The following is a 57,671-nucleotide window of genomic DNA, read 5'->3' as shown; positions in this document are numbered from 1 at the left end:
TGCATTGCTGTATTGTTCGCAGTATAAAACTAAAATTAAGAAGGTTTGTACTTGGGCAAGTCCGTTTGATTTTCACCGCTCGTGGAATTCAAAATTTAGAAGTAAATGGAGGGCCGATGGTGTTCAGTACATTAAAAATGCGAGAACGAACCAAATGATGCCTTTGGATATTGCTGTTTTAGATGATTTAGAAAGCAATGAAGAAAAATACAGTTTGGCTATAGCTAGTAAAAAACTACTCATTCCGTATTTGATTATTCAAGGAACCGATGACCAAGCAGTAAAAATGGATGAATTTAATTTATTAAAAAAGCATTTTACCAAAGCTAAACAGCATGTTATCGAGGGTGCGAATCATGTTTTTGGTGCTTCACATCCTTATGTCGAAAAAGAATTACCACTACACACGCACGAATTAGTTAGTGAGACAAAGACGTTTTTCTTGGTCTAAAATGCTTTTCTATGTTGTCCTATTTTCTTGCGTAAGGGATAGTAGCGGCATCCTTTTATGGAATGGAATGCAATAAAAGATAGAGCGAATAGCCCGGCCTTACTGCAACGGAGTGGAAGTAGGGATACGCCCAAACTTTAGTAAAAAATAGTTCTACCGCAGACACATTAATAAAAAGCTATATATGTGGTAGAACATAGTTAAAGTTTATTTTAGTTTTCCTTCCGAAAAAAGTCGGCGGATTTCTTTCTTGTCAAATTTACCTACACTTGTTTTAGGGATTTCATCTAAATAGACATAATCTTTTGGGATTTGGTATTTTACAAATTCTCTATCGAGAAACTCCATTAATTCGGTATCTGTAGTCGTTTGCTCTTTATTGGCTAATACGATGGAAGCCAATGGTTTTTCGACCCATTTTTCATCAGGAATGGCAATTACTGCTGCTTCTCGTATGTTGGGATGCGCCATTAAAGCCGACTCCAAGGCGACACTTGAAATCCATTCGCCGCCACTTTTTATAAGATCTTTGGTTCGGTCTTTTATCTCCATGTAACCATCTGAATCAATTGTACTTACGTCGCCGGTTTTAAACCAACCATCAGCAGTAAAACTTTCATGATTATTAGTTTTGAAATAGGAATTAATTACCCAAGCACCTCTAATTTGCAATTCGCCCATAGTTTTGCCATCTGAAGGCGCTAAAGTGCCCTCATCTGTCATAATTCGGATTTCAACACCAGGGAAAGCGATTCCTTGTTTGGCACGAATATTTAGTTGCTCCTCTTCGGGTAAGTCATAATGCTGTGGTTGCAATCGTGATACAGTTCCTAGTGGAGAAGTTTCAGTCATTCCCCAAGCTTGCACTCCTTTTATTCCAAAATCCTTGTCAAATCCTTGAATTAGACTTTTAGGTAGTGCTGAACCTCCTACCAAATATTCTGTAAGTGCTAATTTTTCTTTTGGAGGATTTTGTTTCATTGCGTGGTAAACTCCTAACCAAATTGTAGGTACGCCATTAGCTTTAGTGATTTTCTCTTCTTGCAAAATATTGATGATGGCTTCTGGCTGTAAATTTGATGACGGCAGAACCATATCTGACCCTGATAACAAGCATAAATAGGGGAATCCCCAGGCCATAACGTGAAATTGAGGTACAATTAAGAGTAGTTTGTCCTCGTTGCTAAAATTACCTGCATTGGGAGATATGATGTTAGAAGCGTGCAAATAAGTGGAACGATGGGAGTATAAAACTCCTTTTGGTAGACCGGTTGTTCCGCTCGTGTAACACATACCGCAAGCTTCATTTTCATTTAAGAGTGGCCATTCATAATCTTCTGATTGATCTAAAAGTAAGTCCTCATAACGAATAGTGTTTTGTAATGTTGTTTTAAAATCTATAGAAGCATTAAGCAGAATGTAACATTCTACTGTTTCTAGTAGTGGTGCGATTTTTTCCATTAAAGGAACTAAGGTAGCATCAATAAATACAACTCGGTCTTCTGAATTATTAATGATGTATTCTGTTTGTTGGCTTGATAATCGAATGTTTATAGGATGACAAACGGCGCCAATTCCTGCTATACCATAATACAGTTCAACATGAGCAGCATGATTCCAAGCAAATGTACCTACTATATCTCCTGCTTTAATTCCTAATTTTTTGGTTAGGGCATTAGCTAGCTTTTTGCACTGCTTGTACATATCACTGAATTGGTATTCGTGACGATTTCCATCAGGTAGGTAAGTAATTATTTTTTTGTTAGGATAAACACTGTTCCCATATTCAAGAATAGTAGTCGTAGTAAGTGGGTAATTCATCATTAAGCTATTCATACTATATATATTAGAAGATTAGGTGTAAGCGTATTATCGTTTGCACTGCAGCAGAAAAAAAAAGTTACTTTGTGCTAATTTAGTGATTTTTATAATAAACTTGAAACTCTCCTTTCACAATTTGCTGCTAAAATTGTATGGAAATTTAATCTCTATTTTATGATAACTATCTTTGCTAGAAGCAAAGATCAAGTGAAATAATGGATAGTAAGCTGTGGTTAGAGAAACAAAAAAATCCGATTAGCTAGCACAAACCGGATTGGTAATTAAAGAAATAAATGATTAAAATATTTGTCCTATTCCGAAGAAAAACAATTGGTCTTCGGTAGAAACACCGTAATCAAAAGATAGTATTGTTGATTGATTCCATCCTATTCTTAAGCCGCTTCCATATGATGTTTTAATGTTTTTTAAGTTTAAATTCTGCCAACGGTCTCTAACTGTTCCAGCATCAAAAAAAGGAGCAACTCCAAAAGTAAAACGTTGTTTACCTAGTCTTGCTTCAGCTAGTCTAATCCTCAACTCGATATTTGTAAACCATAGCGAGCGAGCTAAGAATCTATTGGCTCTATATCCGCGCAGCGACTGTCTTCCTCCTAAGGAGTTAATACTTCCATCAGGGCTCCATTGATCTTGAAATTCAAAAAACGGAGCATTCGATCCAAATATATTACCAATTCCTAATCGGCCGGCGAGAACGGTTCTTTTACCAAAAGGTAATTTCTGATAAGCTCTACCTTGCACAAATAATTTATTAAAATTGTATTGTGAACCTATATATTTACTAGAGTACTCATTTGCGATTTCAAAATAATATCCTTTTGTTGGGTCGGGTTCAAAATCTCTAGTGTCGTAGATCAAAGCAGTTTGAAAAATAGAAATCCATCCGCCATCTAAACCTGAAATTTCTTCTTGTTCAAAATCTCTTTGCAACAATGAAAATCCATTTGCTGCTGTGGTTTCTTCACCAGAAATAGGGTCTATAGCGTCAGCCTCTTCTCCTTCAAAGGTTTTGTATTTTAGATTCTGAATTTCGTAACCACTCATTACTCTCCATCTTCCGTTTCCTATGGCATAATCAGCTTTTAAATTCAGCATGTATTCTGTTTCTCTAAATCGGTTGGAGAGTGCATCAGTAACTATTGCTCCCTCTCCAGGTTCTCCAGCACGAGTCGTTTTTCGAGCGCGATCAAATTCATCATAAGTGCTAAAAGATGTATTAGGGTCTGATGGTAGGCTTAGTTGATTTAGGGTCGACTCTGTAAGTCCAAAATACAGATTTGATGGATTTTGTTGTGCTTTGAAATCAATTTTGAATCTCCAACGCGTTCCTTTATAGTAAGGAATATCTAAAGATAGAACGAGTTCTCTTGCGTTTGAAGTATAGTAAGCCATATTCGCCTTTAATTTAGCTAAATAGGGAGTGTAAGCGAATAAAGGATTCGTTCTTTCGCCATTATAAAAAGCATTGCCTCTAAGTCCAAATCCAAAACCAGTAACTGGATCTGAAGAAAAATCTGGAATTCCTGTTATAAAAGTTCCTTCTTTTTTTTTAGCTAAATCGTCATCGGACATTCTCTTTGATTTAATAAAAGAGAGGCTGTCTTTTTCAGGTGCATTATTTTCCTGTGCCCTCGTACTAAACGTTATCATTAAGACGAGACCAATAGTTACAAAGTATTTCATTATTCTATATTTTTAAATTTTCTACAAATGTCAGTACCAATTTTGTAGAAAATTTGAAATTTAGAATGAGATAGAAAAAATGTGGCTTTTAGTATCGAAAGTATACTGAATTTTCCAACCGTGTACCTCGCAAATTTGTTTAACAATGGCTAATCCTAAACCGCTATTTGCCCCATTTTTAGTCATAGATGCAAATCGTTTGTATAATTTACTTTCGAGTAAAGGTTGCGTTCCAGTGTTGGAAACAGTAATGCCTTTTTTTGTAAATGCTAGATGAATTAGTGACTCTTTATCTGAATGCTTGATGGTATTGAGTAGAAGGTTGTTTAATAAAACTTCTACAAGTGTAGTATTGCAGTCTAGTAAAACATCACTTTGAATAGTTTTTGTAAAATGCTTGTTTTGGGCGATAAAATAACCTTGCAAATTTTGCTCAACGTCAGTAGCGATCGTACTTATATTCATCGCTTTTGAAATTTGGAACTGGTTATTTTCCATTTTTGCCAGCAGCAATAAATTTCTATTAATTCTTGAAGCTCTTGTCAAAACTGTATTTATTTCTTCAACGATTAGGTACTGCTCATTGGTGATCGATTTTTGCTGTAACAGTAAGTCAAGTTTTCCTTTTATAATTGCTAATGGCGTTTGTAACTCATGTGATGCATTCTCAGTAAATTCTTTTTGAGTTTTAAATACAGTTATATTTTCCTCAATTAAGTGATTTAATGAAGCGTTTAGTTGCTCGAACTCCAGGGTGTCTGATTTTTGAAATTCAATTTTAGATTGCTTGTTTAATTGAAACGATTTTAATTGTTGTAAAGTATGCCTGAAAGGTTGCCATAATTTGTTAGACAGCCATTTGTTTAGACCTAAAAATCCAATAATTAATAAAATATAAAATAGGAAAGTAAGTTTTGTTATTTCCCAAATAGTCTCTTCGCTTTCTTCAATAATAGTTTCTACAGAAAGTAGGTAGCTTGACTCATGAATTTGAATTATCTTAGAAAGTCCTCTAAAGCGATTAATATCTTTTTTTCTGACGTAAGTATTTTGCCTCGAGACGGTGTAAAGAGAATCGGGTTTTTTAGTATAAGATTCTATTTTTGACAATTGTGTATGAGGCTGTACTTTGTTCCATAAAAAGAGACTTTTTTCCAGTTCGTCATTGTCAAGTTGTAAATGGTTGAACTCTATCTCTGTTCTTTGCGCTATTAATGCGTTGTTTTCATCTATTTCGCTAATCCAGATATTATCAATCAAATAAAAATAGACAGGAATACTTGCTACCAAAACAAGTAATGCATAAACAGCAAACGAGCTTAGCGATTTATTTAGTAAATTTTTCATGCTACCCATTTATAACCGGTTCCGTAAACTGTTTTTAAGTAGGATTCACCTCCGGCATTATTTAATTTCTTTTTTAGATTTTTAATGTGTGCATAAATAAAATCATGATTGTCCAGCATGTCAGCAAAGTCACCAGAGAGATGTTCTGCTAAAATACTCTTTGAGATGACTTTATTTTTATTACCCATAAAAAAAAGTAGTAAATCAAATTCGGTTTTTGTTAAATCTATTTTCTGTTCGTGAATAAAAACGCTTTTTGCAATTAGATCTATACTTATTTCGTTTTGTATTATAATAGTAGCGTTATCAAATTGCTTTCGTCTAATGACTGAAAATATTCTGGCAGCTAGCTCTGATAAATGAAAAGGTTTCGTTAAGTAATCATCGGCTCCTAATTGTAAACCTTTAATTTTATCATCTAAGGCATCTTTAGCTGAAATAATGATGACTCCGTCTTGCTTTTTTAAAACTTTTAGATGTTCTAAAATATCGATACCGTTACCATCAGGTAATGTAATGTCTAGTAAAATGCAATCATAAAAGTAGGTGTTTATTTTTTCAAGAGCTTGATTATAAGTTGTAGCAAATTCGCAGATGTACTCTTCACCAGCAAGATATTTTGCAATATCATTACCTAATTCTTTTTCGTCTTCGATGATTAATATCTTCATGGTTCAAAATTACATTATGATTTTGAATTGTTTTTGAATTTATTTGTAATTTCAAGTTAAGTGCTACCAATTGAAACAAAAAAATCCGATTAGCTAATGCCAATCGGATTTTTTGAATTATAGTAAGGATTACTTTGTTCCTCTAAATTAAAAATCTACAAGTGAATTACTTCACCATAAGCATCAGCAACAGCTTCCATTACCGCTTCACTCATTGTAGGGTGAGGGTGTATTGATTTTAGGATTTCGTGTCCAGTGGTTTCTAGTTTACGTGCTACAACTGCCTCAGCAATCATATCAGTAACGCCAGCACCAATCATGTGGCATCCTAACCATTCTCCGTATTTTGCATCAAAAATTACTTTGACAAAACCGTCTGGAGTTCCAGAAGCTTTTGCTTTTCCAGAAGCAGAGAAAGGGAACTTACCAATTTTTAATTCGTATCCTTTTTCTTTCGCTTGTTTTTCAGTTAAACCTACTGATGCAATTTCAGGTGTAGCGTAAGTACAACCTGGTACGTTTCCGTAATCGATTGGCTCTACGTGCATTCCTGCAATTTTTTCTACACAGTTGATTCCTTCAGCAGATGCTACGTGAGCAAGTGCTTGACCCGGAGTAACGTCACCAATTGCGTAGTATCCTGGGATATTTGTTGCATTGTAAGCGTTTACAAGGATTTTATCTTTATCAGTAGCGATACCTACCTCTTCTAGTCCTATGTTTTCGATGTTTGTTTTGATTCCAACTGCTGATAATAACATATCTGCTTCAAGAACTACTTCTCCTTTTGCTGTTTTGACATAGGCTTTAACACCTGCACCACTAGTATCAATTTTTTCTACAGAAGAGCTAGTCATGATTTTTACTCCTGCTTTTTTCATAGAACGCTCCATTTGTTTAGAGATGTCTTCATCTTCAACAGGAACAATGTTAGGCATGAACTCAACAATAGTAACTTCAGTTCCCATTGCATTATAAAAATGTGCAAATTCAACTCCAATCGCTCCAGAACCTACGATAATCATTGATTTTGGTTGTGTAGGTAATGTCATTGCTTGACGGTACCCTATAACTTTTGTACCATCTTGTGGCAAGTTAGGTAATTCACGAGAGCGAGCTCCAGTAGCTATAATTATATGGTCTGCACTATATTCTGTAACTTTATTGTCTTTATCCGTAACATCAACCTTTTTACCTGGTTTTAGCTTACCAAAACCATCAAGTACGTCAATCTTGTTTTTTTTCATTAAAAATTGAACTCCTTTGCTCATATCTGAGGCAACTGTTCTACTGCGTTGTACGACTGCAGGGAAATCTTTATCAAATGAAGATACAGTCAATCCATAATCAGAGGCATGTTTTAGATAATCAAAAACTTGAGCTGATTTTAGTAATGCTTTCGTAGGGATACATCCCCAGTTTAAACACACACCACCTAGGTTTTCTTTTTCAATTACGGCTACTTTAAACCCTAATTGTGATGCTCTTATGGCAGTAACATATCCACCTGGTCCACTTCCTAAAACTATGATATCGTATTTCATTGTATAAGTTTTCTAAATTATTTGATTTGGCGAATTTAAGGAATTATTCTGTTTTTAAAAAGATTAAAAATCCATTATTAAAAATCTATTGAAAAATAAAACAATTTAAAGAGTAAAAGTGCTATTTCATCACCTACGCCTATGCTTGATTAGTCATTACCACTTTAATAGTTACTATATTCCACTATTTTTATTGCGATTCCCTTCCTTTAGATTTACATTTAAAATATTTTTTTTTCGAGTATAAAAATTAATTAGCTACCGAAAATTGTGAATCATACAAATTTTTATAATAGCCACCTTCACGATGTATTAATTCCTGATGCGTTCCTTGCTCGACAATTAGTCCTTGATCCATTACCACAATTTTGTCAGCGTTCATGATAGTTGCTAAACGGTGTGCTATAACAATAGATGTTCTACCTTTAGTGATGGTTTCTGTGGCGCGCTGAATCATTTCTTCGGAGTAACTATCAATTGAGGAGGTGGCTTCGTCAAGAATTAAAATACTTGGATTACTAACATAGGCACGTAAAAAAGCAATTAACTGTCTTTGTCCTGAAGAAAGCATAACGCCTCGTTCCTTTACATCAAAATCATAATTATCGGGTAAACTCATTATAAAATCGTGTACACCAATATCTTTTGCTGCCGCTAAAACTTCTGCTCGACTAATTTCTGGATTGTTTAATGTGATATTGTTGTATATTGTATCAGCAAATAAAAACACATCTTGTAAAACCACAGCAATTTGTTTTCGCAAGGAATCTAGCGTGTAGTTTTCTATGTTTTCGTTATCAATATAAATTATTCCGCTATTAATTTCGTAAAAACGATTTAATAAATTGATAATGGTCGATTTTCCAGCACCTGTAGAACCAACTATTGCAACAGTCTGTCCCGATTGGACTTCTAAATCGATGCCTTTTATAACTTCCTCGTCAGCGATATAGCTAAAATGAACCTCCTTGAAAATTATGTTTCCATCAAATAGTGGCGCCTCAATTTTTCCGGTATCTTGTATTTGATCTTGGGTATCTATAATTTCAAAAACGCGATTAGCAGCAATCATTCCTAATTGCATTTCATTAAATTTATCTGCAATTTGACGCAAAGGGTTAAACAACATGGTAATAAACATGGTGTAGGAGAATAAATCCCCAAAGGTGGTGAAAGTATCGCCATTCAATATTTTCATCCCACCATACAACACAATAAATCCAAGTGTTAGTGACGAAATAATATCGGCAATAGGGAAGAAGATAGAGTTGTAAAGAATGGTTTTAATCCATGCTTTTTTGTGTTTATTGTTAATTTCTCGAAACTTATCGGCTTCGATTACTTCTCTGGTAAACAGCTGAACAATTTTCATTCCGGTAACGCGCTCCTGCACAAACGAATTCATATTGGCAATTTGTGTGCGCACTTCTTCAAAAGCTACTTGCATTTTGCGCTGAAACACTCGAGTAATAACCACTAAAATAGGCATAGCCACAATAACAATCCATGTCAATGTCCAATTCATGTAAAACATAAACGCTAGTACAACAATCATTTTCATCAAGTCACTAATGATCATAAAAAGTCCTTGGCTGAAAATACGAGCAATCGATTCGATGTCTGATACGGAACGAGTCACTAATTGTCCCACCGGCACTAAATCAAAATACTTCATTCTAAAACTCAAAATATGTTTAAAGAGCTTTATTCGAATGTCCTTCACAATATCTTGTCCAAGCCAGTTCGACCAAAAGACAAAATAAAACTGCGAAAAAACCTCAGCTAGCAATACAATTCCCATCAAGGTAATGTAAAACAAAAGCCCTTTGGCATCCTCTGTTTGGATGTAACCGTCTACGGTTTGCTTTAATAAATAAGGACGCAAGGCCGCAAATACGGATAGTGAAATAGCAAAAGCTATCACCCCATTGAACCGCCATTGGTATGGTTTTGTATAATATAATATTCTCTTAAATAATCGAGTGTCAAATGCTTTTGCTTTCATTTTTTTGCTGCTCTTTTTCAGTTTTCAGGAGCTTTTTCCTGCTGTTCTTTTCAATCTTGCTTGCCAAAACCTGGCAATCAAGGATTTCCATTGCCATCAGGGCTAGTGATTTGTGTTTTATATCAAATTAATCGTTCTTATTCACTAAAAAAGGATATTCGATTTTAGTTAAATATAAGCCATGTGCTGGTACTGAAAATCCTGCTTTATCTCTATTTTTACTTTCAATAATAGTATTAAAATCAGCTACCGTGATTTTTTTCAAACCGACGTTTACAAGTGTTCCCACTATGGAGCGCACCATATTTCTCAAAAAACGATTAGCCGAAATGGTAAATAGTAGCTTATTGTTTTCTTGCTTCCAGTACGCTTCATAAATTGTACAATCGAAAGTATTTACATCCGTATTTACCTTAGAAAAACTTTGGAAGTTAGTATGATTAAACAGCAATTGTGAAGCCTCATTCATTAAATCAAGATCAAGTTGCTGGTGAAAATACCAACTAAGCTCTTGTGAAAAAGGATCTTTAAATGTGTTAATATGGTATTCGTAGGTTCGCTTTGTGGCATCAAATCGGGTGTGAGCTTCATCAGATACTATAAACACATCAAAGACAACAATATCTTTAGGCAAGTACGAATTAATTTTGTGAATGAATTGCTTGCTATCAATAGTATCGTCATAATCAAAGTGTGCGAACATTTGCGATGCGTGAACACCAGTATCAGTTCGACCAGCACCCATAATGCTAATATCAGTATTAAGTATAACAGAGAATGCCTTGTTTAAAACTTCTTGTACAGAAGTTGCATTAGGTTGGTATTGCCAACCGTGATAGGAGGTGCCGTTATATGCTAATTTTATAAAATATCTCAATTGTAATTTTGCTTTTGAACCTAAGGCGATAGTGTTCCCTTTAATCTGTCTTGGTTTGAAACACAAAGATACTTATTAATTATTTTTGAAGTAGGCGTATTGCGCTAATGTTTTTTAGAGAAACTTATTTTTTTATTTGGAAACAGAATCTTTAATTTTACCGAAATCCCATAGCCCTGATAGCAGTGAAAAACCCACGCTTTTTAGCGTGGATTGCAACGGATAGCAGGAAGAAGCTCTAAGGAATAAATCAGTTATAGTAGTATGAAAAAAATACTTTTGCTCTCAGATACGCACAGCCACATAGACGAGACGATTATGAAGTACGTTGCGCAGGCTGACGAAGTTTGGCATGCGGGAGATATTGGAAATTTAGTAGTGACGGACACTATTAAAAAAGTAAAACCTTTGCGGGCTGTTTATGGCAATATTGATGATGATAAGGCTCGTTTAGAATTTCCTTTGGACAATCGATTTTGGTGTGAAGGCGTGGAGGTTTGGATCACGCATATAGGTGGTTATCCCGGAAAATACAATCCAAAAATTAAAAAGGAGTTGGAGACTAATCCGCCGCAATTATTTATTTGTGGGCATTCACATATTTTGAAAGTGATGTTTGATAAAAAGAATAATTTTTTACACATGAACCCAGGAGCTTGTGGTAAAAGTGGGTTTCATCAAGTGCGCACGATGTTACGTTTTGTAATTGACGGAGATAAGATCAAAGAGCTTGAAATAATAGAGATAGAGAAAAAATCTTAATTATTCTTGTATCGGATGGGGGTAATTATGGTTACTGTTGTGCCCTCATTAGGAGCGGATTTCACAATAAATTGCCCTTTAAATCTCATGATTCTAGCTTTTGTTCGGTTCAGACCAAAACCTTCTACAGCATGGATATCTTTGGCGTTAAAACCTATTCCATTATCAGTCACGGTGACACTAAGCTCTCCATTATTTTCAGTTAGATATAGGCTTCCTAGATTTGCATGACTGTGTTTCATAATATTATTTAGTAGCTCTGCAATTGTGAAATATATCTTCATTTCGAACTCCTCTTGGTATCTAGTTTTAGCATCTACTGTACTTTCATATCCGAAAAGAATTGTAGCATTTGAGTTTTTTTCACATAAATCGTTTAACGCATAAAACAAACCAAAACGCACAAGTAATGATGGAATTAGCTGATGGGAAAGATCACGGACTTTTTCGTGCGCGTCATTTAGTATAGCTTTTGTTTTAGCTATTTCTTCGGATTCTATTTTGTTTATCGAGCTGTAAACATTTAAGTGTAAGCCTGCAGAGGACAATAAGGCACTTATGTTGTCGTGTAGAAATGAAGCAATTTTTTTTCGCTCCATTTCCTGACCATCAATAGAGGCGTTAATTATATTTTGCTGTATTTTACTTTGTATATTTTTAATATTATTTTTTTGCTTGAGGTTTGTAATCTCAAAATAAAAGTATAACAAAACAATTATTAGTAGTAGCGCGCTAATTATTAAAACACTTGAGCGCTTGTTTTTTGTTTGTGTCTCTACTAAAAGTTGTTCCTTTGATTTATATTTCGTTTCAATATTATCAATCTCTCTTTTGTATTCATCAATTTGTAAATTGATTCCAGCCACATTTACTTTTTTTTGCTTGGATTCATAATTTAGTTCCTCGTTTAGGATGTTGTATGCCTCTAAATTTTGGTATGCTTTTTTATGTTCATCTATTTTGAACAAAAATTTAGAATATTCTAAATGTGAGTAGGATAGATCAGATTTCTCATCGTACTGTTTGCCTAGTTTTATGGCATTTTCAAAATAATAGATTGTTTTGTCGTTATTGTTTTTATTGTTGTTATACATGCCATTGAGCATATTTAAAACTACAATAGTAGAGCTATCGCCAAATTTAGGATGATATTTATTTATAAATTCTAAGTAGGGAGCTCCTTCATCAAATTTTCCAATATCAAAATAGGCCCAAGTTATATTGAGTTTAGTAAATACAATTTCAGTAGAATCACGTATTTTCGAACTGTATTCTAGGGATTTTTGATAGTATGTAATTCCGGTCTCATATTCTTTCTTATCAAAACAATAAATGTTTCCCAGGTTATTGTAGAGCCAATTTTTTAATTGATTATTAGTTGTTCTTTCGGCAAATACAAGCCCTTTTTTGTAATAATAAAAGGCTTTATCGTACTCTGAAAGTTCGTCAAAATTAGCTCCTATAATGTTGTAGGCTTTTGCAATAAGATTGTCATCTTCGGTAGCGATGGCGTGTTTTAGAGCAATACGGGATTTAATTAATGACTTTTCGTATTTTTCATTACGCATTAGAAGAGTTGCGTCATCTGTAATGTTTGAGATTTCTGATTTAGAAAGTTTCTTTACTTGTGAGTGGGAACGGGTTGCAGATAAGAGGATAATCAGAAAAAAGATTTGAAAGCGGTAGCAATTCATGCGTTGAAAGTTTAAATTACGCTTTTATAAATTTGTGTTTCATTGCATATTTCACAAGACTAATAGAATTTTTAGCTTTTAGTTTTTTCATTATATTTTTGCGGTGGGTCTCGACCGTATTCGTACTAATGAATAAGCGTTCACTTATTTCTTTACCACTAAATTCTAAAGCGATAAGAGTAATGATTTCAATTTCTCTACCAGACAACAAAACATTTGTTTGTGTTTTGTTTTTATTTAGTTTGACCATGTTTTCAGTAGCCGTACTAAAAATTTTTTCTCGAACACTGGTGCAAAAGTATTCCTCTCCATCAGAAACAATTTGGATTGCTTCAACTATATTTTCACCTGCGCATTGTTTGGTTAGATATCCACTTGCGCCTAGTTTCATTACTTCTTTTATGATTTTCACATCATCATAGCTAGACAATATGATTACTTTACAGGGGAATCCTTTTTTTGAAAATTCTTTGATGACTTCTATACCGTCTTTTTCGGGCATGCTAATATCTAAAACGAGAATATTAGTATTATTTGCGATCACTTCATCATAAATATTGGTCCCGTTTTGAGAGTATCCCACCACTTCATAATTAGGAACAGTATGCAATAAAGTTCGCATACCGTCAATGAGGACTTGGTGGTCATCGGCGAGATGGATTCGGATTGTTTCTTTCATGTTTAGTTAAGTAAAGCCAAATTTATAAAAAAATATCTGAATTTTCTGTATGAGATTTTATTTATAAAATGATAACATGAAATAAAAAAACCCGAAATGTTGCTTTCGGGTTTCTCTCGCACTAATAAATTAAAATTATAGGTTTACCTCAACCTATCCACTGATTTTACAAGATCCTCATCCTTCTTAATCGCCTTATTAGCTAACACTAAAAATACGATTGCAACGATAGGTAGAAACATCCCAATACCTTTCTCAGAGACAATAGCCGTCTCTCCAGATAAATTTAGTGAACGATATACAAACAATCCCAATAAAATCAAATTTAATATGATGTTCAATCTGCCTATGACAAATTGATTTTGTCTTTTATTATAAGATAAGATACTCCAAACCGTTAATGACGTACTTAAGCCGTACAAAATAACATAAAACTGGTCATACATGAAAAAATATTCCTTTGAATCATTCATTGTCCATAGCGGAAAAACGAAAGGTAAAATTCCTGTCGCTGCAAAAGCAAGAAGCAAATATATGGTCTGAATTCTTTGTATCATTTTGTTAGTATTGTTTCACAAAAATATATTTTCTTTTTTAAAAATACTATTGTATCATTAAATTTTATTCGTATTATTGCATCACAATACCGTAAGCACTTCATACTGCGGTCAATTCAAATCATAATAGTACTACCAATCTTTTCATAGTATTACCAAATTAATTAAACTCATAGAACATTCATGTTTGACATTTCTGCATTAAAGGAAATGAAGCTAGCTGAGCTTCAGGATATTGCTAAATTAGCAAAAACAATAAAGTTTAATGGTGTTAAAAAAGAAACCTTAATAGGGAATATTTTAGAACACCAAGCGGCAGCTGCTGAATCTAAACCATCAACTAATATAGTGGTAGAAGAGGATGATAAACCTAAACGTGCACGAATCGTTCCAGTTAAAAAAGTTGCAATTCAAAAAGCTTCAAAGATAGCAGATAGTAACAACAGACCGGAAGTTGAGCAAACTACTACTGAGTCGCCTACCGATTCAGAAATAACATCAAATGAGATTTCGGATCAAATACCAACTGAGAAGAAAGCGGCTAAGGTTATAAAGTTTAGTAAATCAGCTTACGAAAAAAAATTAGCCCTGAAAAAAGATAAAGAAGAGGCTAAAGAGGTCGTGAAAAACGAAGAGGATGTTGCATCTCACGCAAGTACAACGGAAGTTGTTGAGGTGAATGAAAACACTGAAAAAGTAGTTCCAGCTAAGAAGATTAATCCTAATCAGCTAAACAAACAAAATCAGCAAAATCAGCAGAATCAAAATCCAAATTTTAAGAATAAAAAAAATAATTTTAGCCATTCTGATTTTGAATTTGATGGTATAATAGAAAGTGAAGGAGTATTAGAAATGATGGCTGATGGCTATGGTTTCTTGCGTTCTTCTGATTACAATTATCTAGCTTCGCCAGATGATATTTACCTATCAACCTCTCAAATTCGTTTATTCGGATTAAAAACTGGGGATACGGTAAAAGGGGTGGTCCGTCCCCCAAAAGAGGGGGAAAAGTTTTTCCCTTTGGTACGCGTTTTAAAAATTAATGGTCACGATCCTCAAGTGGTTCGAGATCGTGTATCTTTTGAGCATTTGACACCTGTTTTTCCTTCAGAAAAATTCAAATTAGCCGAAAAACAAAGCACGATTTCAACTCGTATCATAGATTTGTTTTCTCCAATAGGAAAAGGACAACGTGGTATGATTGTGGCTCAACCAAAAACAGGTAAGACGATGTTGCTTAAGGAGATTGCCAATGCAATTGCAGCGAATCATCCAGAGGTTTATTTAATAGTATTACTGATTGATGAACGTCCAGAAGAGGTTACTGATATGCAACGTAGTGTGCGTGGAGAAGTAATTGCTTCGACATTTGATAGAGAACCACAAGAGCATGTGAAGATTGCAAATATAGTTTTAGAGAAAGCAAAACGATTAGTAGAGTGTGGGCATGATGTTGTAATTTTATTAGATTCTATAACTCGTTTGGCAAGAGCGTACAACACGGTTCAGCCAGCATCTGGAAAAGTATTGAGCGGTGGAGTAGACGCCAATGCACTGCAAAAACCGAAACGTTTCTTTGGAGCGGCTCGTAATGTAGAAAACGGAGGTTCTTTGAGTATTATAGCTACTGCTCTAACAGAAACTGGTTCTAAGATGGACGAAGTTATTTTTGAGGAATTTAAAGGTACAGGTAATATGGAGTTGCAATTGGATAGAAAAATTGCAAACAAACGCATTTTCCCAGCTATTGACTTGACGTCATCGAGTACGAGACGTGATGACTTATTATTAGATCAAAAAACGCTGCAACGCATGTGGATTATGAGAAAATACCTTTCTGATATGAATCCTGTTGAAGCAATGGATTTTATAAACGATCGTTTTAAGAAAACGAGAAATAATGAAGAGTTCTTAATTTCTATGAACGACTAAAATAAAAAGATCTTTTCTTCGAACTCTAAGTTCATGGTTAAGTTTCAATAAAAAACCTCGATACTAGCTTAGCTGGTATCGAGGTTTTTTAATATTATTATCTTTTTAGGTTATTCCTTTTCTGGAATTTCTTCTGTAAATTTAACTTTCTTAGGTTTTTCTGTACCTTCTTTACGTTCTAAAAGAGCCATGTAAAAACCATCAAATCCAGATTCTGATGCTAAAATCTTTTGATCTTTAATGAAAGTAAATTGCTTACCAATATCAGTTGTTAAAAAACGAGCTACTTGATCTTGATTTTCAGAAGGTAATATAGAGCAAGTTGCATAAACTAATTTACCACCTGGTTTAACAATTTTTGAATAACTTTCTAGTACTTCTGATTGTACTTTACGAATGTTATCGATAAACTCAGGTCTTAGTTTCCATTTTGCATCAGGGTTTCTTTTTAAAACTCCAAGTCCGCTACACGGTGCGTCAATCAAAACACGATCTGCTTTTTCATGCAGCTTTTTAATCACTTTAGTTGTGTCAATAATACGATACTCAATGTTAAAAGCACCGTCACGTTTAGCTCTTATTTTTAATTGCTTTAATTTACTTTCGTATAAATCCATTGCAATTAACTGCCCTTTGTTTTCCATTAAGGCCGCTATGTGTAACGTTTTTCCTCCTGCGCCTGCACAAGTATCCACTACTCGCATACCTGGCTTAACATCCAGGAATGCAGCAACTAGTTGTGAATTGGCATCTTGAACTTCAAAAAATCCTTGTTTAAAAGCATCAGTCATAAATACATTAGCTCTTTCTTTTAGCACTAATGCGTCTGGCTGATCTTTTAAATAATCAGTATCTATATCTAAGTCCATTAAGATTGCTCTCAATGTTTCTTTTGTAGTTTTAAGTGTGTTAACCCTAAGGATAACTTTAGCTGGTTGGTTTTGAGCTGTAATCTCTTGAGCCCAAACTTTTTCACCTAATTCTTTTACTCCTAATTCATCCATCCAATCTGGTATAGATTCTTTAAGAGCTCTCACTTTTGATAATTCATCAAAACGTCCCTTAATCTTTCTTTCAGGTGTTCCTTCTAATTGTCTCCAATCAGGGATTGGGTATCCTCTAAGAACTGCCCAAACTGAAAACATTCTCCAAAGGTTATCTCTATCGAATGGCTCTTTTACCTCGGCGATCTCGCCATATAATCTTTTCCATCTTACGATCTCGTAAATTGTTTCAGCAACAAATTTCCTGTCAGAACTTCCCCAACGCTTGTCTTTTTTTAGGGCTCTGGCCACCACTTTATCTGCATATTCTCCTTCATTAAATATTGCATTCAAGGAGTCGATTGTAGTATAAACTAAATTTCTGTGTAATCTCATTTTAATTAATTGAGGTGCAAAGGTACTATTAATTGGTTGAAAGTTATATTTTTAAATATGATTGTTGCTTTTAAATTTAATCATAAAAAAAACACTGCTGTAAAAAGCAGTGTTTTGTATTCGTATAAGACTAATTCTAGTTATTTTACTCTTGTTAGTCCCATGTTTTCAGGTATATGTAATACCATTGGGAATTTTTCTATTTTAACGGAACTACTATCCAGTCCAAAAGCGCTTTCTTCGGAAAGACATATCTTTTTAATAGCAAAATAAGTACTCATTATAATATTTTCGTGCCATTTCAAGACATTATCGTTCGATAAGAATTTCTCTGACAACACAAATTTAAAATCACCAATAATATTATTTTTATTTAGTGACTCGTAGCGACTGGTGATATCTACCTCTCCATTTTTAACCATATCTTTAATGACTTCCCTAAATAGCAGGTTTATCTTTGTTGGCTCTCTAAAACCTAAATTAAAATCAATACGATATAGGTCATCTTTTAATATTTCACTTACTCTGTATTCTGTTTTATAAGGTTCGGACAAAATATTAACGTGAACAAACCAATAAATATCTGCTCTTTTAGGTCTTTTTTGTAAAATAGAATACATTACTTTTTCCTCAATTTCATCTGCTCTTCCAGCATTCGTCATATAGACTAAATGTGTAGCATATTTTGGGATAGATAAATCAGCGCTTAGTTCACTAAGTACTTTTTTGTAATCGTTGATTTTTACAATTTTAGTGTAACTTTTATTTATTTTTTTTGCTGTGTACCAAATGAACATCACACTTATTAATAGTAAAGCAATAATCAAAGTTACATATCCGCCTTCGGTAAATTTTGTGATATTTGCTGCTAAAAAACTAAATTCAATTACCAAGTATATTGTTATCAAAGGTATCATGAAATACAGTTTTACTCTTTTCATGATTAAATAGAAATTAAGTAAAATAGTAGTCATTATCATACACAGAATAATAGCTAAACCATAAGCATGCTCCATGTTACTTGACTCTTCAAAATGTAAAACGATACCAACACATCCTATAAATAAGAGCCAGTTGATAGAAGGGATGTACAATTGTCCTTGCACTTCTGTAGGGTACTTTATTCTAACTTTAGGCCAAAAGTTCAAACGCATAGCTTCATTAATCAGAGTAAAAGAGCCGCTTATAAGTGCTTGCGACGCAATAACAGCTGCCATTGTAGCGATTACAATTCCAAATGGTTGGAACCAATCTGCCATGATTAAATAAAACGGATTACCATTATTACCTCCCAACGATTGCAATGTTTCTCCTTCATGATGAATTAAAAATGCGGCTTGTCCGAAGTAATTTAAGATTAAAGCGGTTTTTACGAAGATCCAACTTATTCTAATATTTTTTCTACCGCAATGTCCCATGTCTGAATACAGCGCTTCTGCTCCCGTAGTACACAAGAAAACGAAACCTAGAACAAAAAAACCGTCAGGATGAATACGCAATAATTGGTAAGCGTAAAAGGGATTAATAGCTTTGAAAACTTCAGGATGTTGTACGATTTGCAATATTCCAAGTACACCAAGCATGGTGAACCAAACTAACATCATGGGAGCAAAAAACTTACCAACTAATTTAGTTCCAAATTGTTGGATAACAAATAGAATAAATAAGATCCCTATGACAATGGGTATTGTATTAATCTGAGGGTAATAAGTTCTAATCCCTTCTACAGCTGAAGAAACAGATATTGGCGGGGTTATAATTCCATCTGCAAGTAACGCACTTCCACCAATGATAGCGGGAACAATCAGCCACTTGATTTTAGTTTTTTTAACTAAAGCATATAAGGCAAATATACCACCTTCTCCATGGTTGTCTGCGCTTAAAGTAATTAAAACATACTTGATGGTCGTTTGTAAGGTAAGGGTCCAAAAAACAGCTGAAATCCCTCCTAATACTACATCTGCATTTATTGTGTGTGTGCCAAGGATGGCTTTCATTACATATAAAGGAGAAGTTCCAATATCACCATAAATTATACCTAAAGAAATCAATAAACCTCCAAGTGTCCACTTAGAATGTAGGTTCTTGCTCGATGCGCTCATGTATTTATTTTAAAAAACTTGTCAAATTTACTGATTTAAAATAGAACTGACTTCTTTATTCTTAAAAACAATAAAAAACACGGTCTATTTAGACCGTGTTTTAATTTGATTGAATTTTTATATATTTCTGTTGCCGTTTCGAGAATTATTACTACTACCTCTGCCTTGAGGGCTACTCTTTTGAGCTTCTGTTCTTTGAGTAGGAGTAGAAGTTCTAGAGCTACTACTTCTGTCTGGCGAACTCTGTCTTTGAGGCATCGTTCTTTGTTGTTCGTTTTGCGGAGTACTTTGCCTACTAGTAGAAGTTCTGTTTTGAGAATACTCTCTTTGCGGTGTCACAGTACGCTCCGTACTTTGCGTGCGACTTTCTCGATTAGTATTACTTCTATTTTGGGAATAATCTCTTTGCTGACTTGAGCTGCGCTCTGTGCTAGGTGATCTATTTTCTCTCGTTGCAGTTCCTCTATTTTGAGAATTATCTCTTTGTCCTACTGAGGCTCTAGCATTGTTTTCTCTAGTCGTGTTGCCTCTATTTGTCGAGTAGTCTCTCTGGTTAGCGCTTCTTTGCTCTGTACTTCTTGATGCGCTGTTACTTCTTGAAATAGTTCCTCTATTTTGAGAATAGTCTCTTCCTGAATTTTTAGAGGCTATTTCTCTCCTGTTATCATTGTTTCTAGAGTAATTTGCAGTTGATCTTGTTCCTCTTCTTTGATCTAATTCATATCTATTTGTTACTGCTACATTTCGTCTCGAAAATGAATAATTAGGATGTTGCCTTTCATATCCGTTAGATCGTCTACTGTTGTAAACTAATACAGCACGTGAGCTACTTCTTGTAGAAACGTAATTATAAGAATTATTAAAATTCAGATTTATATTAATATTGTTTCTATATCTAAAAACTGGATAAGGATTCCAGGCTGTGTAATATCTTGGATAATAATTCCAATACCAATTAGAAACATAAGGACGATAATTTACTGACCAAAATGAAGCATAAATTACAGGTGCAGTATAGTATACTGGCTCGTAAATGTAATTAGGACCATACATGTATTCATTACCCACAATTTGCACTTGTATTTTATTAGAACGATTTCTCTCAATATCTATAGTAGCGACATCTTGATAAACATCTCTATCCAAAACAGACTGAATGATTACAACGTGTACGCTTCCCTCTACTGTTTCTATCACCCTTAAATAATCAACCTCATTATCATCATTCAAATCCAAGTTTGAAATTTGGAATTCGGGGTCGTTTAAGCGTCGTTCAAAATCAGCAAGATCTCTTGAGTCACCAAAAATATCCGCAACAGCTCTTAAGTCTAAATTGTCACTGATATCATTGTTTACCGCATTTACTCTAGTTCCACTTTGAGCTTGCATTTGCGAACCCAAAAAGGCAGTCAATAGACTTAAGATTATTATTTTAGTTTTCATATTGGGTGTTTTTATTTGTAACATTTTTAGAATATCCAATTACTGTGCCAATTAAAATTATGAGGTATTGCTGATCTAAAATATAATTGTAATTTAGCTACCCACTAATACTTTTAGCTATGAAAATTTTCTATCGGATTGTTGCTGTTTTTATTCTTTTCAATTCTTTTCAAACCGCAATAGTAGGTCAAAATACAAAAGGTGGTAATCAATTTAATGATGTAAAAATTGATACTTTGTTTCAAGATAATAGTAGTATTAGAGCGATAGTAGTTGATGCAAATAAAATTTGGTACGCCGCCAATAGGTCTAAATTTGGATATTATGATTTAGATAAGAATGAAAAGAAAGAAAGTTTGATTCAAGGAGATTCTCTCAATTTGGAGTTTAGAAGTATAGCTCAGAACGTCAAAAATATTTTTTTTATTAATGTGGGAAATCCAGCTTTCCTTTACAAAATTGATAAAGCGAGCTTGCAACCCACGATCGTATACGAAGAAAATCATGAGAAAGTTTTTTATGATAGTATGCAATTTTGGAATACTAATGAAGGTATCGCTATGGGGGATCCAACAAACAATGTTTTATCAATTATCATCACCAGAGATGGAGGTCTTACTTGGAATAAACTCCCTGCTGATATCCTTCCTAAAGTTGTTGCGGGAGAAGCTGCTTTTGCCGCTAGTAATACTAACATTATTATAAAGAGAGATCATACTTGGATTGTATCAGGGGGTGTGAAATCGCGAGTGTTTTATTCTCCAGACAAAGGACTGTCTTGGACGGTTTATGAAACACCTATAGTTCAGGGGCAAGCAATGACCGGAATATTTACGGCTGATTTCTATGATGCTAAAATTGGCTTCATTGCAGGAGGTGATTATACTAAGCTACAACAGAATTTCGGGAATAAAGCTATCACTTCGGATGGAGGTAAAACATGGCAGCTAATTGCAGAAAATGAAGGTTTTGGATATGCATCTTGTGTGCAATACGTTCCTAAAAGTGATGGAAAAGGTTTGGTAAGCGTTGGCGCTTCGGGTTTGTTTTATTCATCAGATAGTGGTTCAACTTGGAAGCAGTTGGCTAAGGATACATCACTTTATACCTTACGATTTATTGATAATCATACAGCAATTGCAGCAGGTAAAAATAAAATGATTCGAATTCAATTTTTAAAATAAAAAAAGCCCAATTCTTTTTGAGAATTAGGCTTCTTGTTTCTGTTATTTTTTTGATTTGTATTGTTGTAATAGCTTACGATTAAAATCTTCTTCCGCTTTTTTAAGTTTTAGAATTTTAACGGCGGTCAAGACTTCTTTTAAATCATTTGAAAATTTAGTTCTCAGATTAAAAAGCTCTTCTTCGCTATTTTCTATTTGATTCAATAGGGTACTTGCATCTCTTTCGGTCATTTTACCAAGAGCGTCATCATTTATTCTGCTTTTGTATGTCCTCATTTTTTGGTGTCTAATTTCGAATTGTTTGTCATCGAAAGTATTATAGATTGGCCAAAACTTTTCAGCTTCCTTTGTGCTTAAATCCAATTCAGCGGTTAAAAAAGATACTTTTAAGGACTTGATTTGTTCTTTTTTATCTTTAATATTCGAGCTCTGAGCATAAAAGCTAAATGAGGTAAGCAATAACAATATCGGAAGAATTTGTTTGATATTCATTGTGTTTAAAATTTAAATATAATAGCGTATAATCTTTTTTTTTTTTAATTTACTCTAACAATAACTGTTCGAGATTTCCATTAGTGACAAGTATGTCTTCAATAGTATTATTTCCTAATGAGTTATCATCTAATGCTACATTCGTTTTTATAGAATTAATATCGTCCTCGTCTAAAGCATCTATCAAATCAAATTGATTAATATTTGATTGGTAGCTTAAGTAATTTTCAAGGGTAACACCATCAATCTCTTTTGATAATGGAGCAGGAGTGTTGATAATAGGAATTATAAGTGCTATAGCCACTATAGCGGCAACAAGCAGCATTACTATATTACGCCTCTGTGAAATTGATACAACTTTTGTTTCCTCTTGAGGTAATTTTTGTATCAAATTTTGGGCGAAAGTTTCAAAATAATCATCAGGAGCTTTAAAGCCTGATTGTATTTTTGGACTGTTATCTAATTTAAATTCTTTCATGTTACTAATAAGACTGTATTATTTAGAAAAGGTTTAACCAGTAGTTACAATTAATTCGATCTTTTTCACCGCATGGTGATAAGATGCCTTTAATGCTCCAACTGAAGTACCTAAAATTTCTGATATTTGTTCGTACTTCAATTCTTCAAAGTATTTCATTTTAAAAACAAGTTGCTGTTTTTCTGGCAAAGTAGCTATTGCTCTTTGAAAAGCTATTTGCATTTCATCTCCATCAAAATCAACATCTGCTTCTAAGTTATCAATTGCTTTATTTTGAACTGCTTCAGAGGTTGTTCCTCCTTTTTTTGCTTTTTGATTTAAGAAAGTCAAAGATTCATTTGTTGCAATACGATACATCCAAGAAAATAACTTACTTTCACCTTTAAAATTTTTTAAATTTTGAAAAATTTTTATAAATGTATTCTGAAGGACATCATCAGTGTCATCATGATTTATTAAAATAGTACGGATATGATGATACAATGGTTTTTGATAATCAGACAAGAGTTTTTGAAACGCTTGATTTTGCGTTTTTGGATTTAATAACTGTTTTATAAATTCTTTTTCTTCCTGCAAGACTATGGTTTGTTTTATTAGAGTAGAATTTATGAATTTGGTTTAATTGAAATTTGTAAAAAAATTAAAATTCAAATTCTTCCTCGATCGCCTTAGGGGCTATAGTGTTTTTTGATTCCACTTTTTTCTTCGCTTTTGCAGGATCACTATTTTTAGCTGGCAAAGGTTCAGCACTTGCTGCTGAATCAGTTGAAGCTTGCGGTGATGGTATGTACTCCCTAACCGGTTGCACTTTTGGTAGCAATGGAATATAGATTTCAGTTATCCATTTTGATGGATTTCTAACCTCTGATCTCCCTTTTTTATACATAGCTATAAAAGCATATTTAGGGTCTCTTTGTACTTGTTTTTGATTTAAAACAGCTAGTGCTTTGTCGTAGGCCTTTTTCGTGTGGGAGTAGTCACCAGTAAGCGTTACCTTAACTGCTTCAAAATTCACTAATTTTCCTGAATTGATATCGCTACCGGCGCTTAGAAAAATTTCGCTCTCAATAGGAAGGGCTATTGATATTTTTGCTAATCCTAAAATAGTGTCGTAACTGTGATAAATAATAAAAGGATTTCCATTACTATTAATATCATTGTCAGCACAGAAAGAGGTAATCTTGGGAACAACTATTTTGAAATTTTTATTTATTTTAGAAATTTCACTTGTAAAGGTTTGTGCTACGTAATATAATTGCGGTTTAGTTACCAGTCCATCATCTTTAATAGAGAATGTTTTAATTTCGTAAACTAAATTCTTATCAAGGTTTACTAGGCTTTTTTCATACATTGTACCAATTACTTTGTCAACTCCACCGTTCAAGGCACTGTATATTTTAAAGAAAAAATCCATTTTGCCTTTCGTACTCCATGTTACTTTTGTTCCTCCAATTGTGTCTTTAAATTTCCAATTTACTGTTGACGTATTGCCATCAAAATTCATTCTTTGAGCAATACTATCGTTTTCTTTTGTAAAAAGAGTTACCATATTACCAGCACCCTCTTTTCCTTCCCAGCTATAGGAAGCTCCCTTACCTGAAGTGTTTTCTGGGTATCTAAACTTCATTTCAGGATCTTGATCAGACCAAGTTCCAAAATCTTCCCAATTGCGATAATCGTTGACATAATTATAAACAGATGTGGTAGACGAATTTATTATTTTACTTCTTTCAATTAAGAATTCACCTTTTTGTGTAGCTATAAAAATGGATAGCGCAACTAAACTTAGTAAAAATAAAAGGAAGAGATACTTTAATATTCTCATAATAAATGAATTGTTAGGTGCGGTAAAGTTAGAAATTTTATTAATATTCTAAACAAACTCTAGGTGTTTTATGGATTTGCTAATTGTTTCAAATAACTATCCTTCATCATTTATAATAAATGTCATCTTAAGTAGTTATCAAAAGAAGTAATGGTAAATACATAGTTAAAATGTAAAGTATTATTTTCCAGCGTTGTATCGATTAGGGTAAGACTTAATTATAGAAATGAAAAAGCACTTCACACTATTGAATTAAAAGTTAAATATTTTTTTCTTTCGCTAAGGCAAATTGATTAATCATCAAAACTATCTTTGAATTCCTGTTTTGTGATAAATAATACTGTATTTAAAATACTAATGTTAAAATAGGAACTAGGTTTTGTGAGCTAATTTTATTAAAACTAACGCTTGAAGAAGATTTTAATCACGAATAAGATTCCAATAAAAATAAAAAAACCAATCAAAATTTTATAATTGCCTTTGTAAAACTGTTTGTGTGTCCCAATATCTTTGCGATAAGAAAACACCATGGCTATTACGAAAGCAATGAAAAAAGCACCTGCAAATAATAATTGACCTAGACTAAACATAATTTGAAAATTTTACTGCAAAAATAGGCAATTGTTTAATAATACTTACTATTTTGCTACTTCATTTACTCAATTAATATATTTATGCAAAAGCAAATAAACGCTGTAAAGGAATTTCATACTGCCTTTAAAATTGGGTACAGTCAGACCCCAAAAGCCGATTTAGGTAAAAATAAAAACAAGCTTCGTTTTGATTTAATGAAGGAGGAAAATGAGGAGTATCTAGAGGCTGTAAATAATAACGATTTAGTAGAAATAGCAGACGCATTAGGTGATATGATGTATATTTTGTGTGGTACTATCGTTGAGCATGGGTTGCAAGATAAAATCGAAGCTGTCTTTGATGAGATACAACGTAGTAATATGAGTAAGTTAGATATAGACGGGAATCCTATTTACCGTGAAGATGGTAAAGTAATGAAAGGTCCCAATTATTTTAAACCAGATTTTTCAAAAATACTAGGTAAATAATTTTTACAAAAAAAAAGCGATTTCTGTGAGGAAATCGCTTTTTACTATATAGGTACTAATTATTGTACTTGAACTGTCCAACCAAAAGTATCTTCGGCCAACTTGTTCTGAATATTTGTTAATTTTTCCTTAAGTTGGCTAGCGTATGAATTCTCAATTTTGGGAAGTTCGTAATACACTTCTTTATAAGAGAAACCAGCAATAGGATTTACAACCGCAGCCGTTCCTGCGCCAAAAATTTCTTTTAAAGATCCGTTTTTAGCTGCTTCTACAAGCTCAGACACTAATACTGAACGAACGTCTACTTCTATTCCCTCTTTTACTGCCAAGTCAATCAAACTTTTTCTAGTAATACCATCTAAGATTCTCTCGCTTGTGGGAGCAGTCATCAAAGTGTCATTAATTCTAAAGAACACGTTCATCGTACCAGCTTCTTCTAATTTGGTATGAGTAGAATCATCAGTCCAAATCACTTGTTGAAATCCTTGCTTGTTAGCCAAAGTTGTTGGGTAAAACTGTGCAGCGTAATTTCCTGCAGCTTTCGCAGCTCCAATACCACCGTTTGCTGCTCTAGAGAAATGTTCTGCAATAAGAACTTTTACTTCACCAGAATAATATGATTTGGCAGGTGATAATAAGATCATGAATTTATAATCTTCAGAAGGATTTGCCATTACACCTGTCCCTGTTGCGATCATGAAGGGTCTAATGTACATCGAACTTCCTTTTCCTTTTTTAATCCAATCGTTATCTATTTTTAAAACTTGATTTAGTCCTTCCATAAAAATAGCTTCTGGTACCTCAGGCATCGCCATTCTCGCTGCAGAGCTGTTAAAACGTTTGTAGTTTTCATCGGGTCTAAAAAGCCAAACAGCATCATTATTATCTTTGTAGGCTTTCATTCCTTCAAAAATAGCTTGACCATAATGAAAAACTCTTGCTGATGGATCTAATAAAAAAGGCGCATAAGGCTTTATAACAGGAGTTTGCCATTGTCCATTTTTGTAATCACATTCCAGCATATGATCAGTGAAAACAGATCCAAATTGTAAGTTTTCAAAATCGACTTCATTGATTTTTGTTTTGGCCGCTTTTTCAATGTCAATTTTAATGGTTTGAGTGGTGCTCATAATGTATTATTTTATATTGTTTTGATTTTTAGTACGATTGTCGTCAATAAAAATCAGTTTAATGTAATTAACTTCTTTATTTGGCGTAAAATTAAACAAAAAAGCATGAATTCATTACTAAAAAAACAGGAAACATCCATTTAAATGTGATTTATTTGTTTTTTTTAAAATAGACGTTAAACTGTGATATTTTTGCGAAAAATTCAGTTAAATTAAATTATTTACATGTAATTGTATTAATTTTGATCACTGGATGCGAGTATTAAGCAAAAGGAATAAACCTTTAAGAAGAATTTTATATTTTGAAAAGAGAAATTATACAAACCCTAGATGGTTCGACAACCATACATATTGAAGATTGGGATGAATGTTATCATTCTAAACATGGTGCAATTCAAGAGGCAGAACACGTATTTATCAAAAACGGACTCTCCTTGTTTAAAGACAAAAGTATTTCCATTCTTGAGATTGGTTTTGGTACAGGATTAAATGCCTTTATTACCTATTTACAGAGTAGCAAATTTAATCAAGTCATTGATTATGTTGGAGTAGAGGCTTATCCCATAACGTCAGAAGAGTTGAAAGCAATGAATTATGTTGAGGAATTAAAGGCTGAAAACAAAAGAGACTTGTTTGATTTGATGCATCAAAGTGAATGGGGAAATAAAATACGAATCGATGAAAACTTTTATTTAAGTAAAAGGCAACAGTTTTTTCATGACATTGAAGACAAAGGTAGTTTTGATTTAATCTATTTTGACGCTTTTGGTTACCGCGTACAACCTGAGCTTTGGAGTACCCTTATTTTTAAAAAAATGTATGAGGCATTAGCTCCCAATGGGATTTTAGTAACCTACGCCGCTAGAGGTGTTGTGAAACGAAGTATGATTGAGGTTGGTTTTACCGTAGAAAAATTAGCAGGGCCACCAGGTAAAAGAGAGATGTTTAGAGCTACAAAAGGTGTAGTGGAGTAATTATTTGTCACCTATTTCAAGAATTTATTGTACACCTAATGCAATATAAAAGTAAAAATTAAGTTAAAAAATAAGGTTGTAATTGTAAAAAATGTAGATTTACAAAAAACTAAGAAAACTTAAAACTAAATATTAAACTTAATTAATTATGTCAAAAGTCATGTTTGATTACACAAAATCAATTCTGGAAAGAGTTAGTTTTGATCCTGTACTTTTTTGTAAGGAATTAGAGAAAGCTATAAATGTTTTATTACCATATGAAATGGAACAATTGAAAGAATGGCTTTTTAGTTTTACATTGGAAAAACCAGAATTAAAACAATGTTTACTAATTGTAGCTTCATAAATATAAAAAGGAATCCTAATCAAGGGTTCTTTTTTTGCAAACTATTCTCGTTAAAAATATGAAAAATGGCATTTTAACGGTATTTTGTGTTTTTTAACGGTATTTTATATTGTACTTTTACAGAGAGTTTATACATTTACGTATGATTATTAAATAATAACTTTAAATTTGTTGGTTATGGCGAGAATGATTTATGATTATACTAAGACGGTTCTTGAAAGAGTAAGTTTTAACCCTGATCTTTTCAACAAAGAACTTAAAAAAGCTGTTAAAAATTTACTTCCATACGAGATGGAGCACCTGAGGAATTGGCTCAATTTTTTTACTATGGAGAAACCAGAACTCAAAGAATGCATTTTAGTAGTTATTAAAGAAGATAAGAAATAGAAAAAGGGAATCTAATTTTAGATTCCCTTTTTCTATTTCTTATGTCAAGTTTTTTTATTTCTTATGTAAAGGACTTATTATTTGAACATTTTGAAAAACGATCGCTCCTTTAATTACTCCTGCGATAGTGCTTCTCAGTGCATCAATAATTTGTATTTTTAATTCGCTTTTAGGGAAAATAAGACTTACTTCTCTTGCTGGCTTGGGTTCTACGAAATGGCGCAATTTAACTTTATCCGATTCTTTTAAGTCTAACGTATGTAAGTAGGGTAATAATGTGGTACCAAGACCTTCATCAGCTAGTTTTATGAGCGTTTCAAAACTTCCGCTTTCAATTTGAAAATGATTATTATCACTATTGTTACTGTTTTTACACAGGTTAAGGATACCATCTCTAAAGCAGTGACCATCTTGTAGTAATAAAATTTCGTCAACATTTAAATCGTTTATTTCAATTTCCTTTTTTTGAAAAGAATGATGGTTCTCAGGAATATAGGCAACAAATGGTTCAAAATACAATACTATCTCTTTAATTTTTTCCTCAAGTAGAGGTGTAGCAGCAATGGCCGCGTCTAAATGGCCATTATTAAGTTTTTTTATTATTTCGTCAGTATTTAGCTCTTCGATGATGAGCTTTACCTTTGGATATTTTTTAATGAAATTATTTAAAAACATAGGTAAAAGTGTTGGCATAATGGTTGGAATTATACCCAATCTAAATTCACCACCAATAAACCCTTTTTGCTGTTCTACTATGTCTTGTATACGATCTGCCTCGTTAACAATGTTTTTTGCCTGTGTTACAATTTTCTGACCTATATCTGTAAGTTGTATTGGTTTCTTTGTTCTATCAAATATTTGAATACTTAACTCCTCTTCAATTTTTTGAATTTGCATGCTCAAAGTCGGTTGAGTAACAAAACATTTCTCTGCTGCAAGGGTGAAATTTTTGTATTCAGCTACAGCTAATACATATTTAAGTTGTGTGATTGTCATGTTTTATAGTAATTTCTGATACAAATATAAAAACAATCAATTTGTTTTATAGGCTAAAAGCAATCTTTCGTGCGTATATTTGGTAAAAAGAGCACTATGAAAAACAATATTTTAGGATTACCCGTAAAAGAATCAGAAGTAATAGTAACAGAACTAAATGCACTCTTAAGTAATTTTCAAGTTTATTATCAAAATTTAAGAGGTATTCATTGGAATATTAGAGGAAGACGGTTTTTTGATTTGCATGTAAAGTTTGAAGAGTTGTATAATGACTCTCAACTAAAAATTGATATGATTGCTGAGCGTGTCTTGACTTTAGGTGGTACGCCTTTACATACTTTTGAAGATTATATTAAAAATAATGAGTTAGCAGTTGGGAAAAATGTTTCAGTTGATGTAGAAGCTATTAATTTAATTGTTGATTCTTTATCTCATTTACTCAAAATGGAACGTAAAATATTAAATGCATCGGGCGATATAAATGATGAAGGTACTAATGCAATGATGAGTGATTTTATTGCAGAGCAGGAAAAAACAATTTGGATGATGCAGGCATGGTTAGAGGAATAATGTAACTTCTTCAAAGAAAAAAGTCGCGAAGATAGAATTATCCTTCGCGACTTTTTTTATGGTATCTCTTTTGTATTACTAAAAAAAATTGTAGCATTGTGTTGTTTAAGTGAATTATCACCTATTTTTGCAGGTAATGAAAGTAATAGCGCGCCTTTTTTTATTCTTATTTATAGCTTTTTTATCTACGCCAGCAATCCTGACAGCTATAGATAAGTCTGCTAACACGTCCATGTTTTTTAACGTTTCCGAGGAAGAACACGTCAAGAAACAAGTCGTTAACTTTACATATGTAAATCTTTTTCAATCAATGGCTGCCGAACGCATAATTGCCAAGACAACCAAGATACATTTTGCATCTTTGAAAAAATATGATAAAATATCAAGAATTATTTTTTCTCCACCTCCAAATTTAGTGTAATACATAATTGTGAGCCCAAATGGGTACTAGAGCTTCCGTTGTCAAAAATGTAGGCTAATCATTTTTTAATGTTATTACATATCATGTCAAAAAAATTCAATCTTTTTTCAGACTTTAAATCCGATTTTGCATCGGGTTTAGTTGTCTTTTTAGTTGCTCTTCCTCTGTGTCTAGGAATTGCTTTAGCCTCTGGAGCACCGTTGTTCTCAGGTATTATTTCTGGTATCGTTGGAGGTATTGTTGTGGGGTACTTAAGTACTTCGCATTTGAGTGTTTCAGGACCAGCAGCAGGTTTAACAGCAATTATACTAACCGCAATATCAGATTTAGGGGCATTTAATATTCTTCTATTAGCCGTTTTTATAGCAGGTTTAGTACAATTGGCATTAGGTTTCTTAAAAGCAGGAACAATATCTAATTATTTCCCTAGTAACGTTATAGAAGGAATGTTAGCCGGTATAGGTCTAATCATTATTTTAAAACAAATTCCGCACGCCATTGGATTAGATTCTGATTTTGAGGGTGACCAAGCCTTTTCTCAGATTAATGGGGAAAATACATTTACGGAGTTATTCTCGATTTTTGATTATTTCCAGGTCGGTTCAATAATAGTAACAGCGGTATCGCTTGCGATTTTGATATTGTGGAATAAAGTTTCCTTTTTAAAGTCATTAAAAGTAGTGCCAGGAGCCTTAGTTGCTGTTGTAGTGGGTGTTTTGCTTAATGAATATTTCATTCAAACAGGAAGTAGCTTCACCATTAGCAAAGATCACCTTGTAAGCTTGCCAGTACCTGAGAGTTTTGACGAGTTGAAAGCTATTTTTGTATTACCTGATTTTTCAGCAATTACAAATTCTAAGGTTTGGGTTGTAGGTTTTACCATAGCGATCGTAGCTTCCATTGAAACTCTATTGTGTATCGAGGCAGCAGATAAGATGGATAGTCAGAAACGTTTTACTGATACGAATGTTGAACTTAAAGCACAGGGTATAGGTAATATGATCAGTGCAATGCTTGGTGGTCTACCTATGACATCAGTAGTTGTTAGAACATCTGCAAATAACGCCGCTGGTGCAAAATCAAAACTATCTGCAATAATACACGGTGTTTTTCTTTTGGTGAGTGTTTTTGCAATTCCTACAATTTTAAATAAAATACCATACGCAACTTTAGCAGCAATTCTATTATTAGTAGGTTATAAACTAGCCAATCCTAAGACTTTGAAACACTTTTGGCAGAAGGATAAAATTTATCAATTTATTCCTTTTCTTGCTACTTTTGTATTTGTTGTTCTAACAGATCTATTGAAAGGTGTTGCTATTGGTTTAGTAATCAACGTTATTTTTATTTTAATAGGAAATTCAAAAAGAGCCTATAGTTTTAGAAAAGAGGAATATCATGATGGAGATATCATTCATATTGACTTAGCACAAGAAGTTTCTTTCTTAAACAAAGCTGCTATAAAATCTACCTTAACCGATCTTCCAGATAATTCAAAAGTGGTTATTAACGCTAGAGAAACTGCCTATATTGCTCATGATGTATTAGACTTAATTAATGATTTTAAGCAAATTCAATCTCGAGAAAGAAATATTAAGGTGAAATTAACGGGGTTTAAAAAGGCGTATAATATTGAGGATTCAGAGCCTTTCAAAAAATCAGTTACTGTAGAGCATTACGATGCTTTGAAGAGGAAAATAGTTACAACTAAAGAGTAAAAAGTATAATTTAAAATTAAACACAATGAGCGATTTTTATAAGAAAATATTAGATAATAATAAAGTTTGGGTTGAGGAGCAATTAGCAATGGATAAAGACTTTTTTAAAGATTTATCTGTGGGTCAAAATCCACCTTTATTGTGGATTGGCTGTTCTGACAGTCGTGTACCGGCAAATGAAATTATAGGCGCTAAGGCAGGAGAAGTTTTTGTGCATAGAAACATTGCGAATATGGTAGTTCATACTGATATGAACATGTTAAGTGTTTTAGATTATGCTGTTAATGTTTTAAAAGTAAAGCATGTAATAGTTTGTGGTCACTACGGTTGTGGTGGTATAAAAGCAGCTATGGGTAATGATTCTATTGGAATTATCGATAACTGGATTAGACATATTAAAGATGTTTATCGTTTGCACGAAAATTATTTGAATTCAATCGAAGACCTAACAGAACGCTTTAATACATTTGTAGAAGTAAATGTAAAAGAACAAGTTTATGATTTATCTAAAACTTCTATTGTTCAAGGAGCCTGGAGAAATGGTCAGGACTTAACGGTTCATGGTTGGGTATATGGATTAAATTCAGGTTATGTTACAGATTTGCAGGTGAATATGAGTTCTAATGCTGATCTAGACGAAGTTTACCAACTAAAATTCTAAGATAGCGTAGCTAAGATTATAGAATAATAAATAGGCATTCCTAAAGTTATATTAAAGGGAAATGTAACTGCTAATGCCATTGGCAAGTACAAACCCGGGTTAGCTTTAGGAACGGCTATTTTTAAAGCAGCTGGAACTGCTATATAGGAAGCACTAGCGGCCAAAATGGCAAAAATAAAGCGATTACCAATAGAGTCAGTTATCATATGGCTGCATAGGGCAACAATACAACCATTTATTAGTGGAATAGCAATTGCAAAAAGTACGGCAAACCAACCGCTCTTGATGAAATCCTGAAGTTTTCGTCCACTCACAATACCCATATCTAGCAGAAAAATTGATAAAAAACCTTTAAACATATCTGTTGTAAATGGTTTTATACCCATTGCTTGCTCTTCACTAGCCAAAAAACCTATCACTAAGCTACCCAAGATTAATAAGACGCTACCGTTTGTAAAGGAATGTTTTACTAATGATAGTAAAGTAGTTTTGGGCTCCTGTTGTTTATTAAAAAGCCGAATTAAAATTACGCCTATAATGATTGCTGGTGCTTCCATTAATGCCATTACGGCAACCATATGTCCACTAAATTCTTGACTTTGAATTTCTAAAAAACTCGCAGCAGTTACAAAAGTCACTGCACTTACTGATCCGTAAGCAGCCGCAATCGCACCCGAGTCGTAGCTGTTAAATTTTCGTCGTAAAATAAAATAGGAGTAGAAAGGTATCGCTGTAGCAATTCCTATTCCAAATAATACCGACCAAACAATTTCTAAGTTGAAATTACTGTGGGCTAATTCTTGTCCACCCTTGAATCCGATGGAGAATAGGAGGTATAGAGCAATAAATTTGGAGGAATTTGGAGGAATTTCTAAATCGCTTTTTAATCTAACGGCTATGATACCTAATAAAAAAAAGAGTAATGCAGGATTTGTTAGATTATCTAAAAGTAGATTTAAGTTCATTTTATTTTGTTTTTGTTGCGCGTGATAAGCGATCGTTGATTGAGTTCCCTAATTCATTTTCAGGAAAGTAGGAGGCGATAATAATGTCTAGGTCTAAATTGTCTAAGCGATGCATGGCGGCATATAGGTTTTTAGAGGCTTCTTTTAAACTTCCACTTTCAGATAGAACTTCCACGACCATCATAGGATTAGGAAAAACGCTTTTAGTAAAGCTAATAATTCCTATTTTTTTATTTTCATATTCTCGTACAGTCGACTGTAGATCATGTGATAAAATTATTTTTGTATGTGGAGCATAATGTCTTGAAAGCATTCCTGGAGCTTGCGGAGCAGTGTCATTTTTTAAAAGTTTTTTAAGAGGTCCAATTACAGCTTCAATTTCCTCGACAGAAATCGCTCCTAAGCGGTATAAAATAGCTTCACCCTCTTCAAAGCCAATAATAGTAGACTCTATTCCATTAGCGCAAGCGCCACCATCTAGAACCATTTTTACAGTAGATTCAAAGTAGGCCGCGACGTGGTTTGCTGTAGTAGGACTAATTGATCCAAACGGATTTGCACTTGGTGCCGCAAGCGGAAAGTTTAATGATTTTAATAGTGCCAAAGTAAGCGGATGGTTTGGTACTCGCACTGCAACAGTGTTTTTACCAGCTGTTATAAGGTCTGGAATGGTGTCCTTTTTCTTTAAAACTAATGTTAATGAACCAGGCCAAAATGTTGTTGCTAATACTCTTGCTTTTTCAGGAACTTCAGAAACAATGTGGTCTAGCTTTTCTATAGAGTCAATATGAACAATTAAAGGATTGTAAGAAGGACGCTTCTTTGTTTCGAAAATTTTACTAATAGCAGATTCGTTGTATATATTACCAGCGAGGCCATAAACGGTTTCAGTAGGTATAGCTACTAATTCTCCTTGTTCAAGAATATTTTTAGCGTCTTGTATTGATGTAGAAGTTTTAATCATTTAATTAAGGGTTACAATAATCGCAATACGTAGGGTCTTCAGTTCTTTTTTGTTTAGGATAAAATTCTTCTTGAGTATATCCGCATGTTGTACACTCGTTTAGATGACTTAAAATAGAGCGTGTTGGTAAGCCGCAACTGCTGCATGGTAAACCAGCATTCACACGCACTACATCAAATCCAGGGATGCAACATCGAGGACATTTTTTATTAATTTTCTCGATGAGTTTTTCTACTGCTCTTGCTATAACATTCATCCTTGTGGGATTGTAGATCGCTCGCATATCTGTTTCGGCATAAGCTTGCCCGTAGTTGGTTTTCAGTTGTCTGTACTTTTGAAGTAACAAAACCTCACTTTGAATTCCTTTGTATATCTGACGGGGATTTTTCGCTTTATCTTTTAAGATGATAGCATGCGAAGGGAATTGTATTTGTTGTGCAAAAGCAAGCAGCTGCTGTTCGTTATTTATTTGTTCGGCATTCAAATTGGTATTTAAACTTAATTCACGTGATACTATTTCTAAGTTATTTCTATAATCTTTGAGCATGACTAGTTCGTCATCAGCATGAGCAAAAAGTAAACTTGGATGTCCACCAAAAGAACCTTCATTTGCAATCACTAAATCACAATTAGAGTGTAATCGTCCTTGATCACATTTCGCCCTAATTGTTGTTAGAGGATCATATTTACGTAATATCTCCCCTGAGAAAGTACCTAAATTATCTGTTTCAAAATCATCCATTGTGAAACAAACTACCCCCAAATTTTTTTCGATCAAAGGTAGTATTACAGCTTCTTTTTGGTGTTTAGTAGCAATAAATAATTTTCTGTTTGCGAACATTTTTTAATCCTCAGCGGTGATAGTTATTGTACCTTGAATTTTAAGTTTTAAATTCTGTTGACTGGCTTGTTCAAAAAATGAATTTAAATCGTTTTTTGATTCAAGAAGTTGCGCAACTCTCTTACTCGAATGATCTAGATCTTTATTAAATCTAATATGATTACTAAAATCCTCTCGGTTATGGAAATCTACTTTGTAATTAATTAAAGCTGTTAGAACAGTATTAGCATCTTGGGCCGTAAAAACCCCATCTATTAATTTAAATTGTTTCAAATCTTTCATTTTGTTTAGTTTTTAGTTTGACTTGTAGCTAATAATATTCCAGCGCCCAGAATCCCATTGCTTAAAACACTGTTATCAACGAAGGAAAAGTAGAGCCCTATAAGCAATGTTAAAAGTCCAATAATAAGTTTTGTTGTTTTGAACCCTTCAGAAAATGTGGTATTTTTCATGATTTTGTTTTTGTATTAACTATTTATCTAGTTTATATTGGTATTTTGCTTTTTCTCTTTTTGTTTTCCTTAGCCAGAAACAATTGCGATTTAATACTAGTTTTGTTTTATCGTTTGTTTCTAATAGAATTATTTTCTTTGCAAATCTCTACTTTAGTATTCATATATTTTTATTTATATTTGTAATGACATATATAAAATATTTTTATGAATTACACCTTGCATCAATTACAAGTTTTTTTAAAAGTTACTCAAACAAAAAGTATTACAAAGGCAGCAGAGGAATTGCACCTAACGCAGCCGGCTGTATCGATACAGTTGCGAAATTTTCAAGATCAATTTGAAATACCCCTAACGGAAATTATTGGAAGACAGCTATATGTAACTGATTTTGGTAAAGAAATTGCTATTGCCGCAAATACCATTTTAGATGAAGTATATGCTATAAATTATAAAACAATGGCATTCAAAGGGCAGCTTTCTGGTCGTTTGAAGTTAGCAGTCGTATCGACGGGTAAATATGTTATTCCTTATTTTTTATCTGGTTTTTTGAAAAATAATTTGGCAGTAGAATTAGAAATGGATGTCAATAATAAAACAAAAGTAGTTAAAGCTCTAAAAAACAATGAAGTCGATTTTGCTTTGGTTTCCGTTCTTCCCAAAGATTTAGCGATTGAAAGTGAGGTTTTACTTGACAATAAACTAGTATTAGTAGGTGATACCAATTTAGAAAGCATGCCTCAAAAGGAGATAACAAAATTTATATCTAGCACCCCCTTATTGTTTAGAGAAATGGGCTCGGCAACACGTATGGCAATGGAAGGATATATCAACCAAAAAAAAATACAGTCAAAAATGGCTATTCAGTTAACATCTAACGAAGCGGTGAAACAAGCTGCAATCGCGGGAATTGGAATTTCTATTATGCCTTTGATTGGGTTAAAAAATGAATTGGATAATAGACAGCTGCATATAATTCAAAGTAGTGGTTTACCAATGGTAACTAATTGGAGATTAATTTGGTTAAAGGGTAAAAAAATGAGTCCAGTGGGGTCCGCATTTTTATCTTATATTCAAAAAGAAAAGCAAGCCATTATAGATGAAAAATTCTCATGGATTAATAATTATTGATCATCTAAATTTTCATTGAATGCAGATGGTAACATCTTAGGAATAAACTTAATTAGAATTGGTAATAGTAAGCTGCCTCCAGGTAATAAAAAAATGGTTAATGATGGTATTGTTTTGCAAATATCCAGCAATTGTTTTTTTACTTTCTTTTTTTCTTTTTCATCTAAATCTCTACGTGTAGAGTAGGCAAGTAGGAGCACTAATTCCTTACTTTGCATGATTTCTTTCGCTAATCGATTTTTATTACGAGTGATAAGTGTAATAACTGATTGTGTAGTCTGGTCGTAAAAATGTTTAACGGGATTAGAGTAATTAAAGTAACGAATTTCTTTTTTATTAGTTCCTATAAAATGATCCGTATTGTAGATACTTTCAATTACAAAATTATCATCGATATTTAGTATTTCAGCAAGTTTATATAAAAAGTAAGCTTCTTCATTTTCTATTTTACCATCACTCCACATAGCCATTCCAGCCATGTCAATCATGTAATATTTTTCTAAATCCGATTCGAAGTAACCAAGTTGTAGGTCCTCTAAATTCTGAACACTTACTTTAGAAAATTTGCTGTAGCGAACGGATGCTTCAAAAAGTTTAATTAATAAATCATCATAGTTTGTTTTTTGCGATTTTGTTTTTAGCGCAAGGGAAACAATACTCAAAACAGTCTCTTCTATTTTTTTTAGATATTTTTCGGGGATAGTACCGTGAAGTAAATATTGTCTAAAAGCTAGTATGTCAATAAATAACAATGCATTAGTAACAATATGCGAAAAATTCTTGCTTATGATGTCAATATTTGTCTGAACACGATCATCAATCATTTTTTCTAAATTGAGAGATGGTGCTCCATTTGGTAAAACCTTTTTAAATAGATTGAAACCTTGTGGATTCATTTCGTTATAGAACGAAAGTGCTTTTTGAATAAATTTTTCAGGATTATTATCTTGCGTTGTAATGCCATATAAGGAATAGAGCGTACTTAAGAGAGCCACCTTTGGTAATTCATTTTGTACCCAACCTTCAGTAGCTATGGGAGTAGTAGTCTCAAAAGACACAATATGCCCGTATATGAAACCAGTTTTTCTAATTTTTTGATAAAACAAATCCGTACTCATGGCAATAGCCTTCTCTGAGAGTTTTTGCTTAGTAAAATATTTAGCGATCCATCCTGGCGCCGAAGGGTTAATCATGGCTTTTTATTAAAGGTACAAAGCTATGCTTTTTTATGGTTTTGTGTGAAAACTAATCTTTAATTAATAATCAAATTAACTTAATTTGTTATTATTGTACTAACACTAAATCCTAGATTTATCTCGATTCTAAAAAGTTCATGATCAAGAATATTTATTTAAAAGCAAAAAGGGCTATCTCTCTCTTTATAGAGTGAGATAGCCCTTACCAATACTAGTTTAAATTCGACTATGATTCAATAGTAAGTATCTATGCTTTGATCTTTAAATGTCTAAATTAAATAAATTAACCTATTATTTGATGATTGCTGAACAAGCTACTCTTGCTCCTGCATCTCCTGAAGGTTGAGAAGTGAAATCGTCTGTTCCTTGATGAACAATTAATCCTTTTCCTAATATATCTTTAGTTGGGTCACCTGATCCCATATTCCATTCGTCTGTAGTCAAAGTTATAGTTCCGTTTCCATTTGCATCAGCTGTAAAATTACCAATATCCCCTTTATGGTATTCACCAACGCCCCATTTTCCATGCTTTTTAAAAGTTGGATTCCAGTGACCTCCTGCTGAGCTACCATCTGCTGCTGAACAGTCTGATTTTTCATGAATATGTATGGCATGAACTCCTGGTGTTAATCCTGATAAAATGGCAACAAATGTTACCTTACCATTTTTTTCAACAAACGTTGCAGTTCCCGACACTTTACTGTTGCTTTTAGGTTCAAAGTCAATTACTAATTTTTTAGCATCTGCTGAATTACCATTTATTTTGCATCCAACGACTAATGCTACAATTAAAACTATAGATAGAATTATTTTTTTCATGTTTATAAGATTTAGATTATTCAATAAAGTTACTTAAAATTGCCCTTCTATTCAAGGGTTTTACTGTTTTATATGGTTTTTAAAGTTTCTGTTATCTAAAATACCGGTCTAGTAAGGAAAGCGTCAAGGATTTTCATAAGTAAACTGATGTACTGCTTTAAAATAAGAAAGAGCTATATGCAAAGCTTTTAGGTGAAATTTTTCTTCGATAGATTAAAGGTAGTTTCCTGAATAAAATACTTATTAAACTTTGTTGACCCTTCAGATTTAAAATGTGAAATTATTTTGAAATTGAGAATTTTAATCATTTATAAATTCTCTTTCTGCGAATTGTTTACTTTCTATTTGGGGAATAAAAAAACCGCAACGTTTCTCAACAATTGCGGTATTTAACAAATAATCAACTAAAAAAACTATCTTTTTTCCTTAAAAGCAATAAGCATTTTCTGCAACTAATTTAGAAGTAATCGTTTCCCTTAATGCCACAATATTTGGCATATTAGTATATTTGGTAAAACGTCTTAATCCCATAAGCATCATACGTTGTTCGTCTCCTTCAACGAAAGAAATAACACTTTCTTTTCCTTTCAAAGTAACGATGTCTACAGCTTGATACAAGTATAATTTTGCCATAGCAATTTGTTCCTGTACTTTATCTTCACCTTCTTTTTTAGCTAATTTTTCTGTTCTCAGAAGAGTACTTTCAGCCATATATATTTCGATTAACATATCTGAAGCAGCCATTAATATTTGTTGGTGAGAGTCTAATTCAGTTCCAAATTTTTGAACTGCGCTACCCGCAACCATCATAAATGCTTTTTTCAGTTTTATTATCATGTCTTTTTCTTCAGCAAATAATTCAGAATAATCTGGAGTATCAAAAGAAGGAATACCCATTAATTCCTCACCAACTTTCGTAGCAGGACCTAACAAATCTACATGACCTTTCATTGCTTTTTTAATTAACATTCCAACAGATAACATTCTATTGATTTCGTTAGTACCTTCATAGATACGTGCAATACGAGCATCTCTCCAAGCACTTTCCATTGGTGTGTCTTCTGAGAATCCCATTCCACCAAAAATTTGAATTCCTTCATCTGAACAGTTTTGAACATCTTCAGAAACAGCTACTTTCAAGATAGAGCACTCGATAGCATATTCTTCAACACCTTTTAATTCTGCTTCTTGATGAGAAATACCTTCTGCTTCACGAGCGATAATTCTATCTTCTATATCTTTAGCAGCTCTGTAAGATGCACTTTCACCAGCATAACAGCTAGTTGCCATATCTGCTAATTTAGAACGGATAGCCCCAAATTGTGCAATAGGCGTATTAAACTGTACTCTCTCATTAGCATAGCTAACGGCACCTGAAATAACTCTTCTTTGCGCATCTAAACAAGCTGCTGCTAATTTAATACGACCTACATTCAAAGCGTTCATTGCGATTTTAAATCCATTTCCTCTATCAGATAACATGTTCTCTACAGGAACTTTAGTATCATTAAAGAAAACTTGACGAGTAGAAGAAGCGCGAATACCTAGTTTATGCTCTTCTTCACCCATAGAAATACCATTGTCATCCGTATTTTCGACGATGAAACCAGTAATGTTTTTATCGTCTCCAATGCGAGCAAAAACAATGAACAACGAGCAAAAACCTGCATTCGAAATCCACATTTTTTGACCAGTAATCGAGTAATATTTACCATCTTCAGATAAAACAGCTTTAGTTTTTCCTGAGTTAGCATCTGATCCAGCGCCTGGCTCAGTCAAACAATAAGCACCAAACCACTCTCCTGAAGCTAACTTAGGTACGTATTTTTGCTTTTGCTCTTCTGTTCCGTACAAAGTAATTGGCATAGTACCAATTCCTGTATGAGCTCCAAAAGCGGTTGAGAACGATCCTGTTGCTCCAGAGATGTAATCACATACTAACATAGTAGACACAAACCCCATTCCTAATCCACCATAAGCTTCAGGTACAGCAACACCAAGCAGACCTAGGTCTCCTGCTTTTTTCATACACTCTTGTGTGTACGCATAATCTTTTTTCTCAAAGCGATCTTTATGTGCCCATAATTCCTTGTCCACAAATTCTTTTACGGAATCACGCATCATTAGCTGCTCTTCCGAAAAATCTTCCGGAGTAAAGATGTCTTCGCACTTTGTTTCTTTAACTAAAAACTGACCCCCGCGGGTTACGTCTTTTTTAATTGAATCTGCCATTTTTTATGTTTTTATAAGTTTTTATAATTTGAAACCTCCTAATTGTTATCTCAGCTTAAGAGGAACCTCAATAATTGATTTTAATTTGCTTGTACAAAGACTTTCTTTTTACGATAATCACCAAAAAGAAAATCTTAATTTACATTAACTCAAATACTCCGGCACTACCTTGACCTGTACCCACGCACATCGTAACCATTCCGTATTTGTTACCACGACGTTTCATCTCATCAAATAATTGAACTGAAAGTTTTGCACCTGTACATCCAAGTGGGTGACCCATTGCAATTGCTCCACCATTTACATTGATGATATCCGGATTCAAGTTTAATTCTCTTATTACTGCTAATGATTGAGAAGCAAATGCTTCATTCAATTCAATTAACTCAATATCATTTATTGACAAACCTGCTTGTTTTAATACTTTCGGGATTGCTTTTACCGGTCCGATACCCATGATTCTAGGTTCAACACCCGCTGAAGCAAAGTTTACTAATCTTGCAATTGGTTCTAGGTTCAGTTCTTTTACCATCTCTTCGCTCATAACAAGTACGAAAGCAGCACCATCACTCATTTGTGAAGAGTTACCCGCTGTTACACTTCCACCAGCTTCAAAAACAGGTCTTAGTCCCGCTAAAGCTTCTTTTGATGTTCCAGCTCTTGGTCCTTCATCTTTGTTTACAACATACGATTTAGTTTCTTTCTTACCGTTTTCATTGATAAACGTTTGTTCTACCGTAATAGGAACAATTTGTTTGTCAAATTTACCTTCAGCTTGCGCTTTTAAGGCTTTCATATGTGAATTGTAAGCAAACTCATCTTGATCTTCTCTTGAAACGTTAAACTGTTGTGCTACTGCTTCGGCTGTTAAACCCATTCCCCAGTAGTAGTCTTCGTTTCCTGCTTTGGCAACAGCATAATCCGGAGTTGGTTTATAACCACCCATCGGAATAAAACTCATGCTCTCAGCACCACCTGCAATAATACAGTGTGCCATTCCTGATTGAATTTTGGCTGTAGCCATACCAATCGTTTCTAAACCAGATGCACAGTAACGGTTTACGGTTACTCCAGGAACATCCTCTACTTTTAATCCCATCAAAGAAATCAAACGAGCAACGTTAAGTCCTTGCTCTGCCTCAGGCATCGCATTTCCAACCATTACGTCGTCAATACGCGTTTTGTCAAAATCAGGCAGTTCATTCATCATGAATTCGATGGTTTCTGCTGCTAATTCATCAGGTCTTTTAAATCTAAAAACTCCTTTTGGTGCTTTACCAACTGCAGTTCTGTATGCTTTTACTATATAGGCTGTTTTCATAATATTGTTTTGAATTTTGAATTATAAATTTTTTGTTGAATTTTAAATATTTCGAAACATTTAAAATTCAACATTTAAAATTTAAAATAATTAATTACGTAGTGGTTTCCCTTTGGTTAACATAAATTGGATTCTTTCTAATGTTTTTCTTTCTGTACACAATGACAAGAAAGCTTCACGTTCAAGATCTAATAAATATTGTTCGCTTACCAATGTTGGTTCAGATAAATCACCACCAGCCATAACATAGGCTAGTTTGTTAGCAATTTTCTTATCGTGCTCTGAGATGTATTTACCCGCTTCCATTTGGTCTGTTCCTACTAAGAACATTCCTAAAGCTTGTTTTCCTAATACACGAACATCTGTTCTACGAATCGGTTGCGTGTAACCCGCTTCGGCCATTAGTAAAGCGTGTTTCTTAGCTTCGGCAATTTGACGGTCTTTGTTTACTACGATAACATCTTTACCGTGTTGGAGCAATCCAGTGTCAAATGCTTCGTATCCAGATGTAGATACTTTTGCCATAGCAATAGTCAAGAAATATTCTTGTAACACATTAAGCTCAACGTCATTTTTATGGAATAAATCTGAGGCACGCAACGCTAGTTCCTTAGAACCACCACCACCAGGAATCACACCTACACCAAACTCAACTAATCCCATATACGTTTCTGCAGCAGCTACTACTTTATCAGCATGTAAACTCATTTCGCATCCACCACCAAAAGTCATTCCATGTGTTGCTACTACTACTGGAATAGAAGAGTAACGCACACGCATCATAGTATCTTGGAACATTTTGATAGCCATATTCAACTCATCATATTCTTGCTCCACGGCCATCATAAAGATCATACCAATATTAGCACCTACAGAGAAGTTTCCGGCTTGATTACCAATAACTAAACCTTGATATTCCTTTTCGGCTAAATCAATGGCTTTATTGATCGCTTGTAAAACGTCACCACCAATAGTATTCATTTTTGAAAGGAACTCTAAGTTAATGATTCCATCACCAAGATCAGTGATTACACCACCACTGTTGCTCCATATTTTTTTGCTTTCGCGAATATTGTTCAAAATAATAAAATCATCTTGTCCAGGAACTTTAACTTGTGCTTTTGCAGGAATGCTGTAAAAGTGCGTTGCTCCATCTGCAACAGTGTAAAAGCTTTTGTTTCCAGCAGCTAGCATTTCTGTTACCCAAGCAGCTGGCTCTAAACCTTCCGCTTTCATAATTTCGATTCCTTTTTCTACTCCAATAGCATCCCAGATTTCGAACGGACCATTTTCCCAACCGAAACCAGCTTTCATAGCGTCGTCGATTTTGTATAATTCGTCTGATATTTCAGGTATTCTATTGGAAACATAAGCGAACATTCCAGAAAAACTTTTTCTGTAAAACTCTCCTGCTTTGTCTTTTCCTTTAACAAGAACTTTAAATCGATTGATAGGTTTATCAATTGATTTAGTTAATTCAAGTGTAGCAAAAGAAGCTTTCTTAGCCGCTCTATATTCTAAAGTATCTAAGTCTAAAGTCAGAATTTCTTTTCCTACTTTTTTGTAGAAACCTTGTCCAGTTTTGCTTCCCAACCATTTATTCTCCATCATTTTGTTTACAAACTCTGGAAGTTTAAATAAGTCGTGTTGTTCATCACTTGGGCAGTTTTCATAGATTCCGTTAGCAACATGTACTAAAGTATCTAATCCAACAACGTCTACAGTTCTAAAAGTAGCCGACTTAGGTCTACCAATTACTGGTCCAGTCAATTTATCTACTTCTTCGATAGTCAATCCCATTTCTTTAACCAAATGGAACAAACTTTGGATTCCGTAAATTCCGATACGGTTTCCAATAAATGCTGGAGTATCTTTAGCAACAACCGAAGTTTTTCCTAAAAATTTCTCTCCGTATATAGTAAGGAAGTCCAAAACTTCAGTTGAAGTTTGTGGTCCAGGGATAATTTCAAATAATTTTAAATAACGCGCAGGGTTAAAAAAGTGTGTTCCACAAAAGTGTTTCTGGAAATCTTCACTTCTTCCTTCACTCATAAAGTGAATAGGAATACCCGAAGTATTAGATGTAATCAACGTTCCTGGCTTACGGTATTTTTCCACTTGTTCAAAAACTAGTTTCTTAATATCTAGTCTCTCAACAACTACTTCAATAATCCAGTCCACATCAGCAATTTTTGCCATGTCATCAGTAGTGTTTCCAGTCTTGATACGATTGGCAAACTTTTGACTGTAAATAGGAGAGGGTTTCGATTTCAAAGCATTCATCAAATGCTCGTTAACTAAGCGATTGCGAACGACTTTACTTTCTAATGTCAATCCTTTTTTAGTTTCAATCTCAGTTAGTTCTCTTGGAACGATATCAAGTAGTAAAACTTCGACACCAATGTTGGCAAAATGGCAAGCAATTCCCGAACCCATAATTCCGGATCCAATTACTGCAACTTTTTTGATTGTGCGTTTCATACGTTGTTTTTATTTGTTTTTATTAAAATATGCTACTATTTCTAGCGTTTTAGAAAGCCATGAAATAAGTGCATACGTATTATTTTTACTTATTTCCCTACAGTATGAACATTGTCGTTTTCTTTTTTCTCATTTACCTGAAAAATATTTTTATCAACAATTAATTCATTTATAATTTCAGCTACTTCAACAAAATGTTGCAGTTTTTCCTCTGAAATATTATTTTTTACTGCCTCATTAAATTTTAAGACCGTGTTTTTAGATAATTCTCTTTTTTCTTTACCAAAAGGAGTTAGGTAAATCAAAACACCGCGTCCGTCCTCTGGATTTTTTTTTCTAATGATCAATCCTTTATCTTCCATCGATTTTAGTGTACGAGTCAAGCTCGTAGCTTCCATTCCCATTTTTGGACCTAAAGCCGTAGAGGGAGTCCCACCTTCCTTGTCAATACTCAACAAAGCAAAACCAGTCGCCATGCTCGCATCATACTTAGAGGCTTCTTCATTGTACATTCTGGCAACTGCTTGCCAAGTAGCTCGAAGGATGTAATCTATAGTTTTGTCTTTCATATTGTCGCAATCGATTTCAAATATACTAAAAATTTACTATGCATGCATAATAAATAAAACTATTTTTTTGTTAATACTACCTAAATTTAATAAATCTCTTGCAAATTACGAGCTGTTGCTTGTGAAATTCGACTTTGTACACGTACGCACAACTAGGTAATCGGGATCGTTATTAGTACAAGTGTATCTAAACATGCTGTCTTTTGTGGTGCTTCGCTTGATATCAAGAGCCCACTACTATCCCTTATGATGAGCAATAGTTTAAAATAGAATATGTTACGCTTCAATAAATACAGTAGGTGGTTGCTTTTACAAAGTTTTTCGTTGCAAAAAAGGCATAAAAAAACCACGAAAACTAATTCGTGGTTTCTACTAATTTTACTAACTGTATATCTTATCAAATAGTTTTTCGTAGATTTTTAAGATAATCTTTCTTTTCAATTTAAGAGTAGGAGTCAAGTGACCTCCTTCTATAGACCACAGATCAGGAGTTAGTTCAAATCGTTTAATTTGTTCCCAGTGTCCAAATTTTAAATTAATACCATCAACCTCTTCCTGAATACGAGCGATTACTTTTTCATTAGTAACAATTTCTTCATTTGTAGAACCAATGTTTAACTTATGGATAACTGCCCATTCTTTTACGAATTCAAAATTAGGTTGGATAAAGGCAGCAGGCATTTTTTGTCCTTCGCCTATTACCATTATTTGTTCGATAAAACGAGATTGTTTCATCATGTTTTCAATCATTTGTGGCGCAATGTACTTTCCTCCTGAGGTTTTGAACATTTCTTTCTTACGGTCGGTAATTTTCAAGAAACCATCCTTGTCAAATTCACCTATATCTCCAGTATGAAAATAACCATCTACTATTACCTCACTCGTTAATTGCTCGTCTTTAAAATAACCCATCATGACATTAGGTCCTTTACAAAGAATTTCACCATCTGCAGCGATTTTCACTTCAACTTCATCAATAACTTTACCAACGGTTCCTACTCTAAAACCATTGTTTCTAAGGTCATTTACGGAGATAACTGGTGAAGTTTCTGTTAATCCGTATCCTTCCATTACGGGGATTCCTGCGGCAGCAAAAATGCGTGTTAATCTAGTTTGCAAAGCCGCACTTCCTGATACCATTAGTTCAAGATTTCCTCCTAGCCCTTCTTTCCATTTACTAAAGATAAGTTTACGCGCAATTTTTAACTGAAATTCATACCAAGCGCCATTTGCTCCATACGGTTCATAACGTAAACCTAAATCGATAGCCCAAAAAAACAAACTTTTTTTGATTCCTGTTAATTCTGCTCCCTTAGCGTATATTTTATCGTATACTTTTTCTAATAATCGTGGTACAGCAGTAATAACCGTGGGTTTGACTTCTTTAATGTTGTCACTAATTTTCTCGATAGATTCTCCAAAGTAAATAGATACACCATAATATTGGTACAAATACAATATCATTCTTTCAAAAATGTGGCAAACTGGTAAAAAGCTTAATGCGCGACTACTTCCTGCTTCAAATGGTATTCTTGGCGCACTGTTCAAAACATCCGAAACAATATTTTTATGCGATAACATGACTCCTTTAGGGCGTCCTGTAGTTCCTGATGTATAGATGATAGTCGCTAAATCTTCTGTACTTACATTATTTTTGCAGGTTTCTACATCGATTTGATTGCTTTGGTCTTCACCTAAAACCAATAATTCACTCCAGTTTTTGCAGTTTGCTATAGTATCAAAACTAAATACTTCTTTTAAGTTAGGAACCTTATCGCGGATTAAATTAATTTTAGCCAGAACTTCTGTATCAGATACAAAACAGTACATTGCTTCAGAGTGGTTTAATATATACTCATAATCTTGTTCTGATATTGTTGGATAAATAGGTACTGTTTGTGCACCTGTTTGAAGCACACCAATATCCATAATATTCCATTCTGTTCTGTTACTAGAAGAAATCAAAGCAATTTTGTCACCTTTTTTTATACCCATTCTCAATAAAGCTCTTGAGATCGTATTGGCTTTAGCAATATATTCTTGAGTTGAAGTTTTTACCCACACACCATTTACTTTGCTAGTGAGAGCATCAGGAATGCTAGTGAATTTATCTTGTTGATAATAGGGAAAATCAAAGAGGCGTGTTATAGGAGTCATCATTGGAATATCGTATTTATTCGCAAATTAAATAAAAATTAGTGATATTTTTTAATTTTCAAAAATTAAATAGCAAAATAGAACTTAATTACACAAACTTTACAAAGTTGTACTAAAAATATAGTAAGCATATATACTCAATATGTAAGTAATGGAGGTCTTTACGGTTAGTACATAAGAGTAAGTAATCCTTTAGTAAATATGTCTCACTATGATTTGCGCATCCACAGACAAGGATACTATGTCAATTTTTATTAAGTAATGATTCATTACCTAGTATTTTACAAGAAACTATTTGTACCCGATTTTATTATTTTTTCATATCTTTCAAATAAATATAAATATTATGAAAAAAACGCTATTCCTTGTAACCATTCTGTTTAGTACTATTTCCTTTGCTCAAGACACATACCTGCACTGCGGTAAAATTATTGATACCAAAACGGGTAAAGTTTTAAGTAATAAAACCATCATCGTATCCAATAATATGATAAAAGCTGTTCAAGATGGTTTTATTAATCCAACTAACGCACTAGATAAAGCGATTGATCTAAAAACTAAAACAGTTATGCCAGGCTGGATCGATATGCACGTGCACGTAGAGGAGGAAACGAGCCCCACGCATTATGGAGACGAATTTACATTGAATGATGCCGATATTGCTTTTAATTCCATTGGATATGCTAAAACTACTTTAATGGCTGGATTTACAACCGTAAGAGATTTAGGCGGTACGGGTATTAATGTGTCTTTAAGAAACGCAATTAATAAAGGAAAAGTAGTTGGGCCAAGGATTTTAACGGCTGAGAAGGCATTAGCCTCTACTGGAGGACATGCTGATCCTACAAATGGTTATCGCAAAGATTTAATGGGAAATCCGGGTCCTAATGAAGGTGTCGTTAATGGTGTTGATGATGCCAAACAAGCAGTGAGACAACGGTATAAAAATGGTGCCGATTGGATTAAGATTACGGCTACAGGTGGTGTGTTATCGGTAGCAAAAAGCGGAACTAATGCTCAATTTACTCAAGAGGAAATGGATGCGATAATCGCAACAGCAAAAGATTATGGGTTGCAAGTTGCCGCGCATGCACATGGAGATGACGGAATGCAACGAGCTATAAAAGCTGGGGTAAAAACTATTGAGCACGGTACAGAAATGAGTGATGCTACAATGGATTTAATGATAAAATACAATGCCTACTATATCCCTACACTTTCTGCGGGGAGTTTTGTAGCTGAGAAAGCATTAATTCCTAATTATTATCCTGCAATTGTAGTCCCTAAAGCATTGGCGATTGGACCAAGAATCAAAGCTACTTTTGCAAAAGCATATAAAAAAGGAGTGCCAATTGGTTTTGGTACCGATGCAGCTGTTTTTCCTCATGGAGAGAATGCGAAAGAGTTCATTTATATGCAAGAGGCGGGGATGCCAGCCATGAAAACGATACAAGCGGCTACTATAGTTAATGCAACTATTTTAGAAATGGAAAAAAAGATAGGAGCTTTAGAGGTAGGGTATTTAGCTGATATCGTTGCCACAAATGACGATCCTACAAAAGATATTACTACCGTGACTAATGTCGTATTTGTTATGAAAGACGGAATAGTTTACAAGCAATTGTAAACGCTACGGTATTAAGAGGTAATTATAATTAAAGATTTCCTTTCTATTCCTTAGAAAAAGGTATTTGCATGAGATAGTTTAAACTCACTGTCCTTGCAAATACCTTTTTTTTTATTGTTCTCAAATCGCAATCAAAAAGTTCTTTGTTTTAAAGGATGTAAATTACCTAAATTAGGTATTATTTTAACTCGATTTTATCAATAACAAGTTTGAAATTCTCTTTCTTTTTATTGCCTATTAAAAAGGTGATTTCTTCTATAGAATCTTTAGCAAAATTAGGCTGATTGAGTTTTCTTCCCCTAAAGGAAGGATAAAAGTCTTCCAATAGAAATACGATGTCTTGCCAAGTACCTGATGTATTGAAGGGAAGGATGTATGAGTAATATTCGCCAGAATCAGACTTGATTCTCAATTGGTATTGTTTACCATCTCCTTGTACCCTAATTAGTATGCTCGAAAATTGTTTTATTTGTTTTTTCGGAAAACGGTAACGCACCGAGGAAAATCCGCCGTTGTTATCTAGAGAAATACTCCCTTCAAAGACGCCATGACCTTCCTTAGTTAATGAAATCGTGCTTGATGATTCACCTCCCATCACGACATCATTTACTATAATCCAATCTTTTATGGAAGCATTTTTTGTAAAGTCAAATAATAGGTTGGATTGTAGAGTGGAAAATAAAAGTATCATAGTAAGTAGTAGTTGCATGATTAGTTAAGTTATATAATTCAAATATAGAGCATAATCGTTTGTTTTCCAATCTAGGTTTATCTTCGATTGGGATATAGTACTTCTTTTTTGTAGTTAAAGTAGTTAGGAATGAAACGCATTTTGATTCACCTAATAAAATTTGTTTAACAAAAATACAAAAAGATTAAACAAAATCAAATTATTAGTTTTATATTTGTGATCTAATTAATTAACAAAATATAAAAAATATGAAAAAGTTAGGTCTTATTTTAACAATGGTAATTACAGGATTTTTATCAAACGGGGCTTTTGCTCAAGGAACAGTAGTAGATGTTGCAGTAGGGAATAAAGATTTCTCTACCTTAGTAGCTGCTCTAAAGGCGGCTGATTTAGTAACTGCTTTACAAGGCGATGGTCCATTTACTGTTTTTGCTCCAACCAATAGCGCTTTCGCTAAAATTGATTCGAAAACATTAAATTCTTTGTTAGAACCAGCGAATCAAAAAGCATTAGCAAACATTTTAACCTATCACGTAGTTTCAGGTAAATTAGCAGCCACTGATGTTGTTGCTGCTCTAAAAGCAGGTAACGGACTAGTTGAACTAAAAGCTTTAAATGGCCAAGTTTTAACTGTTACGCAAAAAGATGGTAAAATTTGGTTGAAAGACACTAATGGTAATTACAGCGAGATTGTAGTTACTGATGTAATGGGATCTAATGGAGTAATCCATGTGATTGACTCTGTTGTTATGCCAAAATAATTAAAAGTCGCTTTCCAAGAATACAAATAGCCTCGAATTTACTCGAGGCTATTTTTTGTTGTATAACTACTATAAGTTCGATGAACGGATATTGTTTAATTAGCTGGATAATTATAATTAACACAGCTAGAAAGAGTAAAAGGTAAGTGGTACTAATTTTGACTTTAGGTTGGTAAATTACTATTGTTTTATTGTAAAACTTGCTCAAGTTTACTATGCATAATTAGTGAAAAACTTATTTGAATGTAGACTTTGCTTTTAAAAATTCAAGTACTGGCTTTAAACTTTCAATTGGACTCTCTTCCATTGGAGTGTGTCCTGTTTTTTCTATAATATGGAGCATGCTGTTAGGCAGATCAGTGTGAAACCGTGCCGCATTTTCTATCGGAATTAATAAATCATTAGATCCCCACAAAACTAATGTAGGTTGGTTAATTTTTTTAATCTTCTTGTAGGCGTTTGTATCCTTTACTATAGCAAAACGATCAATAAATGCCTGACGATTACCTTCTCTTAAGGTTAGTTCATAATATCGATCTACTAAGGAGGGAGTAACTTTTGTTGCATCATAATAGATGTTTTCAATACTAGATTTTACGATAAAACGGGGCGTTATGTAGGTTAAGATTTTGTTTAGCACGGGAGTTTGGCCAATTTGAAAGGCGAGAGGTACACTCTTTGACACTACTGGATAACCCGTAGCATCAATCAAGATCAATTTATCAACCCTTTGTGGGTGTTTAAAAGTATAATTCCAAGCGATTTCTCCTCCAAGGGAATTCCCAACGATAATACAATGCTTAACTTTCAAGGCATCTAGAAAATTTTGAATAAATAGGGTATAATTTTCAATCGAGTAGTTTCCGTGGGAAAACGGACCTGTTAATCCGTAGGCAGGCAAATCCATACGGATCACTCTATTGGTGTTTTTTAATTGGTTTGTCCAAGAATCAAAAGTATGTAAACTTGCCGCTGTGCCATGAATAAGTACTATTGGAATACTATCCATTTTATCACCTTCATCCCGATAATGTACCTGCATTTCGTTAACTTCAATAAACGACGAACTGGCTGTAGCATATTTGGTTTTTAGCTCCTGCAATGGAATATCTTTATGACCAAAAATTAGGGTTATAGCGATACTAACCATGATCAAAATGCTAATTATGATTTTTAAAAATCTAAATAAATATTTCATAGATAATTGCTGCTTGATTTTTCTAAAAAGTTGGTATGTTATTAAACGGAATTTGATGCATCGCATGTTCTGCAATAGCCGTTATGGATAAAGAGGGATTTACTCCGGGGTTTGCTGAAATCATTGAACCATCAATTATATAAAGGTTTTCATAGCCAAAGACTTTATTGTTTTTGTCGATCACGCCTTCACTTGAAGTCGCACCCATGACCGCACCTCCTAAAATATGAGCTGTTGAGGGAATTCCTGCAATTGTTTCGATAGCAAAGGACGTACTAACACCATTTACGGCCTTACTGTATTCTTTAATTAATTTAACCGATTCTGGAATGAAAGGAGAGGGTTTTTTGCCGGAGGTTACCGTAGAGTTCATAAAGCCTAAAAAGTTTATTTTAAGTTTTAGAGTACTGTCTAACGTTTGCATAAAAAGCAGAACAACGGTTTTTTTTGCCCAACTATTTCTAAAATAGATAGTAAAATAGGTTACTGGTGATTTTAATAATGACCAAAGGACTCTTGCTATACGTACTATAGTATTTTTTCCACTAACATAGGGTAAGTGAATTAATTTCCATGCATTTGAACCTTCGGAATAACGACATATTTCTAAGTGGCTATTTTCGTCGACATCAAGAATACTTCCTATAGCTACCCCTTTTGAAAAGTTTTTGTCGTTATCCAAAGTTGAAACACTCACCAAAGTCTCATTGTTAGTTCTGATATCTTCTCCTAAACGATCAGATAGATGAGGTAATGATTTCGATTTTAACTGCAATAGTAATTTTACAGTGCCTAGTACACCACCTGAAAAAATAACACTTTTACTTCTAATTTTAATTTTCTTGCTAATGAATGAGGTACTTGATTTGATGAAGACTTCATAGCCATTAGATCCATCAGTAGTGCCAATGGGAGTTACATTATACACTTCTTGTTCAGCCATAATCACTGCGCCGTAATGCTGTGCCAGGTATAAATAATTCTTGTCAAGGGTGTTTTTAGAATTATTTCTGCAGCCGGTCATACAGGCTCCGCAAAAATTACAACCTGTTCGAGCCGGTCCCAGACCATCAAAATAAGGATCTGCTTTGGTCACATTTTCTTCATCAAAATAAACGGCAACATTAGTTGCATCAAATTTATCTTCAAGACCTAAATTTTGAGCTACCTTTTTTAATCCCAAATCGCCATCAAATAATTTTGGATTTTTTGCTGCACCAAGCATTTTTAGCGCTTCTTGGTAAAAGGGAGCCAGTTCTTGTTCCCAATCTTTAAGTGTGCTCCAACTTCCCGTTTTAAAAAAGGTAGATTTTGGAATAGGTAAAGTGTTGGCATAAACTAAGGAACCACCACCAACACCAGTACCGGATAGCACAGCTACATGTTTAAATATCGTTAATTTCATGATACCAAAAAAACGAAGACCTGGCATCCAAAGCCATTTTTTAAAATTCCAATTGGTTTTAGGGAAATCGTTGGCTTGGAACCACTTTCCTTTTTCAATTACTGCAACTTTATACCCTTTTTTTGATAAGCGTAAAGCACTTACAGATCCTCCAAAACCACTTCCTACAATGACATAATCGAATTCCATTTACTTTACTGATTTTAAAGGTTACTGCATTCTAGCTAATTTAATTCGTTTTTATTGAAAACTTTAAAGAGAAGTAGGTACTGCATTATTTTTTTGTGCGTAAAAATAGCATGGCAATAGCAGTTGTTAATATTCCCATTACTAAAGCACCGACAGCCCCTTGGATAGCATAATTTTCATAATTAAAATAGGCTTGTGCTTCAGTTATTGTGCTGTAATATTCTAATTCAACTGATCGTTTAATCACATTTGGGAAATAATCAGGCGTAATGAAATAAGTAGTTATATACTGGGTAAGCGGACTAATTATTGCAATAATTATACTTAAAATTAAACCAGAAATTAATCCTTGTTTGTAGGTCATTTTACCGTGATAAAACACGCTTTTTTTCTCTTTGAGAGCTAGAACCATAATAGTAATGGCAGGTATTGCAAATAAGTTTGTTAAGTAGACATGATAATCGATATAAACATCATGCAAGCCACTAACTTTTTCTAATACCATCCAAAGCAATCCTGCGATTGAGAAAATTATCGCCCATTTGATTTCGATTTTACTATCCATTTTTTTACTTTTTTAAAGACTGCCTGATAAATATATCATTTTTCACGAAACAATAAATCATTTTGAACAAAATGTTCCTATTAGCTCAATAATTTACTTACTTCTTATTACTGCTTTTATAATATCAAGCTAATTTATAAGCAAATAGAAGGCAAAAGCGCTTTTGCAATGAAAATTTAAATAAATAGCAATAACGATTGGTTTGCTAGGATATATACTCCTTGAAAAGTATATTTTATAATTTCTACTTTTTATTAGTTTGACAGCTTAGCTTGGTAGTAGGCCATTTTATCCTGGTTTCCCTTAGCTTTCCACAGTAAGTACAAGTTACTTATTATTGCTGTTGATGTGCCATACTTGAGTGCCAATTCATAATTTATTATGGCTTCATCCGTTTTGTTTTGCACTAAATATACGGTACCAAGATTGCTGTAAGATTGAAAGTAATCAGGGGAATTAGCCTGTAAACTACGGTTGTAATATTGTATAGCCTGATCATAATTTTTCTCATATTGAAATAAAATAAAACCTAAATTTTTAAGAGCAAAGTAGTTTTTTGGGTCATTATTAACTGCTTGCTCAAAAATTGATTTAGCTCTCGCTGTAGCATTAGTCTCAAGTAAACTATGACCAAATGCATTTAAAAAATTCGGAAATTTATTTGAACCTCCATACTTTTCAAATGGTACACTGCATTTTTCAAAAAATTGTCTTGCTGCAACATATTTTTTATTTTTATAAGCCGCAAAGCCATTGTTTATGGCTTCAATGAAGTTTTTTTCCTCTGTAGAGCTGGTGTTTTTGCCTGAATTTAATGTTTTTGCTTCGTCGATCCTACCTAATTTAAGATAGCAAAACGATAAATTAGTGGTGATTTGGTCATTATTTCCATATTCTAATGCTTTTTTGTAAAATAAGATAGCACTTTTAAAATCACCCCCTTTTTGATAAGAAAGCGCAAGATTTTGATAGGTGGAAAAAAAGTCTGGGGAACTTGCTAGAAGTGCTTTCTGATAATATTCAACTGCAACTTGATACTCTTTCTCATTAAAAGAAATCATTCCTAATTTGAATAATCCATAAAAGAAATTTGGGTTTTCAACTGCTTGTAAAAATCTTTGTTTTGCTGCAACGGTATCCTTTAACCTCAAATAGCAATCAGCAAGGTCAGCTAAAAAAAGAGATGTCTTTGGATTATTTCCTATGATAGAATCTGCTATTTTATAATGAAATACAGCCTCTTGAAGTAATATTTTGGAAGAGTTTTGGCTTTTTTCAAAATTGATGGAGTCCAGCGCTACTGCTTCTGCCTGCTGTTTTATATTGTCGGCATATAACATATGTGTACGCCAACTTTTTGGAGAATCACTAATTCCTGCGGTAGTAAGCGTTAAATTATTTTTCCATACTGCAGTTCTCGTGATACTTTTTGAAGCGTATAGTATAACAAAAGGTAAGACAATCAAGATGGTTGTTAGACTATTTTTTGTCACCTTAAGTTGGATCGCTATTGAGTATATGCCATAAACTAAGATGATACAAAAGGCTAGTGATGGTACAAACATAAATCGTTCAGCCACTGTAGCACCAATGGTTATTGCAGGTACTATATTTGAAAATATCGAGAAAGTAACCAAGTAAAATAAAATTGCAAAACTTAGAATAGTTTTTTTCTTAAAACCTATACTTGCAACATAAATCAATACACTGAAAAGAATTAAACTCAATACAACCCAGCCATCGCTCATCGTTTTAATGGCTATTTGATTAAAGGAATAATCCCAAGATAGTGGATGTGGAAAAATTAATAATTTTATATAAAATAGATAAATATAAAAATTGGTAGCTACTCTCTCTGTTCCTTCAAGAGAGTAAATTATATTATTTAAAATGGTATCATAGCCATTGTTTGCTGCATCGAGTACTATAGACCTGATTATGAGATAGACTCCAGCTGCAATAACAAAGGGTATAGTTTGCACTAAAGATTCTTTTAGGCTTAAGTTTAAAAAATACCACGATAGTAGAAAAAGCACAGCAATAAACGTTAAACTTTCTTCTTTTGAAAGTAGTGCAGTGAAGAAGAGTAAACCAACCACCATCTTTTTCCAAGGTAGTTGATTAGTAAAGTTAAGCATCCAATAATTTACCGCACTAAAAGCAAACAGGCAGGATAGAAGGGTATCTCTACTTTTAATACTAGCTACAGCCTCAACATGTATGGGATGAACCGCAAAAAGTAGCAGAATTAATAAGGGAATTGTAAATGGAATATTTTTTAAGTTAAAAAGTCCCACCAAAAATAACCCTATGGCTACAAGTGTTAAAAAGTAAAGGACAATATTAATTGCATGTCCGTAGGCAGGATTAAATTCATTGAAAACTTGTTTTTCTAAAGCAAAAGTAAAAAGCGTAAATGGGCGATAAATTCCTGAATTATTGGAGTCTGAATTTATAAAATTCATACTTCCGTATTGAAATAAGTCAGTAGTAGATTTTAATCCTTTTGAAGTTGCGGTGTTTAGGTGTGAATAAATACCATCATCTGCGGTATATTCATAATTGTACGTTTGAAAATAAAGAGAACAACCAAAAAGTGAAATCAGGAGTATTCCTAAAAGATGCGTTCTAGAGATTATCATTTTTTGAATACTATATTTCATTTTATAACTTTTATAATTTTTTAGCTGCTTAAAATTTTAGAGGACACTACCGAAAATTAAATATGGTTTCCTCAATCTATTTCAAAAAGTAGTCTTAAAAATCGGTTTGTAATTTACCTTTCAAATATAAAATAAATATAAAATTTAAAAAATTAAAACTGTTGCATTAAGTTATTGAATTCTCCGTCAATTTTGTCTTGTCCTGATATAGGTTGACTATTTTTGGTTGTTTACTA

Annotated in this window: 50 protein-coding genes (1 of these 50 running past the window's edge); 14 read left to right on the top strand and 36 right to left on the bottom strand. The window is 33.6% G+C overall.

The annotated features are described in order from the left end of the window. Positions 1 to 451, top strand: the 3' portion of a protein-coding gene (locus tag H8R22_RS11610; protein WP_187010556.1) for an alpha/beta hydrolase family protein. The gene continues 395 nt to the left of window position 1, outside the view; 451 of the gene's 846 nt are visible here — the last part of the coding sequence; its start codon lies off the left edge, out of view; it ends in the stop codon at positions 449 to 451. 207 nt (positions 452 to 658) lie between these two features. Here the strand turns inward: H8R22_RS11610 and H8R22_RS11605 are convergent, their stop codons facing one another. From H8R22_RS11605 to truA, 7 genes are all read right to left on the bottom strand, one after another. After that, positions 659 to 2,287 (bottom strand): long-chain fatty acid--CoA ligase, encoded by a 1,629-nt coding sequence (locus tag H8R22_RS11605; RefSeq protein WP_187010555.1) that lies wholly within the window; start codon positions 2,285 to 2,287, stop codon positions 659 to 661. Positions 2,288 to 2,569: 282 nt separating this feature from the next. Next, positions 2,570 to 3,973, bottom strand: coding sequence for an Omp85 family outer membrane protein (gene omp85 / locus H8R22_RS11600; RefSeq protein WP_187010554.1), 1,404 nt, complete (start codon positions 3,971 to 3,973; stop codon positions 2,570 to 2,572). Between the two features lie 60 nt (positions 3,974 to 4,033). Further along, entirely contained in the window at positions 4,034 to 5,320 is a 1,287-nt protein-coding gene (locus tag H8R22_RS11595; RefSeq protein ID WP_187010553.1) for a sensor histidine kinase, read from the bottom strand. Then, positions 5,317 to 5,991: a response regulator transcription factor gene (locus H8R22_RS11590; protein WP_187010552.1), complete on the bottom strand. Its 675-nt coding sequence runs from the start codon at positions 5,989 to 5,991 to the stop codon at positions 5,317 to 5,319. The genes H8R22_RS11595 and H8R22_RS11590 overlap by 4 nt, the downstream gene beginning before the upstream one ends. Positions 5,992 to 6,146: 155 nt before the next feature. Continuing rightward, positions 6,147 to 7,535 carry a dihydrolipoyl dehydrogenase gene (gene lpdA / locus H8R22_RS11585; protein ID WP_187010551.1) on the bottom strand — a complete coding sequence of 463 codons (1,389 nt, stop codon included), beginning with the start codon at positions 7,533 to 7,535 and terminating at the stop codon, positions 6,147 to 6,149. 250 nt (positions 7,536 to 7,785) lie between these two features. Further along, complete coding sequence (locus H8R22_RS11580) at positions 7,786 to 9,540, bottom strand: ABC transporter ATP-binding protein (protein WP_187010550.1); 1,755 nt, start codon at positions 9,538 to 9,540, stop codon at positions 7,786 to 7,788. A gap of 127 nt (positions 9,541 to 9,667) precedes the next feature. Beyond that, positions 9,668 to 10,417 carry a tRNA pseudouridine(38-40) synthase TruA gene (gene truA, locus H8R22_RS11575; RefSeq protein ID WP_187010549.1) on the bottom strand — a complete coding sequence of 250 codons (750 nt, stop codon included), beginning with the start codon at positions 10,415 to 10,417 and terminating at the stop codon, positions 9,668 to 9,670. 264 nt (positions 10,418 to 10,681) lie between these two features. Between truA and H8R22_RS11570 the strand changes: the two genes are divergently transcribed. Beyond that, complete coding sequence (locus H8R22_RS11570; RefSeq protein ID WP_187010548.1) at positions 10,682 to 11,179, top strand: metallophosphoesterase family protein; 498 nt, start codon at positions 10,682 to 10,684, stop codon at positions 11,177 to 11,179. Here the strand turns inward: H8R22_RS11570 and H8R22_RS11565 are convergent. From H8R22_RS11565 to H8R22_RS11555, 3 genes are all read right to left on the bottom strand, one after another. Then, positions 11,176 to 12,873, bottom strand: a complete 1,698-nt coding sequence (locus H8R22_RS11565; protein ID WP_187010547.1) for a tetratricopeptide repeat-containing sensor histidine kinase — start codon at positions 12,871 to 12,873, stop codon at positions 11,176 to 11,178. The genes H8R22_RS11570 and H8R22_RS11565 overlap by 4 nt on opposite strands. Positions 12,874 to 12,889: 16 nt before the next feature. Continuing rightward, on the bottom strand, positions 12,890 to 13,552 hold the full coding sequence (locus tag H8R22_RS11560) for a response regulator (RefSeq protein ID WP_187010546.1): 663 nt from the start codon (positions 13,550 to 13,552) through the stop codon (positions 12,890 to 12,892). A gap of 143 nt (positions 13,553 to 13,695) precedes the next feature. Then, positions 13,696 to 14,109: a DUF4293 domain-containing protein gene (locus H8R22_RS11555; protein ID WP_187010545.1), complete on the bottom strand. Its 414-nt coding sequence runs from the start codon at positions 14,107 to 14,109 to the stop codon at positions 13,696 to 13,698. Between the two features lie 183 nt (positions 14,110 to 14,292). Between H8R22_RS11555 and rho the strand changes: the two genes are divergently transcribed. Next, positions 14,293 to 16,041: a transcription termination factor Rho gene (gene rho / locus H8R22_RS11550; RefSeq protein ID WP_187010544.1), complete on the top strand. Its 1,749-nt coding sequence runs from the start codon at positions 14,293 to 14,295 to the stop codon at positions 16,039 to 16,041. Positions 16,042 to 16,151: 110 nt separating this feature from the next. On the opposite strand, the gene H8R22_RS11545 is transcribed toward rho, so the two are convergent. From H8R22_RS11545 to H8R22_RS11535, 3 genes are all read right to left on the bottom strand, one after another. Beyond that, complete coding sequence (locus H8R22_RS11545) at positions 16,152 to 17,420, bottom strand: RsmB/NOP family class I SAM-dependent RNA methyltransferase (RefSeq protein WP_187010543.1); 1,269 nt, start codon at positions 17,418 to 17,420, stop codon at positions 16,152 to 16,154. A 140-nt stretch (positions 17,421 to 17,560) separates the two neighbouring features. Beyond that, complete coding sequence (locus H8R22_RS11540; protein WP_187010542.1) at positions 17,561 to 19,522, bottom strand: KUP/HAK/KT family potassium transporter; 1,962 nt, start codon at positions 19,520 to 19,522, stop codon at positions 17,561 to 17,563. Positions 19,523 to 19,639: 117 nt separating this feature from the next. Next, positions 19,640 to 20,965, bottom strand: a complete 1,326-nt coding sequence (locus H8R22_RS11535; protein WP_187010541.1) for a hypothetical protein — start codon at positions 20,963 to 20,965, stop codon at positions 19,640 to 19,642. A 119-nt stretch (positions 20,966 to 21,084) separates the two neighbouring features. On the opposite strand from H8R22_RS11535, the gene H8R22_RS11530 reads away from it, so the two are divergent. Further along, a complete protein-coding gene (locus H8R22_RS11530; protein ID WP_187010540.1) occupies positions 21,085 to 22,149 on the top strand; it encodes a sialidase family protein in 1,065 nt (354 codons plus the stop codon). A 42-nt stretch (positions 22,150 to 22,191) separates the two neighbouring features. Here H8R22_RS11530 and H8R22_RS11525 read toward each other — a convergent pair whose 3' ends face one another. The 4 genes from H8R22_RS11525 to H8R22_RS11510 form a co-directional block, all read right to left on the bottom strand. Then, complete coding sequence (locus H8R22_RS11525) at positions 22,192 to 22,641, bottom strand: sensor of ECF-type sigma factor (protein ID WP_187010539.1); 450 nt, start codon at positions 22,639 to 22,641, stop codon at positions 22,192 to 22,194. 49 nt (positions 22,642 to 22,690) lie between these two features. Then, a complete protein-coding gene (locus H8R22_RS11520; RefSeq protein WP_187010538.1) occupies positions 22,691 to 23,119 on the bottom strand; it encodes a hypothetical protein in 429 nt (142 codons plus the stop codon). 33 nt (positions 23,120 to 23,152) lie between these two features. After that, a complete protein-coding gene (locus H8R22_RS11515; protein ID WP_187010537.1) occupies positions 23,153 to 23,695 on the bottom strand; it encodes an RNA polymerase sigma factor in 543 nt (180 codons plus the stop codon). 64 nt (positions 23,696 to 23,759) lie between these two features. Further along, on the bottom strand, positions 23,760 to 24,944 hold the full coding sequence (locus H8R22_RS11510) for an SRPBCC family protein (RefSeq protein ID WP_187010536.1): 1,185 nt from the start codon (positions 24,942 to 24,944) through the stop codon (positions 23,760 to 23,762). 674 nt (positions 24,945 to 25,618) lie between these two features. Here H8R22_RS11510 and H8R22_RS11505 point away from each other — a divergent pair. Continuing rightward, positions 25,619 to 26,005: a pyrophosphohydrolase domain-containing protein gene (locus H8R22_RS11505; RefSeq protein ID WP_187010535.1), complete on the top strand. Its 387-nt coding sequence runs from the start codon at positions 25,619 to 25,621 to the stop codon at positions 26,003 to 26,005. Between the two features lie 59 nt (positions 26,006 to 26,064). On the opposite strand, the gene H8R22_RS11500 is transcribed toward H8R22_RS11505, so the two are convergent. Further along, positions 26,065 to 27,135: a branched-chain amino acid aminotransferase gene (locus H8R22_RS11500; RefSeq protein ID WP_187010534.1), complete on the bottom strand. Its 1,071-nt coding sequence runs from the start codon at positions 27,133 to 27,135 to the stop codon at positions 26,065 to 26,067. Between the two features lie 302 nt (positions 27,136 to 27,437). Between H8R22_RS11500 and mnmD the strand changes: the two genes are divergently transcribed. From mnmD to H8R22_RS11485, 3 genes are all read left to right on the top strand, one after another. Continuing rightward, the gene (gene mnmD / locus H8R22_RS11495; protein ID WP_187010533.1) at positions 27,438 to 28,109 is read left to right on the top strand and encodes a tRNA (5-methylaminomethyl-2-thiouridine)(34)-methyltransferase MnmD; all 672 of its coding nucleotides are present in this window, start codon (positions 27,438 to 27,440) and stop codon (positions 28,107 to 28,109) included. A 148-nt stretch (positions 28,110 to 28,257) separates the two neighbouring features. Further along, positions 28,258 to 28,455, top strand: coding sequence for a hypothetical protein (locus tag H8R22_RS11490; RefSeq protein WP_187010532.1), 198 nt, complete (start codon positions 28,258 to 28,260; stop codon positions 28,453 to 28,455). A 177-nt stretch (positions 28,456 to 28,632) separates the two neighbouring features. Beyond that, entirely contained in the window at positions 28,633 to 28,842 is a 210-nt protein-coding gene (locus tag H8R22_RS11485; RefSeq protein WP_187010531.1) for a hypothetical protein, read from the top strand. A gap of 54 nt (positions 28,843 to 28,896) precedes the next feature. Here the strand turns inward: H8R22_RS11485 and H8R22_RS11480 are convergent, their stop codons facing one another. Next, a complete protein-coding gene (locus H8R22_RS11480; RefSeq protein ID WP_187010530.1) occupies positions 28,897 to 29,838 on the bottom strand; it encodes a LysR substrate-binding domain-containing protein in 942 nt (313 codons plus the stop codon). 96 nt (positions 29,839 to 29,934) lie between these two features. Between H8R22_RS11480 and H8R22_RS11475 the strand changes: the two genes are divergently transcribed. The 3 genes from H8R22_RS11475 (at position 29,935) to can (ending at position 33,208) form a co-directional block, all read left to right on the top strand. After that, positions 29,935 to 30,408, top strand: a complete 474-nt coding sequence (locus H8R22_RS11475) for a Dps family protein (protein WP_187010529.1) — start codon at positions 29,935 to 29,937, stop codon at positions 30,406 to 30,408. A 504-nt stretch (positions 30,409 to 30,912) separates the two neighbouring features. Beyond that, positions 30,913 to 32,547 (top strand): SulP family inorganic anion transporter, encoded by a 1,635-nt coding sequence (locus tag H8R22_RS11470; protein WP_187010878.1) that lies wholly within the window; start codon positions 30,913 to 30,915, stop codon positions 32,545 to 32,547. 25 nt (positions 32,548 to 32,572) lie between these two features. Continuing rightward, positions 32,573 to 33,208: a carbonate dehydratase gene (can, locus tag H8R22_RS11465; RefSeq protein ID WP_187010528.1), complete on the top strand. Its 636-nt coding sequence runs from the start codon at positions 32,573 to 32,575 to the stop codon at positions 33,206 to 33,208. Here can and H8R22_RS11460 read toward each other — a convergent pair. From H8R22_RS11460 to H8R22_RS11440, 5 genes are read right to left on the bottom strand one after another with little or no spacing between them, the layout of a single operon-like run. Then, positions 33,205 to 34,173, bottom strand: coding sequence for a sodium-dependent bicarbonate transport family permease (locus tag H8R22_RS11460; RefSeq protein ID WP_187010527.1), 969 nt, complete (start codon positions 34,171 to 34,173; stop codon positions 33,205 to 33,207). The genes can and H8R22_RS11460 overlap by 4 nt on opposite strands. Position 34,174: 1 nt before the next feature. Next, entirely contained in the window at positions 34,175 to 35,137 is a 963-nt protein-coding gene (locus tag H8R22_RS11455) for an L-threonylcarbamoyladenylate synthase (RefSeq protein WP_187010526.1), read from the bottom strand. Between the two features lie 4 nt (positions 35,138 to 35,141). Then, positions 35,142 to 35,978 carry a DUF6671 family protein gene (locus H8R22_RS11450; RefSeq protein WP_187010525.1) on the bottom strand — a complete coding sequence of 279 codons (837 nt, stop codon included), beginning with the start codon at positions 35,976 to 35,978 and terminating at the stop codon, positions 35,142 to 35,144. A 3-nt stretch (positions 35,979 to 35,981) separates the two neighbouring features. Continuing rightward, the gene (locus H8R22_RS11445; protein WP_187010524.1) at positions 35,982 to 36,260 is read right to left on the bottom strand and encodes a hypothetical protein; all 279 of its coding nucleotides are present in this window, start codon (positions 36,258 to 36,260) and stop codon (positions 35,982 to 35,984) included. A 5-nt stretch (positions 36,261 to 36,265) separates the two neighbouring features. After that, a complete protein-coding gene (locus tag H8R22_RS11440; RefSeq protein WP_187010523.1) occupies positions 36,266 to 36,430 on the bottom strand; it encodes a hypothetical protein in 165 nt (54 codons plus the stop codon). Between the two features lie 207 nt (positions 36,431 to 36,637). Between H8R22_RS11440 and H8R22_RS11435 the strand changes: the two genes are divergently transcribed. After that, positions 36,638 to 37,561, top strand: a complete 924-nt coding sequence (locus H8R22_RS11435; protein ID WP_187010522.1) for a LysR family transcriptional regulator — start codon at positions 36,638 to 36,640, stop codon at positions 37,559 to 37,561. On the opposite strand, the gene H8R22_RS11430 is transcribed toward H8R22_RS11435, so the two are convergent. The 7 genes from H8R22_RS11430 to H8R22_RS11400 form a co-directional block, all read right to left on the bottom strand. Then, positions 37,555 to 38,754: an LETM1-related biofilm-associated protein gene (locus H8R22_RS11430; protein WP_187010521.1), complete on the bottom strand. Its 1,200-nt coding sequence runs from the start codon at positions 38,752 to 38,754 to the stop codon at positions 37,555 to 37,557. The genes H8R22_RS11435 and H8R22_RS11430 overlap by 7 nt on opposite strands. Positions 38,755 to 39,048: 294 nt before the next feature. After that, on the bottom strand, positions 39,049 to 39,576 hold the full coding sequence (locus H8R22_RS11425; protein ID WP_187010520.1) for a superoxide dismutase family protein: 528 nt from the start codon (positions 39,574 to 39,576) through the stop codon (positions 39,049 to 39,051). A 426-nt stretch (positions 39,577 to 40,002) separates the two neighbouring features. Beyond that, positions 40,003 to 41,808: an acyl-CoA dehydrogenase family protein gene (locus H8R22_RS11420; RefSeq protein ID WP_187010519.1), complete on the bottom strand. Its 1,806-nt coding sequence runs from the start codon at positions 41,806 to 41,808 to the stop codon at positions 40,003 to 40,005. A gap of 139 nt (positions 41,809 to 41,947) precedes the next feature. After that, the gene (locus tag H8R22_RS11415) at positions 41,948 to 43,129 is read right to left on the bottom strand and encodes an acetyl-CoA C-acyltransferase (protein ID WP_187010518.1); all 1,182 of its coding nucleotides are present in this window, start codon (positions 43,127 to 43,129) and stop codon (positions 41,948 to 41,950) included. Positions 43,130 to 43,219: 90 nt separating this feature from the next. Beyond that, the gene (locus tag H8R22_RS11410) at positions 43,220 to 45,610 is read right to left on the bottom strand and encodes a 3-hydroxyacyl-CoA dehydrogenase/enoyl-CoA hydratase family protein (protein WP_187010517.1); all 2,391 of its coding nucleotides are present in this window, start codon (positions 45,608 to 45,610) and stop codon (positions 43,220 to 43,222) included. An 89-nt stretch (positions 45,611 to 45,699) separates the two neighbouring features. Then, positions 45,700 to 46,179 carry a MarR family winged helix-turn-helix transcriptional regulator gene (locus H8R22_RS11405; protein ID WP_187010516.1) on the bottom strand — a complete coding sequence of 160 codons (480 nt, stop codon included), beginning with the start codon at positions 46,177 to 46,179 and terminating at the stop codon, positions 45,700 to 45,702. A gap of 381 nt (positions 46,180 to 46,560) precedes the next feature. Further along, on the bottom strand, positions 46,561 to 48,336 hold the full coding sequence (locus H8R22_RS11400) for an AMP-dependent synthetase/ligase (protein ID WP_187010877.1): 1,776 nt from the start codon (positions 48,334 to 48,336) through the stop codon (positions 46,561 to 46,563). A 346-nt stretch (positions 48,337 to 48,682) separates the two neighbouring features. Between H8R22_RS11400 and H8R22_RS11395 the strand changes: the two genes are divergently transcribed. Then, positions 48,683 to 49,963, top strand: a complete 1,281-nt coding sequence (locus H8R22_RS11395; RefSeq protein ID WP_187010515.1) for a metal-dependent hydrolase family protein — start codon at positions 48,683 to 48,685, stop codon at positions 49,961 to 49,963. 178 nt (positions 49,964 to 50,141) lie between these two features. On the opposite strand, the gene H8R22_RS11390 is transcribed toward H8R22_RS11395, so the two are convergent. Further along, positions 50,142 to 50,672 carry a CIA30 family protein gene (locus H8R22_RS11390; RefSeq protein ID WP_187010514.1) on the bottom strand — a complete coding sequence of 177 codons (531 nt, stop codon included), beginning with the start codon at positions 50,670 to 50,672 and terminating at the stop codon, positions 50,142 to 50,144. A gap of 230 nt (positions 50,673 to 50,902) precedes the next feature. Between H8R22_RS11390 and H8R22_RS11385 the strand changes: the two genes are divergently transcribed. Continuing rightward, a complete protein-coding gene (locus H8R22_RS11385) occupies positions 50,903 to 51,415 on the top strand; it encodes a fasciclin domain-containing protein (protein WP_187010513.1) in 513 nt (170 codons plus the stop codon). 235 nt (positions 51,416 to 51,650) lie between these two features. Here H8R22_RS11385 and H8R22_RS11380 read toward each other — a convergent pair whose 3' ends face one another. From H8R22_RS11380 to H8R22_RS11365, 4 genes are all read right to left on the bottom strand, one after another. Further along, a complete protein-coding gene (locus H8R22_RS11380) occupies positions 51,651 to 52,613 on the bottom strand; it encodes an alpha/beta fold hydrolase (RefSeq protein ID WP_187010512.1) in 963 nt (320 codons plus the stop codon). A 22-nt stretch (positions 52,614 to 52,635) separates the two neighbouring features. Next, positions 52,636 to 54,207, bottom strand: a complete 1,572-nt coding sequence (locus tag H8R22_RS11375) for a GMC oxidoreductase (RefSeq protein ID WP_187010511.1) — start codon at positions 54,205 to 54,207, stop codon at positions 52,636 to 52,638. A gap of 85 nt (positions 54,208 to 54,292) precedes the next feature. Continuing rightward, positions 54,293 to 54,772, bottom strand: coding sequence for a DUF4199 domain-containing protein (locus H8R22_RS11370; protein ID WP_187010510.1), 480 nt, complete (start codon positions 54,770 to 54,772; stop codon positions 54,293 to 54,295). A 254-nt stretch (positions 54,773 to 55,026) separates the two neighbouring features. After that, a complete protein-coding gene (locus H8R22_RS11365) occupies positions 55,027 to 57,435 on the bottom strand; it encodes a tetratricopeptide repeat protein (RefSeq protein WP_187010509.1) in 2,409 nt (802 codons plus the stop codon). Positions 57,436 to 57,671 lie beyond the last annotated feature (236 nt).

Origin of the sequence: Flavobacterium kayseriense (assembly GCF_014305095.1) — a bacterium.
Lineage (GTDB): Bacteria > Bacteroidota > Bacteroidia > Flavobacteriales > Flavobacteriaceae > Flavobacterium > Flavobacterium kayseriense.
This window is presented reverse-complemented; position numbering and strand designations above follow the sequence as displayed.

Excerpts from the sequence above, each read along its gene's own strand:
- H8R22_RS11425 (WP_187010520.1), bottom strand. The coding sequence starts at position 39,576 with ATGAAAAAAATAATTCTATCTATAGTTTTAATTGTAGCATTAGTCGTT.
- H8R22_RS11365 (WP_187010509.1), bottom strand. The coding sequence starts at position 57,435 with ATGAAATATAGTATTCAAAAAATGATAATCTCTAGAACGCATCTTTTA.
- H8R22_RS11430 (WP_187010521.1), bottom strand. The coding sequence starts at position 38,754 with ATGATTAACCCTTCGGCGCCAGGATGGATCGCTAAATATTTTACTAAG.
- H8R22_RS11535 (WP_187010541.1), bottom strand. The coding sequence starts at position 20,965 with ATGAAAACTAAAATAATAATCTTAAGTCTATTGACTGCCTTTTTGGGT.
- H8R22_RS11505 (WP_187010535.1), top strand. The coding sequence starts at position 25,619 with ATGCAAAAGCAAATAAACGCTGTAAAGGAATTTCATACTGCCTTTAAA.
- H8R22_RS11565 (WP_187010547.1), bottom strand. The coding sequence starts at position 12,873 with ATGAATTGCTACCGCTTTCAAATCTTTTTTCTGATTATCCTCTTATCT.
- H8R22_RS11595 (WP_187010553.1), bottom strand. The coding sequence starts at position 5,320 with ATGAAAAATTTACTAAATAAATCGCTAAGCTCGTTTGCTGTTTATGCA.
- H8R22_RS11445 (WP_187010524.1), bottom strand. The coding sequence starts at position 36,260 with ATGAAAGATTTGAAACAATTTAAATTAATAGATGGGGTTTTTACGGCC.
- H8R22_RS11560 (WP_187010546.1), bottom strand. The coding sequence starts at position 13,552 with ATGAAAGAAACAATCCGAATCCATCTCGCCGATGACCACCAAGTCCTC.
- H8R22_RS11460 (WP_187010527.1), bottom strand. The coding sequence starts at position 34,173 with ATGAACTTAAATCTACTTTTAGATAATCTAACAAATCCTGCATTACTC.
- H8R22_RS11390 (WP_187010514.1), bottom strand. The coding sequence starts at position 50,672 with ATGCAACTACTACTTACTATGATACTTTTATTTTCCACTCTACAATCC.
- H8R22_RS11440 (WP_187010523.1), bottom strand. The coding sequence starts at position 36,430 with ATGAAAAATACCACATTTTCTGAAGGGTTCAAAACAACAAAACTTATT.
- H8R22_RS11545 (WP_187010543.1), bottom strand. The coding sequence starts at position 17,420 with ATGAGATTACACAGAAATTTAGTTTATACTACAATCGACTCCTTGAAT.
- H8R22_RS11490 (WP_187010532.1), top strand. The coding sequence starts at position 28,258 with ATGTCAAAAGTCATGTTTGATTACACAAAATCAATTCTGGAAAGAGTT.
- H8R22_RS11380 (WP_187010512.1), bottom strand. The coding sequence starts at position 52,613 with ATGAAATATTTATTTAGATTTTTAAAAATCATAATTAGCATTTTGATC.
- omp85 (WP_187010554.1), bottom strand. The coding sequence starts at position 3,973 with ATGAAATACTTTGTAACTATTGGTCTCGTCTTAATGATAACGTTTAGT.
- H8R22_RS11420 (WP_187010519.1), bottom strand. The coding sequence starts at position 41,808 with ATGGCAGATTCAATTAAAAAAGACGTAACCCGCGGGGGTCAGTTTTTA.
- H8R22_RS11525 (WP_187010539.1), bottom strand. The coding sequence starts at position 22,641 with ATGAATATCAAACAAATTCTTCCGATATTGTTATTGCTTACCTCATTT.
- H8R22_RS11475 (WP_187010529.1), top strand. The coding sequence starts at position 29,935 with ATGAAAAACAATATTTTAGGATTACCCGTAAAAGAATCAGAAGTAATA.
- H8R22_RS11435 (WP_187010522.1), top strand. The coding sequence starts at position 36,638 with ATGAATTACACCTTGCATCAATTACAAGTTTTTTTAAAAGTTACTCAA.
- H8R22_RS11520 (WP_187010538.1), bottom strand. The coding sequence starts at position 23,119 with ATGAAAGAATTTAAATTAGATAACAGTCCAAAAATACAATCAGGCTTT.
- H8R22_RS11480 (WP_187010530.1), bottom strand. The coding sequence starts at position 29,838 with ATGACAATCACACAACTTAAATATGTATTAGCTGTAGCTGAATACAAA.
- H8R22_RS11500 (WP_187010534.1), bottom strand. The coding sequence starts at position 27,135 with ATGAGCACCACTCAAACCATTAAAATTGACATTGAAAAAGCGGCCAAA.
- lpdA (WP_187010551.1), bottom strand. The coding sequence starts at position 7,535 with ATGAAATACGATATCATAGTTTTAGGAAGTGGACCAGGTGGATATGTT.
- H8R22_RS11405 (WP_187010516.1), bottom strand. The coding sequence starts at position 46,179 with ATGAAAGACAAAACTATAGATTACATCCTTCGAGCTACTTGGCAAGCA.
- H8R22_RS11455 (WP_187010526.1), bottom strand. The coding sequence starts at position 35,137 with ATGATTAAAACTTCTACATCAATACAAGACGCTAAAAATATTCTTGAA.
- H8R22_RS11400 (WP_187010877.1), bottom strand. The coding sequence starts at position 48,336 with ATGACTCCTATAACACGCCTCTTTGATTTTCCCTATTATCAACAAGAT.
- H8R22_RS11415 (WP_187010518.1), bottom strand. The coding sequence starts at position 43,129 with ATGAAAACAGCCTATATAGTAAAAGCATACAGAACTGCAGTTGGTAAA.
- H8R22_RS11450 (WP_187010525.1), bottom strand. The coding sequence starts at position 35,978 with ATGTTCGCAAACAGAAAATTATTTATTGCTACTAAACACCAAAAAGAA.
- H8R22_RS11540 (WP_187010542.1), bottom strand. The coding sequence starts at position 19,522 with ATGAGCGCATCGAGCAAGAACCTACATTCTAAGTGGACACTTGGAGGT.
- H8R22_RS11385 (WP_187010513.1), top strand. The coding sequence starts at position 50,903 with ATGAAAAAGTTAGGTCTTATTTTAACAATGGTAATTACAGGATTTTTA.
- H8R22_RS11530 (WP_187010540.1), top strand. The coding sequence starts at position 21,085 with ATGAAAATTTTCTATCGGATTGTTGCTGTTTTTATTCTTTTCAATTCT.
- H8R22_RS11485 (WP_187010531.1), top strand. The coding sequence starts at position 28,633 with ATGGCGAGAATGATTTATGATTATACTAAGACGGTTCTTGAAAGAGTA.
- H8R22_RS11570 (WP_187010548.1), top strand. The coding sequence starts at position 10,682 with ATGAAAAAAATACTTTTGCTCTCAGATACGCACAGCCACATAGACGAG.
- H8R22_RS11510 (WP_187010536.1), bottom strand. The coding sequence starts at position 24,944 with ATGAGAATATTAAAGTATCTCTTCCTTTTATTTTTACTAAGTTTAGTT.
- can (WP_187010528.1), top strand. The coding sequence starts at position 32,573 with ATGAGCGATTTTTATAAGAAAATATTAGATAATAATAAAGTTTGGGTT.
- H8R22_RS11555 (WP_187010545.1), bottom strand. The coding sequence starts at position 14,109 with ATGATACAAAGAATTCAGACCATATATTTGCTTCTTGCTTTTGCAGCG.
- H8R22_RS11375 (WP_187010511.1), bottom strand. The coding sequence starts at position 54,207 with ATGGAATTCGATTATGTCATTGTAGGAAGTGGTTTTGGAGGATCTGTA.
- rho (WP_187010544.1), top strand. The coding sequence starts at position 14,293 with ATGTTTGACATTTCTGCATTAAAGGAAATGAAGCTAGCTGAGCTTCAG.
- H8R22_RS11410 (WP_187010517.1), bottom strand. The coding sequence starts at position 45,610 with ATGAAACGCACAATCAAAAAAGTTGCAGTAATTGGATCCGGAATTATG.
- H8R22_RS11605 (WP_187010555.1), bottom strand. The coding sequence starts at position 2,287 with ATGAATAGCTTAATGATGAATTACCCACTTACTACGACTACTATTCTT.
- H8R22_RS11395 (WP_187010515.1), top strand. The coding sequence starts at position 48,683 with ATGAAAAAAACGCTATTCCTTGTAACCATTCTGTTTAGTACTATTTCC.
- H8R22_RS11590 (WP_187010552.1), bottom strand. The coding sequence starts at position 5,991 with ATGAAGATATTAATCATCGAAGACGAAAAAGAATTAGGTAATGATATT.
- H8R22_RS11580 (WP_187010550.1), bottom strand. The coding sequence starts at position 9,540 with ATGAAAGCAAAAGCATTTGACACTCGATTATTTAAGAGAATATTATAT.
- H8R22_RS11470 (WP_187010878.1), top strand. The coding sequence starts at position 30,913 with ATGTCAAAAAAATTCAATCTTTTTTCAGACTTTAAATCCGATTTTGCA.
- H8R22_RS11370 (WP_187010510.1), bottom strand. The coding sequence starts at position 54,772 with ATGGATAGTAAAATCGAAATCAAATGGGCGATAATTTTCTCAATCGCA.